A 57,671-nucleotide genomic window follows, 5' to 3' on the forward strand; every position below is an offset into this window, starting at 1 on the left:
CCGAGCATTCCGCCTTTAAGGAAAGATCGGCGGCTTACATCAGGTTTTCGATTCCACATAACCATCCTCCAGTAAAAAATTGGGATTTTTTAAGTTTGTCCTCGTATAGGATACAGAAGTTCCTTTTTTAACGTAATTTGAATCATCCTGCGGGGAGAAAATCAAAGGCAAGCTTCGCCATGCCTTTGCCACCCGTCTCTCCGTCTCAAAGTCTCCCAGTCCCAAAGTCTCAAAGTCTCAAAGTAGACATTTCTTTCAATTGATCTGCGACCGCCTGATGGATGTTGTCCACTCCTACGCGGATTTGCTTCATGGAATCGCGGTTGCGAAGAGTGACGGCGTGGTCAATGATGGAATCGAAATCGACCGTGATGCATAAGGGCGTGCCGATTTCATCCTGACGGCGGTAGCGCTTGCCGATGTTGCCGGTTTCGTCGTAAGCCGTGCGATAGGGGCCGCGCAGATCGGCTTCGATTTTGCGCGCCATTTCGATTTGATCGGGCTTTTTGAACAGAGGAAAAACGGCGATGGCGACCGGCGACACTTTGGGCGAAAAGCGCAGAACCAGCCGTTCTTCCAGCTCGCCCTTATCGTTGGGCGCTTGATCGACGTCATAGGCGTCGCTGAGAAGCGTTAGGACGGTGCGATCCACGCCCGCCGAGGATTCGATAACCCAGGGGATGTATTTTTCGCCGGTGAGGTCGTCGCGGTAGGAGAGGTCTTTCTTGGAAAACTCGCTATGGCGCTTGAGATCGAAGTCGGTGCGGTTGGCGATGCCTTCCAGCTCGTTCCAGCCCATCGGAAACTTATATTCCACGTCGTAGCAATCGTCGGCGTAATGGGCCAGTTCGTCGGGATCGTGTTGGCGCATACGGATGTTTTGCTCGCGTACGCCGATTGAGAGATACCAGTTGCGGCGCTGTTCCAGCCAGTATTCGAACCACTTTTTGCCTTCGCTGGGATGAACGAAAAATTCCAACTCCATCTGTTCGAATTCGCGCTGGCGGAAGATGAAGGATTTCGTGGTGATTTCGTTGCGGAAGGATTTTCCGATCTGGGCGATGCCGAAAGGTACGCGCTGGCGAGTAACCGTTTGCACGTTTTTGAAATTGGGGAATATGGTTTGGCAGGTTTCCGGGCGCAAGTAGGTGATGTTGCCGGAATCGTCCACGGGTCCCCAGTGGAGTTTAAACATTAAGTTGAAGTCGCGCGGCTCTGTCAATTCGCCGCCGCATTCCTTAGGCGACTTGCTGGGCTTGAGGGGGCAGCGCTCCTCGTCCAGCTTATCGGCGCGGAAGCGGCAGCCGCAGGTTTTGCAGTCCACCAGCGGATCGTGGAAGCCTTCCACGTGGCCGGACGCTTCCCATACGCGCGGATGCGTTGTAACCGCTCCGTCCATGCCCACAACGTTTTCGCGGTTGGTGACCACGTCCTGCCACCAGAGCTGCTTGACGTTGTTCTTCAATTCCACGCCCAACGGGCCGTAATCCCAAGAGGCGGCGAATCCGCCGTAAATTTCGCTGGAGGGGAAAACGAATCCCCGGCGCTTGCACAGCGAAACGATGTCGTTGAGCGTCAATTGGGCGGATGCGGCGTCAGTCATGGAACAGTCCTTCTTTCCTTTTTCTGCTTGAGGATTGCCGTCTCAGGCCGATAAAAATAGAGTACCGGCGCCGGAGGCGGCGGCCGATATCGCACGGGACGAATAGAATGCAAAATTCATTTTGCGGTATAATATAATAGCCCTTGACGCCTACAAAGAGGAAGAAGGATGGAAAATAAGCGGCTTCAAGAAGAATTGGAACTGCTTTTCGGGGAAGAGACGGTGAAAATGGCGGTGCTGCAAGAAATGCTCGCTCGCCGGTATATCGCCAATAATCCCATAAAAATCCGAAAAGCGTTGGAACGCTTCCAACGGCTGAAGAAAATCGAGCAGCAAAAAGAATTCACCGCGGCGTTCGATAAAGAGATGGCCAGAGCCTTTATCTGCGCCATGCTGTGCGGCTCCGCTTCCCAAGCCGTTTTAGACCTCGCCGCCCGCGCGATCGAGGACAAACTCGCCGGACGGGCGGTTTTAGGGGGGAAGATCATTCAAAAGAAATGATGAGTGATGAATGATGAATGATGAGCCTCCCTAACCGAGGAAAGGCTCTCGGCGAATGCAGGAAGAAAAACCCTGTCGCCCCGCCGTTGAAACGGGCTATTGTCGTTTGCCCCTTTGAAGGGGCATTTGAAAATAGCCCTGCCTTTCAAGGCTGGGATGACTTGCCTTTGCCACCACGCCTTCAGGGATAAAAATTCATCATTCATCATTCATCATTCATCATTCATCATTCATCATTCATCATTTAGGAAAGAAAACATGTTCTGGCGAAAAACGACTTCTCCCCCAATTAAGAATCCGCAGAAGAAGAACGGCTTATCTCTCGTAAAGCCTTCGCCGCGTCCCCGGTTGCAACGCTCCAACCGCATCGACTTGAAAGTTCCTTGCTATCTGTTGGTGGAGGAGGAGGATTATCTGCTGCAAACCACAACCATCAACGTCAGCAAAACGGGGATGCTGGTGCGCACTCTCGATCCTCTGAAAACCGGCCAGGAAGTGATCTGCCTGCTGTCCAACCATACGAATTTGAATAAAGTGCTTGTTCGCTGCAACAAATATCAAATGAAGGGAAAGATCGTGCGCGTCGTCAAAGAGGAAGCGCTCTACCAAATGGCGATTCAAATCACTCTAGGCCGAGTGGATCCCGATTCGTTTCTGGAAGGAGCGCACTTCGACAAACACTGGTGGACGCGCAGCTGGCAGTAAGATGGAATGATGAATGATGAATGATGAATGATGACGGGGTGGCAAAGGCAAGACGAAGTCTGCCTTTGATCGATTCCTCAAGGGCAGACTGAAACCTAGCCCTGCCGCCCCGCCGTTGAAACGGCGGGCTTTTTTCGTTTGCCCCTTTAAAGGGGCATTTAAAAATAGCCCAGCCTTTAAAGGCTGGGATGACGACGGGATGACGGGGCGGCAAGGCAAGACAAAGTCTGCCTTTGTTCGATCCCTCAAGGGCAGACTGAAACCATGCCCTGCCGCCCCGCCAACACGCGCTATCGTCCTATCCTGCTCATCCTTTAATCACGAGCATCCTGATTCGGACTTTTTTTCTTTTTGCCTTCCATGAATTATCATTAATTTAAGAGTCACTTTTCTATATAATTCCCTCTTGTTACTTGAAAAGATTAAAGATATATTGTATATCTTTCAAGAATTGGCCAGGGAATACTGGGCGAAGCCGGATTTTACGCTCTTTTTCTCTATTGAAATTTTTGGCGAAGCGGAGAAATGATATAATGACCAGAGCGCAGATGGAAGAAAAGAATAAAAACCGCTTTTACCGGGATGGAGTTCCCTATTTCGGCGACTTCGAGGTCGTCGTTTCGCAACTGTTCGGCAAAGGAAAGCCGCTTAGCCCTTATTTGCAAGCCACTCTGGATTTAATGAGAAGCATTCACGATCATTTGGCCGATTGCAACGCCATTCTAGGAAAAACGGAGGCGCTGGTCGAAGAAGCCCGCGAACAAAAAAAGTCTCCCGAAGAGATCGAGAAATTGGTCTCGCTATGCCGGGATTTGCAAAACGTACAAACCCATCTTTCCAACGCCGTAGTGCGATGCACAAACCAAATCGTCGACGAAATATTCCCCCGATGAAGGCGATGGCGGCGTCTGGATGCGCCGATTCCAATTTCATCAAATCGTCAATATCCCCTTGAATCCGGTTGGAGGACATGCTAGCTTTAAACTAGCCTGGCATGAAAAGAGAATGCTGGGCGATCTTTTTGTTATTGATTCCTTCGATTTTGAAGGAGGGTATAGGGCGTCAATGATTGCTGAATTGCCGATGCCGGCTCATTACTTCGCTGTTCTTGTCTTTTTTTTCGCCGCTATTGTTTTTATTGCGGTTTCACTTATTCTCCCCCGGCTGTTCCGGCCCATCAATCCATATCCGGAAAAACTGAGCGGATACGAATGCGGGGAAAGACCGATCGGAACCCCTTGGATTCGTTTCAACATCCGCTTCTATATCATCGCCATCCTTTTCATCATCTTCGACGTGGAAGTACTATTCGTCGTTCCTTGGGCGGTAGTCTTCAAGAAATTGCTCCACGATCCAGATGTGGGGATGATGGTTTTTTATGAGATGTTCGCTTTTTTGCTGGTTTTGGGAATAGGATTGATCTATTGTTGGGCGAAAGGCCACTTGGAATGGGTGTTTCGCGGAAGACGATCGAAGACGGGACTGCGTTCCGTCTCTCCGCAATCTTAAATCTGTGGTAGAGGGCGACTCCAATGGAAAACCATGTAGATGCTATTAATAAATCGATTTCGTTGTTTCCTTTGTTGGATGTGTTTTTGTGTATTGGAATCATATGCGCGATAGGGGCATTTCTCTGGTTTAAAGGCGGATTTACCATCTCTCCAAAACGGTAGCCGCCAAAATCTAAACGTCTTTCCATTGTTTTCATGGCTAAAACTTATATATTCCTCAATGGGGTATATAAGCATGAGGATTATGGGGGATATCCCTGCGCAGCTGCGGAAGGAGTCCTATTGTGGGATATCTTCAGGGGAAGTTCGAAGAGAACTTCATCGTAACCAGCGTCGATTCGCTATTCAATTGGGCGCGGTTGTCGTCAGTCTGGCCGATGACTTTCGGCTTGGCGTGCTGCGCCATCGAGATGATGCACACGGGCGCCTGCCGGTTCGATCTCGACCGATTCGGCATGGGCGTTTTCCGCGCTTCTCCCCGCCAGTCGGATTTGATGATCGTAGCCGGGACCGTTACGTACAAGATGGCCAGGCGCATCGAGCTGCTTTACCATCAAATGCCCGATCCGAAATGGGTGCTGGCGATGGGCAGTTGCGCCATCGGCGGTGGGCCGTACCATGAATTCGGCTACCACGTGGTGAAGGGCGTCGATCTCTATATTCCCGTCGATGTTTATGTGCCTGGCTGCCCTCCCCGTCCCGAAACTTTGCTGGCGGGGTTGATCGAGTTGCAGCAGAAAATCCGCCAGGACCGGACGTTGCGGAAAAAAGAAGCGATTATTTCTCCCGCTCAGCCCGCTTCGGAAGCGGCGGCGGTTTGAGGAGATTATGGAACATCTGGCCATCTTTGCATTGCTGCGTGAGACTTTCGGCGAAGAGAAAATTCTCGAACACGTCATTACCGGCGACGAAAAAAAAGGCTTGCGCGATCCCTTCATTCTCGCGCGAACGGACGCGCTGCCCGAAATCTGCCTTTTTTTGCGGGACGATCCGCGGACGGCTTGCGAAACCCTTCATTGCATAAGCGCCGTGGAATGGCCGGAATATTTCGAAAGCGTCTATCATCTCCGCTCGATGCAATATCGGCATTGGGCTATCCTGAAAGTTCGCGCCGCCAAGGACGATCCCCGCGTTCCCTCCGTCGCTTCCGTATGGCCCGCCGCCGATTGGCTGGAACGGGAATGCTACGACCTGATGGGGATCGTTTACGAAGGCCATCCCAATTTGAAGCGCATCCTCCTTGACGAAGCATGGGAAGGCCATCCCTTGCGGAAAGATTACGTTATGCCAACGCATGAGCATTTGCGGGAATTGGGATTTTGATTTTTATAGGTATATGTCGGGTGGTCGGGTGGCAAGGGCAAGGTTGTTTCTGCCCTTGATTAATCCCTTCGACTTATGGGTAAAGATCAGCCCAATAGCAGAGGGAATGGAATGGCATGATAAGAGAGGTTCTTGCAAGAATGATATAATTTTCTTTTCAATTCTCCCCCCAATCTGGGGGGGAGTTAGAGGGGGGTTGATTTTGTTAGACTTATCTCAACCCCCTCCTAACCTCCCCCAAGCTTGGGGGAGGAATAAAGGAATTTTGCAAAAGGCTCAAGAGAATATAAAATCGGCAAATTAGTTTCGAGGCTATTTAGAATATGATTACCGCCGCTCAACCGAAACCGCTGAAAGGCGAGCCTCTCGTCATCCACATGGGGCCGCAGCACCCCAGCACCCACGGCGTTTTACAGGTGATGCTGCATACGGACGGCGAAATCGTCGAGAGAGCCGAGCCGCGCATTGGTTTTCTGCACCGTTGCAAAGAGAAAATCGGCGAATGCGTCGGTTACGACGCCTATGTTCCCTATACTGATCGCATGGATTACCTTTCGGCCATGAACACCAATTGGGCGTGGGCCGCCTGTGTGGAAAAACTCACGGGCATCGAAAGTCCGGAGCGGGCGGAATATATCCGCGTATTTGTCGCCGAATTCAACCGCATCGCCAGCCATCTCGTATTTCAAGGAACGTACGGCATCGACCTGGGGGCGTTTACGCCCTTTTTGCTTACCTTCCGGGAGCGGGAACAGGTGCTGGATATTTTGGAAGAACTTTCCGGCGGGCGGCTGTGCTTCGGCTACGTGCGCATCGGCGGCGTAGCGGCGGATATGACGCCCCGCGCGATGGACTTGGCGAAGAAATTTCTCAAACAGTTCCGCTCCAAATTGGACAACCTAAATGAACTTTTAAGTTACAACCAGATTTTTATCCGGCGCACCGCCAATATCGGCGTCTTGACCAAAGAAAAAGCCATCGCTTACGGCGTTACCGGCCCCATGTTGCGGGCGGCGGGCGTGGATTGGGATTTGCGGCGGGATATGCCCTATTCCATATACAACCGTTTCCAGTTCGATATTCCCGTGGGGCAGGGCTTGAAAGGAACCACCGGTGATTGCTGGGACCGGTATAAGGTGCGGGTGCAGGAGATGTACGAGAGTACGCGCATCCTCGAACAGGTCATCGAAGGCTTCCCCGAAGGGGGAGAATATACAGCCAAGGTTTCCAAAGCGCTGCGTCCGCCCAAGGGGGGAGAGACGTACGTCGCCCAGGAATGCCCGCGCGGCGAAGTGGCTTTCTACATCATCAGCGACGGCAGCGGCAAACCGCACCGCCTCAAAGTGCGGGGACCGTCTTTCTGCAATATGAGCGTCTTCGAAGAACTAACGCGAAATATGCTGGTGGCGGATTTGGTATCGACATTAGGGACGATGGACATCGTTTTGGGAGAAGTGGACCGCTAAATGCTCTATCTCATCAATCTATTTCAAGAATATTCCCTGTTGAAAGCGATGCCGGAATGGCTGCAATATCTGCTGGCGGCGGGTCTGTGCGCCGTCGCGGCGATCGCGATGGTGGCGGTCATCGGCATCGTGGCCGTTTATGCGGAGCGGAAAGTTTCCGCGCACATGCAGGCGCGCATGGGGCCGATGCACGTCGGCTGGCACGGCATTCTGCAAACCGCCGCCGACGGGCTGAAATTGTTCATCAAAGAAGACATTATCCCAGCGATGGCGGATAAATGGCTGTTCATCCTCGCGCCCGGCCTAGTATTCAGCGGCGCGTTGATCTCGTGGGCGGTGCTGCCTTTGGGGCCAAAATGGGTTCCCGCGGATTTGAATATCGGGATATTGTACCTGCTGGCGACCTCATCCATCGTGGCCATCGGCATTATCATGGCGGGTTGGTCTTCGCATAATAAATGGTCGTTGTACGGAGCGATGAGAACCTCGGCGCAATTTCTGAGTTACGAAGTTCCGACCGCTTTGCATATCCTGCCGCCGGTCATGCTGGCGAGTTCGCTGCGGCTGGGAACGGTGGTGCAGGCGCAGGCGGGGGGCGTGTGGAACTGGTACGTTTGGAATCCGTTCTGCCTGATCGCCTTTATCGCTTACTACGTCTCGTCGTTGGCGGAAACCAACCGGCTGCCCTTCGATTTGCCGGAGTCGGAATCGGAACTAGTGGCCGGCGTCCATACGGAATATTCGGGCATGAGGTATGCTTTATTTTACATGGCTGAATACGCCGATCTATTCATCGTATCGGCAATCGGCGCCCTCCTGTTTTTGGGAGGATGGTACGGTCCCTTTGGCCTCGAGCATTGGTCGATCTATATTGTCAAAGTTTCGGCGTTGATGTTCGTCGCGATGTGGCTGCGGTGGACGCTGCCGAGGCTGCGCATCGATCAGCTGATGGGCGTATGTTGGAAATTCCTGATTCCGTTGGGATTGATCAACATCGTCGCACTTAGCTATTGGATCGCTTTGATGGAAAGGGCCAAGTAGGAGAGGTTATCATGGCCATTTTGAGCGATATTTTTTCGGGCTTTTTTACCACCATGAAAGGGATGGCGGTTACGGGCAAGGAATTATTCCGCAAGCCCGTCACTCTTTTGTATCCCTACAAGAAAAGAGAAATCCCCGAACGGTTCCGGGGAACGCTGGTCAACGACGTCAACGACTGCACGGCTTGCAACGCTTGCTCACGCATCTGTCCGGTGAATTGCTTCGAGATCGAGGGAGAAGGAAAAGGCAAGAACCGCAAGCCGACCCTGTTTGCCATCGATTACGTCAAGTGCTGCTGGTGCGCGCTATGCGTGGAGGCGTGCCCGCAAGACTGCCTCACCATGTCGCACGATTACGAAACCGTCTTTACGGATCGCTCGCTAATGAAGCGCGATTTCGTGAAAGATCCCTATAAGCCCATCGTTCCCAGAGAAGAAAAATCCGCCGCTTCCAAAGAATCCGAAGAAGCGAAAGAGGAGGGAAAAGAAGCCAGTGTCCTTACTGCCTAGCATGCTTTTTTACATCTTAGCGATCGTCGTCATCGTCTCGGCCGCCTATACCGCCTTTTCTTCCCGATTGGTTCACGCCGCCTTTTCTCTTTTATTCACGTTTTTCGGACTTGCTTGCCTGTACGTTCTCCTGGGCGCCGATTTCGTCGGCTTGTCCCAGGTGATTATTTACGTCGGCGGCATTTTGGCGCTGCTGCTCTTCGGCGTGATGCTGACGGGCCGCGAATCGGCGGAAGCGCCAAAACAGACGATGCAGTTGAAATGGGGCGCGGCTTTTCTCGCGGTTCTGGCGGCGGCGCTGATTCCCCTGGCGATGACGGCGCCCTGGCAAATTATGGAGAATCCGGAAAGCAAAACGCTGGCGTCCACTATCTCTCCGGTGGGCGAATTGCTTTTGACGAAATACCTTCTTCCTTTCGAAGCAGCTTCGCTGTTGTTATTGATTGCGTTGATCGGCGCAGTAGTAATTGCGCGCGGAGAACCGAAAAAAGTGATGAATGATGAATGATGAATGATGAATGATGAATGATGAATGATGAATCCCCCTTATTGAGGGAAAATTTAGGTGAATGCGGATTATAAAAAATTGATAGGTCAAACGTCGCGATCCATCCTACGATCTACACAATACATAATTTTGAATTTTTTTTCATCATTCATCATTCATCACTCATCATTTAAAACATGGAGCGGACGGGCATGAGCGTAGGGATCGAACATTATTTGGTGGTATCCATCATTCTTTTTCTGTTGGGCGTATTCATCGTAACCACCCGGCGGAATGGAATCCGCGTGCTGATGGGGATCGAACTGATCCTTAACGCCGCCAATCTCAACCTGATCGCCTTCAACCGGTATTCGCCGAGTACAAGCGCCAATGGCAGCGTCTTCGCCGTCTTCGTGATTATCTTAGCGGCGGCGGAAGCGGCGGTGGCTTTGGCCATCGTGCTGGCGATTTATCAACAGTTTTCCACGGTTCACCTGGAAGAAATTTCTTCGATGAAGCACTGAGAGGCTGGCATGGAGATTTACGAAATTCTCGCTTGGGCGATCATCGGCTTGCCGCTGGCGTCTTTCGGTTTGCAACTCGCTTTCGGCAAGCGCCTTCCCCGGCAGGGCGATTGGCTGCCGACGGGAGCGATCTGGCTGGCGTTGATTCTGGGAATCGTCCTTTTTGCGAAGGTCATCGTCCTGGAATACGATCCGAACTTTTTAAGAGAGTATTCCTATCTCTGGTTCGGCGGCGCGGGGATGATGGAATTCCGTTTCGGATTCCACATCGACAACCTGACGGCTGTTATGATTATGGTCGTGAACATCGTCAGCGCCCTAGTGCATCTCTTCTCCATCGGCTACATGCGCGGGGAAGATTGCTACGACCGCTATTTCGCCTACCTCAGCCTGTTCAGCTTTTCCATGTTGCTATTGGTGCTTTGCGACAATCTTTTCATACTTTATATCACCTGGGAACTGGTTGGAGTCTCGTCTTATTTGCTAATCGGCTTTTTCTTCTGGAAAACCTCGGCGGCCAATGCCTGCATGAAGGCGTTTTTAACCACCCGCGTCGGCGACGTGTTCATGTTTCTCGGCATCATGATTGTTGTAAGAGAAACCGGCCTTCTCAATTATACTAAGGTCTTTGAAGCTGTGGCGCATGGGCAATTGAACGGGACGCTGCTGACCATCGCCGCCGTCTGCCTTTTCGGCGGGGCGGTAGGCAAGTCGGCGCAATTCCCGCTGCACGTATGGCTTCCGGACGCCATGGAAGGCCCTACGCCCGTCAGCGCCTTGATTCACGCGGCGACAATGGTCGCGGCGGGCGTCTATATGGTCGGGCGGCTGTTTCCCATTTTTTCCGCTTCGCATGAAGCGATGTTGGTGATCGCCTATATCGGCCTTATCACCGCCTTCTTCGCCGCTACCATCGCCATAACGCAAACGGATATCAAGCGCGTTCTCGCCTACTCCACCGTCAGCCAGCTGGGCTATATGATTACAGCGCTTGGCGTGGGGGCTTTTACGGCGGGATTGTATCACCTGATGACGCACGCTTTCTTCAAGGCGCTGCTCTTTCTCGGCAGCGGCAGCGTCATCCACGCTGTGCACTCGCAAGAGTTGCCGGAAATGGGCGGATTGAGAAAGAAACTGCCCATCACCTGGGCGACCATGCTTATCGCCACGCTGGCCATATCGGGAGTGCCTTTCTTTTCCGGCTTCGGCAGCAAAGACGCCATCTTGGGGGGCGCCTTGGCGTTTGGGATGGAGAATCCAGCCCACATGCCCATCTTCATCGGTTTGTGGCTGGCCGCCGGAGTGACGGCGTTTTATATGTTCCGATTGATCTTTTTGACGTTTTACGGCGAAGCCCGCGTTCCCGAAAAATACGCTCATGCCCACGAATCGCCGTCCGTCATGACGATTCCGTTGATTACGCTGGCCGTTCTTTCCGTTCTCGGCGGTTTCGGGCTGTACGGCGGCTTGTGGTTCAACCACCTGGTCGTTGCGCCAGGAGCGGCTCATGCGGCGGAGCATGGCGGCGGACATAGCGAGCATCTGGCGCATAATCTCGCCATGGTTCTATCCATCGTAATAGCGTTCAGCGGCATCTTTCTTTCTTATCTGGTCTATTACAAGAAAAAGATATCCGCCGAAGCGTGGGCGGCCAAGTTGCGGCCTCTTTACGATCTATCTTTTCATAAATATTGGGTGGACGAATTTTACGATAAGACCGTCATCCGCTTCTTGCTCTGGATGCGCATGGTCTTAGCCCGCTTCGACAATAACGTCGTCGACGGCTTGGTGAATATTACGGGGCCGGGGCTGCGCGGGACGTCGACATTCTCCGGCGCATGGGACAAATACGTCGTCGATGGGCTGGTCAACCTGCTGGCGATTCTGACGCAAATCGCGGGCGCCGCTAGCACGTTGATTCAGAGCGGCGTCATTCAAAATTATATTCTGAAAGCCAGCCTCGCCGCCGGCGTTGTTCTTTTGCTGCACAATTACATCATCCGGCTGTTCGCCTAGGATTTATTTCATATGAAATTATTCCCTCGCCCTCTGGGAGAGGGTTAGGGTGAGGGGGCTTTTTTAATAATGAGGCTCTTGCAAAATTAATAAAATCCGCTTTTAAATTCTCCCCCCAAGCTTGGGGGGAGTTAGAGGGGGGTTGATTATATTAGACTTAAAGCAACCCCCTCCTAACCTCCCCCAAGCATGGGGGTGGAATTATGGAGTTTTGCATGAGGCTCTAATGTAACTATTAAAAAATCAAGTGAAATTGACCACTAGTTCCAGGAACGAACTACGTTCCTCAAACATAGATAATGACGACGATCCAATAGGGAGACGCGAAGCATGAATCCGCCGAATCATTTGCTTTCATGGATAATTTTTTGGCCGCTGATCGGCATGGGGATCATTTTGCTCATTCCGGGCCGGGCGAAATTGTTCATCAAACAAATCGCCTTTCTTTTCACGATTCCATCGCTGTTGCTGGGCGTAAAGATGTTGATGGACTACGATCCGGCGGGAGGAATGCAGTTCACGGCCAATGTCCCCTGGATCGATAATTTCAACATATTCTATTACGTCGGGGTGGACGGTTTGAGCGTTCCCATGGTCTTTTTGACGGTGATGCTCTGTCCGATCTGCATCCTCGCCTCCTGGGGCATCAACGACCGCGCCAAGGGATATTTCGCCCTTTTCCTTTTGTTGGAAGTGGGAATGTTGGGCGTCTTTTGTGCGCTGGATTTCTTCCTCTTCTACGTCTTTTGGGAATTGATGCTGCTGCCAATGTATTTCCTCATCGGCATTTGGGGCGGCCCGCGCAAGGAATATGCGGCGATCAAGTTCTTCCTCTATACGCTCTTCGGCAGCGTTTTTCTCCTCATCGCCATGATCGTGTTTTATATCTATACGGGATCGTTCGACCTCGTCGCTCTGCGCGAAAAGATCGGGGCGTCGGAACTGGCGAATGCGCTGCGGTTGAAATGGTGGCTGTTTTTGGGCATGTACGTCGCCTTCGCCATCAAGATTCCAGCCTTCCCGTTCCATACATGGCTTCCCGACGCCCACGTGGAAGCGCCGACGGCCATCAGCGTCATTCTGGCGGGCATTCTGCTGAAGATGGGAACCTACGGCCTGTTGCGGATCAGTTACCCATTGATGCCAGCGGAAGCCGTGGATTTCGCGTTATTCATCGCCATCATTGCTCTCATCAATATCGTTTACGGGGCCTTGTGCGCCATGGCGCAGAGCGATTTGAAGAAACTCGTCGCCTATTCCAGCATCAGCCATATGGGCTTCGTCATGCTGGGGATGGCGGCGATGACGCCGGAAGGAATGAACGGGGCGGTGTTGCAGATGTTCAATCACGGAACCATCACTGCCATGCTCTTCCTCCTGGTTGGCGTTATTTACGATCGCGCCCATCACCGCGACATCGACGGATTCGGCGGACTAGCGAAGAACGTTCCTATGTACGCAGGGATTACCTGCGTTGCCTTTTTCGCTTCGCTGGGTTTGCCGGGGCTTTCGGGATTTATCGGCGAAGCGCTGGTTTTCCTGGGTTCTTTCCCGGTATACCTTTGGATTACGGTGCTGGCCACGTCGGGAATCGTCATCACGGCGGCCTATACGCTATGGACGTATCAGCGCATATTCTTGGGGCCATTGAATCAAAAGTACGCCGATCTTCCCGATTGCACGCTGCGCGAGAAATTCACGCTGATCCCGCTAGCGTGCTTCGTCGTTGTTTTGGGAATTTTCCCCAAACTGATTATCGACTTTTTCAATCCCACCATGCAACAATTGGTCAAGATGCTTGATGTCATAAAGAAGGGGTAGCGCTTCATGGGCAATGTAGAGAGCCTGGCTTATTTCATCCCGGAACTTATCCTCTCCGTCGCCGTTCTATTGGCAATCTTAGCGGACGTGTTCGGCTCGGAACGGGAAGGCTTGGACGCGCCCGGCGTCATCGCTTTGGTTGGAACCGGGCTGGCCTTCTATTTTCATTTCGGCCTTTACAACCTGGCGCCGAGTCCGTTGTTCATGGGGATGATTGCCCATGACATGTTCTCCGCTTTTTTCCGGGGATTCTTCCTGCTGAGCACGCTCGTCGTCATCGTAATGACGATATACAGCCATGAGGTTTTGTATCTCAAGAAGGGCGAATTCTACGCCATTCTTCTTTCCGTGTGCATCGGCATGTGCCTCGTCGCCGCGGCGCAGGATTTGGTAATGATGTACCTGGCGCTGGAACTGATGAGCATCGGCTCCTATATCCTTTCCGGCTTTTCCAGCAAGGTGGGAAAATCCGACGAAGCGGCGGTGAAGTTCGTGCTCTATGGCGGCGTATCCACCGGCATCATGCTTTTCGGATTGACGCTGCTTTACGGTTTGACCGGCTCCACCAGTTTTTCCGCTATCCGCGGGATTTTGGCGGGCGCACAGGGCGTGGAACCCGCGGTTTATACGATTTTCGTTTTGGTCATGGTAGGCGCGGGATATAAGATCGCGGCGGTTCCGTTTCATTTTTGGGCGCCGGACGTCTACGAAGGCGCTCCTGCTCCGGTTACGGCGTATCTTTCCGTCGCCTCGAAGGGAACCGGCTTCGCGCTGTTGATCCGCTTCTTCTTCTCGACGATGATCGCTCCCGGAGACGGCGGCGCCAGTTGGATCGAATTGCCCAATCTTCATATCGACTGGACGTTTCATATCGCGCTGCTTTCCGCCATTACCATGACGGCGGGCAACCTGGGAGCCATTCCGCAGAACAATCTCAAGCGCCTGCTGGCTTTTTCCGGCATCGCTCACGCGGGGTATCTATTGATGGGCGTTTGCGTCCTGAGCGCCCAAGGAATGGAGTCCGTCGTCTTTTATCTCGTCGCTTATCTCTTCACCAACCTGGCCGCCTTCTCGGTGATTGTCATCATCGTCAACGCGCAAGGCGACGAAAGAATGGCTGACGTGCGGGGATTGTGGGCTAGAGCGCCATATACGGCCATCGCCATGACGATCGCGCTGATTTCTCTGATCGGGCTCCCGCCCACGGCGGGCTTTGTCGGAAAATGGTATCTCTTCATCGCCGTATTGAATAAAAACCTATATTGGCTGGCGCTGATCGCCGTCCTGAATTCCGTAGTTTCCCTCTATTATTACGCCCGCATCATCCGCGCGATGTTCATGGATTCCCCCTCCATTGCCCAGCCCATGCGCGTACATCCCGTCTACGCAGGACTGCTCGCGGCGCTTACCATTCCCGTCGTCTACTTCGGCCTCTTCTGGGATCCCCTCGTCCGCTACGCCAAGATGTGCGCTTCGCTGATAAAATAGAATTTTGCAAGTGACTCTATATTGATTGACATTGTTTTTGTCGTAACAGTTTGCCCGTTTGAAGAGAAATCCTTGTTTTTTAAGCCCTGAAAGGGCGAAATAAGATAGCCCAGGCCAACGGCCTGGGAACTGGATCAACAAAAACCTTAAGCCATGAAAGGGCGGAATTCCTCAATACTTGTGGGTAAAGATCAGGCCGAGGATAGGGGGTCGGCGATTGCGGGAAGATAAGCAGGATGGGTTGTGTTTTTGATCCTTCATATTTCTTTGTAGGAGAAATCAATGGGTCAAACGACGCGACCCATCATTCGATTCGATATGTTTTTTTATAGATATGGCGGGGCTTGCTTCGCTCGAACCGCCCTACGATTTTCGCAGCGTCTCGGAAGAGGCGCCGAGGATCACGTCGTGCAAGGCTTGCAGGATTTCGCGCGCGCCGGTTTTTTTTAGGGTGGATGTTGCGAGGCATGGTTCTTCTTTTTGCAAATGCAGCGAGTGAACAATCCGGCTTCGCGATTGCGCCAGTTGCGACGAGCTCAGTTTATCGGCTTTGGTCAAGATGGTGATGGAGGGGATTTTTTGATGCGCAATCCATTCGCGCATCTGTTTGTCGAGGGCGGTAGGTTCATGGCGGCAATCGATGAGGTGAATGATGGCCGCCAGCGGACGCCATTCGAGAAATTCTTGCAGAGTGCGCGCCCATTGTTGCTGGGAGGCTTTATCGATTTTCGCATAGCCGTATCCCGGCAAGTCCACCAGGTGTAGATGGACGGAATCCGGATCGAGCGCAAGATGGAAGAAATTAATTAGCCGAGTCTTCCCCGGCGTATTGGAGGTTTTGGCCAGATGGCGCCGGTTGCAGATATGATTGATGAGGCTGGATTTGCCCACGTTCGAGCGTCCTGCGATGGCGACTTCGGGATACGTGAGAGGCGGGCAGGCTTTCAAATTGGGAGCGCTGACGACGAATTCCGCCGTTGCGATGCGGATGGAATCGGCGGACGTAGAGGACGAACGCGGGGCATCGTCTAGCATAAGTATTGCACTTCCTTTTCCAAAATCACGCCGAAGCGTTGCTTGACTCGCGCGGCCATCGCATCGGCCAACTCATTCACCTGCGCCGCCGTGGCGCGGCCGTGATTGACGATAATATTGGCGTGCTTAGGGAAGACGCCCGCGTCGCCGACGCGCAGTTGTTTGGCCCCCGCTTCGTCGAGGTATTTGCCCGCCGGGATGCGGCGTCCGCCCGGTTCGGCGGGGGGCAGATTCTTGAAGAAAGAGCCGGCCGAGGGCAAATCTTCGCCGGGGTGTTTTTCTTTCCGTTCTTGTTTGATGCGTTGCGTCTCTAGCAACAAATCGCCGGGGGATGAGGGAACGAACGGCCCCATCTTCGCTTGCAGGACGATATCGCCGCGCCGGCGCGCCTGGCTGTCGCGGTAATCGACGCCCAATTCCGCGGTTGTCAAAGCGGCCAGGGAGCCGTCCTTGCGCAACACATCGGCTTGAAGCAGATACTCGCAGACCAGATGCCCGAAGGCGCCCGCGCCTCCCGCCAAGGCGCCGCCCAACGAGCCGGGAATGCCCGCTGCGAAGGTCATATCGCCCCAGCCGCGGCGCGAGGCTTCCATAACGAAATCGTCCAGGCCGCAGCCGCCCGCCGCCCAGGCGGCGTAATCTTCTCCCCACTCGATGCGGCGAGTTTTGTTGATGACGACGAGTCCCTGCAATCCGGCGTCGGCGATCAAGACGTTGGAGCATCCGGCCAGGAAATAGAAAGGAATCTCCAAATCCAAGGCCAGGCGGCGCGCATCAATAATCTGCTCGCAGGCATCCGCTTCCAGAAGATATTGGGCGGGGCCGCCGATTTTCAGCGTCGTATAAGGGGCTAAGGGAACGCCGCAGGCCAATCGTCCAGCGAAGCGGCGGCGCAGAGCGTTTTCCGCCGATTCGTCCGCCGCGCTGCTTATTCGAGTTTGATTTCCAGCCACGAGTTCATCAACTTGTCTTCGCCTTTGAGAATCAATCCCGGCGGCGTTTTTTTGACCTCCGCGACCAGAACGTCCAAGGCGGCGCTATCCAGTTTCAAATCGCTGAAGGCGAATTGGACGACGGAGACGGCCGTTCCCGTAATCATCAAGGGGATGGGAACTTTAAAATCTTTGCTTTTGACGTTTAGCCACGAGGGATAGACGAGCTCCCCGACGGCTTTTGTCTGTTTGCGGATGAGGAGATGATAATCTTTCTTGGTGAGTTCGAACGTCTCCCTCTCCGGCATACTTTCCACGGCGGCGAAGATCGCCTTGATGTCGAAGCCATCCTCTTTGGCTTCGTCGATATACTTTTGGGGAATAGCGTTGACGATGGCTTTCACCAGCGAGAGGGGCGCCGTGGCTTCGCCCGTAACCGGCGAGGCGGATTTGATCTCGTCGAAAGCGATTTGCACCCATGTGATTTTATCGCCGTTGGCGGCGTCGGCGGCGCCATGAATAGCTCCATACAGCAAGGCGGTTATGGCGAAACGAAGCATCGCGCGCATGGCGGATCCCTCCCCGTTTCTTTCTTCTTTTAGGAATCGTCGCGAAAACGATCGCAGCTTGACTCTAATTCCAAATGCGCCGCCGATCAAGAAAAATCTGCGTTTTGCCAGCGGGGACGATGCCGCATCCCCACCTTATTCGTACTTTAAACTCTTTCTCTCGCCCTTCGGGAGAGGGCTAGGGTGAGGGGGCTTTCGTAACTGGACCTATCCCCTCAATAAGCATTACATCTTTTTCACGATGGGCGCCAGGCGCACGTAAATTTCTTCGATGGTTCCGGTTCCGTCCACGTTGATCAGCAGCTGGCGTTGGGCGTAATAATCTTCGAGGGGCTGGGTTTTTTGCCGCCAGACTTTCATGCGTTCGCGAATGACCTCTTCGTTGTCGTCCGCCCGTTGCGCGCCTTCCGTAGCGCGATTCAATAGGCGCTTGACGAGCATCTCTTCCGGCACGGCCAGGTTGACCATGCCTGTGAAGCGCAGGTTGAGGGTGGAAAGCAGGCCGTCCAGCATTTCCGCCTGGCCGACGGTGCGGGGAAAGCCGTCGAGAATGACGCCCGCAATCTTGCCCGCCGCCTGCAACTTAGCGCCCAGTTCCGTCTGCACCATCTCTTTGATGACGTCGTCGGGCACCAATTCGCCCCGATTCATCAAATCCTGAGCCTTGAGCGCCGCCGGATCCTTCTTGGCGATGGCGTCGCGGAAAATATCCCCCGAGCTGACGTGAAGATAGCCGAGGCGTTCTTTAAGCAACTGCGCCTGCGTTCCTTTGCCTGCGCCGGGAGCGCCAAGCAAGCAAAAAGCGGGAAGGGTTTCCATGAAAGCGTTCTCCTTATTTATATTTACCTGATTTCATTAATCTTAAAATAATCACAAAATCATCCAAGTCAACAATTCATCTTACTTTTAACCATGCAATCTCAAACGTTTTCGTTTCCTGTTCAGTCTGGTTGAACTTCCCACGATAGCGGTATTCCTTGCGATTATCTGCATGGCTAAATTCGCCGCCAACTAAGTCCTGGCTGAATAGTTTACCGCCTTTGAACACATAGGCCAAGATACGTTCGTAAAGATCACAATTCTTTTAGCCGTTTTCATACTGAAGACTGATTCCCGCGCCGGTCAACATTCCCTTTCGTGAAGTTACTCGCTTCCTTCCCATAGCGTTCGACCGCCCTTGTCTCAGGAGTATCGACGCCGAGCTATCTCAATTCCATCGAACGGCGGGAGAAGGAATGATGAATCCTTTGTTACTACATCCTCCTTTAGAAAAATCAATAGATATTTATTGGGATTGTGATAAAATATCTCAATTTTATCGTTAGCGGCGTTATTTCGAACAAACGCAGATATGGCTTGAATAGGTGAAACTATATGAAAAAATTATGCGCGCTCCTTGTTCTTCTAGTCGGCGCGCTTCCTTGTCTGGCTTTGGAGGAAATCACGATTAACCTTCCCAACCTCCCCCAAGGCGCCAAGCCGTTGGAGATGGCGCTCATCCCTACGGGGACATTTATGATGGGATTGCCGGAGATTGAACAGGATCGGGATTCCAATGAAGGTCCGCAACATCACGTAACCATTACGCAGCTGTTTTATATTGGGAAATATGAAGTTACACAAGCGCAATGGCCAGCGGTGATGGGCAGCAATCCAGCGGTAATTTATGGATTATCCTTTTCCGGGTAAACCTTCCGATGGCGGTTCCAGGGCAGTTTGGGATCGGTATTTGCCAGGTTGATTACTTTATCGCCGTAGACAATCTCCTCCGGTCCCATCGGTTTGGGGTATTTCCGCCCATTGGAAGCTCGTGAGGGGTCGACCAAGCCTTGTCTAAACTGTTTGTGGATCAATCGATTGATATCTGGAACTCCATGTGCTCCAGAGCGTACCGGAGATAAGATTTGCCAGCGCTCGGATTGTTCAGCGGAACCGAAGTTGAAAAACCGCATTCCCTTTCAATCTATACCACCAAGACTTTGATCGAATTATAGAATATCATCCAGATATTCCAAGCCGGCGCTTGGTTTTCTTAAACCGCTAGACTTGTTGCTGACATTCCACAAAAAGAAAGGGACAGGTTCCCGTTTTTTTGAATATTCTTCGAAGTCTGCTTGACACGAGAAAAAGATTTTGGTAAAAAGATAATTAAGATAAATATTGTCTTAATTATGAGAAAATGCTTAATCAAACAACCGAAACAGCAATTAAGGTACTGATTTATCTCGTATTGAAGAACGGGATTACGCCTATATCGCCAAAAAATCTTGCAGATGAGTTATCTGAGTCGCCTTCTTACCTGGCAAAAATAACCGGCCTTTTGGTCAAAGCGGGGATTTTGCGAGCCTTTAGGGGAATGAGTGGAGGGGTAATCCTGCATCAAAAGCCTGGAGACATCACCTTACTGGATATTGTTGAGGTTTGTCAGGGGAAGATATTGGGAAATTACTGTCAAGAAACCGATCAGGTTCATATAGTTTGCGCGTATCACCAGGCCATGTATCAGATACATGAAGCTACGACAGCCATTCTAAAGCAATGGACACTGGCGGATTTGGCGGCCAATCCGGTTCACTCGTTTCCCCATTCCGAAAATATGATATGCCGAATGATGGGAGTATGCCCCAAATCACTGCGAAAATTGTAGCCGGAGCGTGAAATGGAACATGAATAATTGTTTTCCTGGCGTGGTAAAAGCCGCAAATTTTGGTTATTGGCGAGAGCAGATCAAATGCCAATATGCTTGCCCCGTCCACACGGATGCGCGGGGGTATATACGCGCTATAGCCGATGGAAACGATGAGTTGGCTTACTTGATCGCGCGAGGACCTAATCCACTGGCGTCCATTTGCGGGAAAATCTGCGGTGCGCCGTGCGAAAAAGCCTGCCGCCGGGGGGACTATGACGCCCCTATATCCATCCGACGGTTAAAAAATTATGTTTGCGAGCAATACGGTCCCGAATCAGGGCGGAGGGAATCCGGCTCGTTAATTGAGTTTCTGAAGACAGCGGCGCGGAAATACGCACCTCGGCAATGCCAGGACCGGGATGAATTATTGCCTCTATTGCAATCCCTTATGCAAGGGAATATCGAATCGGTCGAAAACATGAGCGTGGGAGTGATCGGCAGCGGGCCGGCAGGATTGGCGGCTGCGCACGATCTGGCGCTGTATGGATTCCAGGTCGTAATTTACGAAATGGAGCCGGTATTGGCGGGAATGCTGGCGGTCGGCGTACCGGAGTATCGATTGCCGCGCCAAGCGATTCAGGCCGAAGTGGATGTAATTCTGGGGATGGGAGTTCAAGCGATTACGAACTGCCAGATTGGAAAAGATATTTTATTTCCGGAATTGCGCCGAAAACATAACGCGGTGGTTATTGCCGTTGGCGCAAAGCGTTCCCGTTCCATTCCGATTCCGGGCGCGGATGCTGCGGGAGTGATTGGCGGGGTGGAATTCTTGCGGGATGCGTCGCTGGGAAATGCTCCGGCGTTGGGTGACCGGGTGGTCGTGATCGGAGGGGGGAATGTGGCCTACGATGTCGGACGAACCGTCCTGCGGCAGATATCGATGGACGCCGCACGCACTGCCCGCCGTACAAGCGGTGTTCGGGATGTCTATTTGTGTTCCTTGGAGTCGTTGGAGGAAATGCCTGCGGATGATATTGAGATCATCGAAGGGGATGAGGAGGGCATCCATCGAAGAAACAGTCTGGGGCCGATGGAAATCCATTCCGGCGGGGATGGCCAGGTAACCGGAGTCAAATTCAAGCGATGTTTGAGGGTGTATAACGAAGAACGCCGATTCGATCCCCGGTTCGATGAAAATGAAACTACGGTGATTCCCTGCGACAATGTGATTGTATCAATTGGTCAGACCTTTGATTTATCGTTTCTGAATGCCGAACGGGACCGGCTTGAATTTCATCCTAATGGGGCAGTCGTTTGCGACCCGGAAACTGGCCGCACCAACTGTCCGGATGTCTATATTGCAGGGGACCTGGCTTACGGCGCCAAGTTGTTGATACACGCCGTAGCATCGGGCAAAGCCGCCGCTCGTTCGATTTATGAATCAGTAACCGGCAGGAAAGCGTCCCTGCGCCAGACCGAATTGCATTTTCCTTTAACGCACTACTACCGAGAAGAAGGGTACGAAAAACAAAAACGTATAGAACCGCCTAAAACCGATGTTGCGCAGCGATTGCAATCTCTATCCAACCTTGTGGAATGCCGTTATACGGAGGAACAAGCCCGAAGAGAAGCCGGACGCTGCCTGGATTGCGGGATCAATACCATATTCGACGGAACAAAATGCATATTGTGCGGGGGATGCGTGGATGTTTGTCCGGAGCTATGCCTACGGATAGTTTCCGTTTCCCTGCTCGTCAATCAAGTTGAGTTGCAGCCGCTATTCGAAGCGCATATGCAGGATTTTCCCCTCGACCAGGCATCCGCCATTTTGAAAGACGAAACGCGATGCATCCGTTGCGCCTTGTGCGCCGAACGTTGTCCGACCGGCGCCATTACAATGGAGCGATTTCATTTTGAGGTGATGCCAATATGCCTGACCGCTTAGCCCCAAGACCACTGCCGCGTAGAGACTGGCTAGGACTCGCTGGATTCTGGTCGGCGGGACTCGCCATTCTAGGTTCCATTGCTGGCATGGCGCAGCTGCCCAAACCGCGAGTGACGCCGGAAGCCTCCAGCAAAGTCCGAATCGGCAATCCATCCGAATTTATGCCCGGCAGTGAAAAGATACTTTCCCAAAACAATTTACGCGTAGTATCCACATCGCAGGGAATCGCAGCGATGTCTTTGGCGTGTACGCATCTGGGGTGCATCGTCCAGCCGTCCCAGGATGGGTACATCTGTCCCTGTCATGGATCCGAATTCGATCCGAACGGCAATGTGACCGGAGGACCGGCGCCGCGTCCATTGAAATGGATACAGGTTTCCCAGGCGGCCGATGGCGAGCTGATCGTGGATATGGCAGTGGAAGTGCAGGCTGGACAATTTTATCAAATCGTATAGGAGAACGTATCGATGGCTAGTGAGGGAATGAATGCGTTTTGGGAAAATATCAAAACATTGCCTCGGACTTTCCGGCAGGCCGTATTCCGGCACGATGCGCCGACATCAGATAGGACGCGTTCTCAGGCGGTCTTCGCGAATTTCTTTCTGCATATCCATTCCGCCCGAGTCCATCCCCATTCCTTGAAACTTACTACCACCTGGGGGCTGGGCGTTTCGCTGATTGCGCAGTTTGTTATTTTGTCGGTAACCGGGATTCTATTGATGGTCTATTACAAACCTTCCGTCGATATGGCGTACACGTCCATGAAGGACATTCACTATGTAGTTCCCACCGGGCGCTTCATTCGGAACATCCATCGCTGGGCAGCCCATCTCATGGTGATCACCGTCATTCTGCATATGGCGCGCGTTTTTTTCACCTCCGCCTATAAGTCTCCAAGAGAATTCAACTGGTTGATCGGCATGATTCTGTTTGTCTTGACGCTCGCGTTGTCGTTTACAGGATACTTGCTGCCGTGGGACCAACTTGCATACTGGGCGATTACCATAGGCGCCAACATCGCCGCATCGCCCAATGAACTGGTCCATGCGCTGGGGCTGCCAACTGCCTTCAATGTCGGCGATATTCAAAAAGAACTTCTCCTAGGCGCATCCACCGTGGGACAGGATGCTTTGATCCGCTTTTACATGCTTCATGTGATGTTGTTGCCTATAGCGTTGACCATGCTTGCGGGCGTTCACATTTGGCGTATCCGCAAAGATGGCGGTTTGGCCCGGCCAGAGGGAACACCCTTGCCAATGGGGAAAGGAGTCGGAACGGAAATCCCAACCTACCAAAATCCCCAAACTGCGACCAGCAAAACGTACGGTTTGATGTGCCTGGTTCGAGATAAATCCCCTCAAACTGATGTCAATCCAGACGAAACGGCGCCCAGCTGGCCTTATCTGCTTCGTGCGGAACTGCTGGTATTCATGGTTACGATGCTAGTGTGCGTTTTATTGGGCATGTTGTTTGATGCGCCATTGACGGAACCGGCCAATCCTAACGTCCCGGAGAATCCAGCCAAAGCGCCTTGGTATTTTCTGGGATTGCAGGAAATGGTCTCGTATTCCGCATTCGTCGGAGGGATAGTCATTCCGTCAATCGCGATATTGGGATTGATTCTGATCCCGTTTCTCGACCGCGAAGACGAGCGTAAAGGCATCTGGTTCAGCAGCAGCCGGGGAAAGCGGATAGCGGCGCTTTCAGTCTGGGTGGGCGCGCTGTGCGCGGCGGCCTGCGTTGCCTTTCCTGTTACGTTCGGCTGGTTGCGGAACTGGTTTCCCTCCATTCCTCAAATCATCATCATCGCGGTCAATCCCGGCAGTATTTTAACCGTCCTGTATATGGCTTGGTCGCTTTATATCCTGTATACAAGCCAGTCGACCCGCTTAAGCGCCATTGCGCTTTTTACCTGTTTTTTGGTTGGCTTCGTCATTCTGACTTATGTGGGTACGTATCTGCGCGGTCCCAATTGGAACTTTTACTGGAGCCAGTCGCAATGGCCGGCCCATTAAGGAATCCATCATGAAAATCCGAATTCAAGATCATAGCGTTCGGTTTCGCATTTCCCTTCAGGAGGCAAAAATCCTCTTGCGGGAAGGACGCATTGAGTCTCGGACAGAAACTTTCTCGAAGATCGCGAAACAATGTTCTGGCCGGTTTGCGTATGGGATCAAACGATTGGAGAACGAACTGGAAAGCCGTTGTGAAATCCTTCCGGGTTCGATCTGGATATTGCTGTCCCAACGGGATTGCCAGCGGCTGAACGATCCAACAATAGAAGGAATTTATTTGCAGGAAGAAACAGAGTTGGACAAAGGAACAGTTCACCGGTTCATGGCGTTTGTGGAAAAAGACCGTCCGTCAACGAAATGCGACAAACCCGAACTGTGGATTTACGACCATCGCTCCAACGCAACGATTCCAATCCTCAAGCCTGAGGAAGTGGATGCGCAATGAATTAAGGTTATCCCAATGCCTGTTGAAACGATAAATCGAATCGATCGAACCGTAAAACTATGGCTTCTGATCGTCAGCGCGCTGACTCTGATAGCGTTATTGACAGCCGCGCTGAAAGAAAATGCGTTTGCTCCTTGGAAACTCTTGCGAATGCGGTATGCATCCCTCCTGGAGCAGAAAGCCGAGGATGAGCGCGGGCGGGCCATTGCGGATCAATTCGAAATCCGCATTGTACAAAATTATGTTCCCGCGTTGGAAGCGGCGGACCGTTGCATGACCTGCCATCCTGGGATCGACGATCCCCGCATGAAAAACGAAGTCCAACCCTACCGAACCCATCCAGGAGAATATTTATCCCATCATCCCGCCGAACAGTTTGGTTGTACCGTCTGCCACAGGGGACAAGGCCGGGCATTGGTATTTGAGGAAGCTAAAGCCGTCGGCTACCACTGGGATTATCCACTGCTGCCCAACAATCTGGCCCAGTCCTCCTGCGGGCTATGCCATGCGGCGGATGAAGTTCAAGAGCGGGGAGGAGAAAAATACGCCCATGGAAAAGACTTGTTTGAATCGAAAGGCTGCTATTCCTGCCACAAATTGCATGGGCGGGGCGGGAATATGGGGCCGGAACTTGATTCCGTAGGGCTGAAAATCAGGCAAGTGCTCCCAATGGCGCATGTAGAAGGGCCGCATACGTTGCCGCAATGGCTGATCGAGCATTTTGAGGATCCGCAGAAAATCGTCGTCGGCAGCCAAATGAAGCCGTCCCAGTTGAGCCGCGAAGAGATTGTCGCGCTAACAATCTACATGCTGTCGCTTCAAGAAGACCGGGACATCCCTCGTACATATCTGACGGCAGGCAAGATGTTGGAACTGTACAAGCAAGAGCATCCCGATCCTGCCAGCGGAAAAGACTTGTACGACCGGTATTGCGCGGTCTGCCATGATACAGGCGAGTATACGCGATACGATTCGTTTTACGAAAAATTTTTCCCGGCGATTCGAGGCGTCTCTTACGCCCAGATCGCATCGGCGGATTATATCAAAGAGAATATCCGCCTGGGCCATCCGGGGACACTTATGCCGGCCTGGGGGCCGGCGGCCGGCGGGTTAACGGAAGAAGAAACGGATCGAATTGCAACCTATTTGCTGGACGTCGAGATTCCGCCGCATGTAAGGATGGAGACTCGAATGGTTCAAGGAGCCCAGGATCCGTCATTGGATATCAGGGGCGATATCGCACGCGGGGGCATACTGTTCAACAAGCATTGCGCGGCATGCCATTTGAGCGGTCTGGCGCCGGATCTGTTCAATGCGGCGTTTCAACGGACCGCGACGGATGGATTTGTTTTTACCACCATCCTCAAAGGCCGCATCAACACGCCCATGCCGGGATTTATGGCGCCGAATGGCGGCGGCCTGGCGCCGGACGATATTTCCGATTTAACCGACTTCATCTTGAATGCCAATCCGAAGCCGGCGCAAGCGAACCTATCGATGGCAGGCCAGTAAACCAGAGAGGCAAGACGCATGTCCGACTGCAAAAAAACCAAGCGAACGAGGGAACAAATCAGCCGACGGGATATTCTGAAGATCGGCGGCGGTCTGGGGATCGGCAGCCTCCTGTTCCCATCTCCGCTGCCGGCGTTGGAAGAATTCGATATTATCGACGCCGATCCGCTCAAGAAGTATGCCTACAGGGGGTGGGAACAGTTTTACCGCGGCCAGTTTACCTGGGACAGGGTAGTGAGATCGACCCATTCGGCGAATTGCACCGGTTCCTGTTCATGGAAGGTGTACGTGAAAGATGGAATCATGCTGCGGGAAGAACAGGCCGCCGACTATCTGCGCATCAATGAGGATCTGCCTGATTACAATCCGCGCGGGTGCCAGAAAGGGGCGTGTTTTGTCGAATATGTATATGGGGCGCAACGCATCAAGCATCCGCTCATGCGGACCGGCGAACGCGGCGAAGGGAAATGGAGACGGGTGAGCTGGGATGAGGCGCTGGAGTATATCGCCGAAAAAGTGGTCGATAACATTTACAACTACGGTCCCGACGCCAACACGTATTTCTCCGTCATCCCCGCCATGTCTCCGGTTTCGTTCAGCGCCGGCTCGCGATTCGCCCATTATACCGGCGGAGTATTCTGTTCTTTCTATGATTGGTACTGCGATTTGCCGCCAGGAGAACCGATCACGTGGGGAGTGCAGACCGAATCCTGCGAATGCGCAGACTGGTTCAACTCGAAATTTATCATTCTATGGGGCAGCAATATCAATCAAACCCGCATCCCCGACGCGCATTATGCCTGGGAAGCGCGCTATAACGGCGCCAAAGTCGTCTGCATTTCGCCCGATTACAACAGCAGCGCCATACACTGCGATCAATTCATCCGCGTGAATCCGGGCAGCGACGCTATTCTCGCATTAGCTGTCTGCCGCTACTTAATAGAAAATGAACTTTATGACAGCGGCTATGTGAAAGAGCAAACCGATCTGCCGTTATTGGTTCGCAAAGACAATCGCCATTTTTTGCGCGCCTCCGATCTAGGCCAAACCGGCGAACTGGCCGATTCGCAATTTTATGCATGGGATGCGAAGACGAACCAAGCCGTTGCGGTTCCCGGCTGCATGGGAAGCCAGGAACATCATCTGCGTTTGGGAACGATCGAACCGTCGCTGGAAGGAGAGTGGCAAGTTCAACTGGGAGACGGCTCAACCTGTAAGGTCGCCACGGTTATGAGCCTGCTGCGGAACGAAATGAGCGCACCACTCTATTCGCTGGAACGCGCAGCAGAGCGATGCGGAATCCAAGCCGCCGATCTGCAGCATTTCATGCATGAGTTCGCCACTCGAAAACCGGCGATGATTATTCACGGCGCAGGAACAAACCATTGGTACCATAACGATCTGCTGAACCGGGCGATGATATTAATGGCCGCGCTGACCGGCAATGTGGGAAAAAACGGCGGGGGATTCAACCACTACGTCGGTCAAGAGCGCATCTGGCCGGAACATGGATTCAAGATGCTGGCGTTCCCCGAAGGCGCCAAGAAGCAGCGCATGCAAAACATGACGTTATGGACCTACTGTCATTCCAAACAGAACGATCCGCATTTAGTCAACGGAAAGGCCGTGGAGCATTACATTCTGGAATCCGTCCGAAACCAATGGATGCCGCTATGGCCGCAGAATGATTGGAGCGCGTTAACTCCCGATCAAATGCACAATCTTCCGCGCAAGCCCAGAGCGCTGTTCGTATGGCGGGCCAATTACCTGAATCAGGCCAAAGGAAACGAAGCCATCCTGCGGTCGTTGTGGAAAGACCTGGATCTGATTGTCGATATCAACTACCGAATGGATACGACCGCGTTGTACAGCGATGTGGTTCTTCCCGCGTCAACCTACTATGAAAAAACGGATCTGAATTCAACGGATTGTCATTCGTATATGCATCCGTTTTCCAAAGTGCTTGATCCATTGTTCGAATCCAAAACCGACTGGGATATTTTCGCCGCGCTTGCGCAGAAAGTGGCAGAAGTAGTCCGGCGCAAAGGATTGCAGCCGTTTCATGACGAGCCGTTGGATTGGAAACGGGATTTGACGCGGTTGTACGAGGACTGGACGGCGAATGGTTCTCTCGCCAGCGATGAAGCCGCCTGCAATTATATTCTGTCGCATTCCCCGGAAACCAAAGGCATGACCTATCGCTCGATACAAGAGAATCCGAAACGATTTGTTGGCATTGATGAAGAAGCCTGGAACAGCGATATCGAGGATGGACGCGCCTATACGCCCTTTACCCATCAGATAGAAAAGAAGCGTCCCTGGCGGACTCTTACCGGCCGCCAGCAATTCTACATAGACCATCCCTGGTATATCGAATTGGGCGAACAGTTGCCGGCGCACAAGGATCCCCAGGATGATCCGGAATATCCTCTGTATTGGAACACGCCTCACGGACGTTGGTCGATCCACTCCACTTGGCGCGATAACCGGTTCATGTTGCGCCTGCAACGGGGACTGCCGATCGTTTACATCCATCCCGACGACGCCAAAATCCGGCATATCCAGGATAATGACTGGGTGCGGATTTTTAACGGACAGGGGGAAGCCGTCGTCAAAGCCAAAATCCTTCCTGGAGAAAAGCGCGGGCGCCTGACCATGTATCACGGCTGGGAAAAATTTCTCGGCTTCCAGAACGGCGGTTGGCAATCCCTGACGTATATCAAGATCAAGCCGACGCAGTTGATCGGCCATTACGGCCATCTGAATTTCAAACTGAATTATTGGGGACCGACAGGAAACAACCGCGATATCAAAGTCGATGTCGAGCGGTATGACGGCCCCGTCGCCGGTTACGAACCCATGGCCTGACGACCGGCGTACCGCGGCCAACGATAAGGAGCCAATCATGTCAAAACATCAATATGCAATGGTGATGGATCTGAATAAATGCATCGGATGCCAGACGTGCGCCGTCGGCTGTAAAAAGCAATGGACGCATCGCGACGGCGCCGGTTATATGTATTGGAACAACGTTGAAACCCATCCGGGCAAAGGCTATCCCAGGAACTGGCATTCCATCGGCGGCGGATTCGACAGCCGCCGCAATCTGCGCCCCTCGCCTTTGCCGCCTAAGGAAGATTACGGCGAAGCCTACGAATACGATTATCGTCAACGGTTGTTTGGGGGCAAGAACAAACCGGTGATGCCGCATAAGAAGCCAACCTATGGCGCGAACTGGGAAGAAGACGTGGGGGGAATGAATGCCGGCAATCCCTACTTTTTCTATCTGCCCCGAATCTGCAACCATTGCACGCATCCGGCCTGCGTGGAAGCGTGTCCACGGAAGGCGATCTACAAACGGGAGGAAGACGGCATCGTCGTCATCGACCAAGAGCGCTGCAACGGTTACCGGTATTGCATAAAATCCTGTCCGTATAAAAAGATTTACTTTAATGAAGTCGCCGGCAAGAGCGAAAAGTGCATTTTCTGCTATCCCCGCTTGGAAAAAGGGAACGTGAATGCCTGCGCCGCCCAATGTCCGGGCCGGATACGGTTCGTCGGCCTGTTGGACGATGCGGAATCCCCCATCTCCAAACTGGTCAACGACTGGCAGGTCGCATTAGGCTTGTTCCCGGAAAAAGGGACGCATCCCAATGTATATTATGTTCCCCCTTTTAATCCGCCCAAGGACGGACAGGCCGGAAGGAGTCTCCTTGACGATCCACGGCTGCCTCTCGACTATCTGATTTATTTGTTTGGAAAAAAGGTTGTCGCCGCAATCGAGTTTCTGCATCGCGAATTACGCCGGACTCAGCAGGGAGAAAAAAGCGAAGTCCTGCAACTTCTCATAGGCCGTTCCGATCAAGTCCGATACCGGATTGTTCCGGATGCGCTCAGGATGGATGCGCCTGAGGATGTCCGGCGACAGCTCGATGCCCACACAACCGGACCGGCTCTGACGATCATGGGGACGCCATCCACAATCGGACATTTGCCATCCGGGCAAGAGTCTCGTTCCTGCGGCAATACTGCAACCGGCGGCTGCAGATCATGCAACCTCGCCTCGCAGCGTTTAGTCACGTAAAACCGGAGGTCGTCGCAATGAATCATGGAGACAAAACAATGTTTCGCGTTTTTGTCGTTTTTCTCGCCATATTGGCGTCCTTTGGATTTGCGAACGCATCCGATGAAAGCGGCGCGATTCCCTTAGCCGTTCACTCTGCCAGCCAACCAGTCAACGTGGACGAACTGTTGAATCCCAACCATCCCGTCTGGGTTCAGGCCAAAGGGCATTCGCTTCGTTTTCACCGAACCCCGCCGCTGTATTCCGACGGCCCATTCGATGACGGCGAGAGGCCCGAAGCCTCCGTGCAGATTGTGCGGCGTCAATCCGGCGATCTTTATGTCAAACTGCAGTGGAACGATGCCACCGAAGACCTTTTCCGGCAGGGCGATCGGCATCCGGACGGTGGAGAATCCCACATCTATAAAACCCACACCAGCAAGACCGACGCGTTTGGCGATGCAGCCTGCCTGATGGTCCCAAAATCCAGAAAACCGATGGAGAGTTATCCTTCCATGATGATGGGCGATAAAGCCAATCCAGTTGATCTGCTTTTCTGGCAGGCCGGAAGAGGATTTTCCTTGTTGAAAGCGCATGGGCGGGCAACGACCGAAGCATTGAGCGCCGAACTGGCAGGGAAAAGTTACCGTACTCCGCAGGGATGGGTTATCATTTTCGTTCTGACCGATGCCGCCGATTCGATTCCTGTCTGTTTTGCGATATGGGAGGGAAGCAAAGCGCATCGCGATGGATTGAAATACTACAGTCTTTGGTACGAGATCCGATTATGATCCAACTCTCGATTCCCGGACGCGAGGAAACCGCGCTGAACGATTCGCTGACATTTGCGCTGTTGCATTGTTTGTTTCGTTTCCCAACCGGCAATCAATGGGAGTGGATCAACCGGGCGGATGTACGGACTGCTTTGGGCGCATTGTTCCGGCAATACGGCGTTCTGGATAGCGGCGATCCGGAACCGTATCCAGCGTTTCAAAAGGAATATGAAGAGTCTTACATTCGGTTATTCGAGGCCGGCGCGCCCAATCCCCCGTGTCCACTGATTGAATCCTATTGGAATAAACGCGATCCGGTTCCCAGAATTCTGCATGAGAATATTCTTTTTTACAAAACCTTTGGCGTACGGCTGAAAAAGGAAGTTGAAGAAACGGCCGACCATCTGCGATTTCAGCTGGAATTTTACCGTTATCTGGCAGAACTGGCTGCCAAAGCCGCCGCCGATCCAGCGGATGCCGGTCAATACTATCAGATTATGCAGGCGAGGCGGGATTACTTGCAGCGGCATCTTTTGTCCTGGACGCCTCTGGCTGTGGAAGAGATAGAAAAGACCGCTCCTGACGCCTGTTACGCAACTTGGATGCATTTGCTGAGGGCTTGCGCCGACGATCAGTACCGCCGGATCGAAGAGGAATTAAAGGACGGTTAATTGAATGGCCTGGACCTGCAAATACGATATCAATGGATTTTGCGAGAAATTACAAAAAATCTGCCTACCTAACCAAAAAGGCTGTGTTCTGCATAAGCGATTCAAGTTTGTGGAAAACAATACGCCGGAAACGCCTCCCAAAAACGACAAAGGAAATCAAGACAAAAACGGACTGCTGCATGGAGGTTTATGCTAGTGCCATCCACACCGGCTAACACAAAAACAAACTCGGCTCAGGAATGGGCTTCCAGTCTGACGTGCGCAGCCGCGGCTATATTGATGTACGAAAGCATCACCGGTTTGACGATCCTTCTCTTGCCCTTCAGCCTTTTCAACCAATTCGCGGTATTATTGCACACCGCAATCGGCCTGGTTTCGCTTGCGCCCATTACGACATACAGCTGCAGGCATTGGCAGATCCGGCGGCATGGCTCATTCAACCATTACCAGTTGCTGGGCTATGGTTCTATCCTTTTTTTCGCCGTGTGCGCGTTGAGCGGTATTGTTTTAACGGTTCAGGCGCTGATTGGAATCCGAATCGACGCCCTGTGGGACTGGATTCACCTCGCATCCGGTCTGGCGTTCTTAATCCTGCTTGCCATTCATATAGGGATTCTGGCGTTGCGGGGCGGAAGCGAATCCATCTCTACCCGCGATTTGCAGCTTGCCAAATTGCGCTTTTATCGGCGGACGGCGCTGGGTTGTGGAGCCTTGTTCGTTATGACGGTTCTTCCTGCAGTCCGTTATCCGTCAGGGGAGTCTGCGCGGCCCTTTTCGCCGGATTACCACTGGCGCTTTGGTGACGACCGGCCGTTTGCGCCCAGCCTGGCCCGGCTGGATTGCCAGAATGGGGAGGACCGCGTCGTGCAGGCTGTCTTGAAGGAACTGGAGCCTTCCCAGCACAAGCCATTTCTTGAGGCATTTCATATTAATGAGAAAGACCGGCAGGGATTTCGAAAACGCATTGCGGACAGCCTTGCCGACATCAATGCGCTGGAGGCGGTCGAGCCGTCCATCCAGTCAGCCCTGGATGAATTTACATACCAGATACAGCAACGCGGCGCCGTCTCTCCCGACCTGCTGGCCGGATCGGAGAGTTGCGGGACAGCGGGCTGCCACAAGCAGATTTACCAGGAGTGGCTTCCCAGCGCGCATCGTTATTCGTCTCTCGATCATCTGTTTCAACGAACGCAGGAGTTTATGGCCGAAGAAACCAGCCCAGAACAGACTCGTTATTGCGCCGGCTGCCATGATCCCATTTCCCTTTTCGCCGGCGCAAAAAACCAATCCAACATCACCTTGAGCGCAAAAGGAGCGGACGAAGGGGGATCGTGCATTGTCTGCCATAGCATCGTTCAAACCGATACTCAAGGAAACGCCGATTACACTTTGCGTCCGCCCACGCCTTACTTTTTCGAAAAAGAGAGCCATCCAGCCGCCCGATGGCTCAGTCATTTTCTGATTCGCGCCTATCCCCGCCATCATGTCGAATCGTACTCCCGTCCGTTGTACAAATCCCCGGAATACTGCGGAGCCTGTCATAAACAGTATATCGACAAGGAAGTGAATACGGATATCGGAAGAGTGCAGGGACAGAACCAATACGACAGTTGGCGCAAAAGCCGCTGGTTCGACGAAGCGAATCCCCGGCAATCTCTGACGTGCCGGGAATGCCACATGCCGCTGCAGGACAGCCAGGATCCGTCGTCCGGCGATCCGTCGGATTTTAACCGCAGCCGGAGTGACCGGAAACACCGCAGCCACCGATTTCTGGCATCGAATCAATATATTCCGCTTTACCACGATCTGCCGAATGCCGAACTGCACACAAAACTGACAGAGCAATGGTTGCGCGGCGAATACGATATTCCAGAAATAGCTGACCGATGGACCAACGGTCCGGCGGTTCAGATTGAAATCGCTGCACCCAGTTCCGTTAAAGCCGGAGCTATGGTTCCTATACAGGTTATACTGGTCAACAACAAAGCGGGACATGATTTTCCAACCGGTCCCCTGGATATGATCGAGTCCTGGTTGGAAGTCAAAGTTACGTCTTCGACGGGAGAGATTGCCTATCACGCCGGGGCGTTAGACGCGGGAAATGACGTTTTGGAATCGCCGGTCATCTTCAAATCCATCGGCTTCGACCGCAAGGGAGATTTGATCGACCGGCACAACCTGTGGGATCTGGTCGGCGCCAAATACAAGCGGTCCATGTTTCCCGGTTTCACCGACACCGTGAACTTGGAGGTTTTCTGCCCTTCAATAGCGAAAAAGCATGCGGCTCAGTCTCCGGTGCGATCCGCTGCTTTCGAAATGATCCTTGCGGATACCGTTCAGCCTGGATATATGACTATCGAAGCCATCCTTTGGTACCGTAAGGCAAACGCCGTTTTTTTGAGGCGAATCTATGGCGTCGATACGCCGATCCGAGCGCCCATTACGGATATATCCCGCGCAGTATCCGAATTGACGATCGAAGGGTAATGCGACATTGTTTCTAACCAGACGCCGAAAGCGGATCGCTCTATGGACGTTGTTTTCGGCCAGCATAACGGTTATCGCCGTTCTACTGGCGTATCTGTTGTACGACCGTCCGGATTCCGTCCTGCAAACGGGGGATGGTCCGGTTGAAGGCATCACCAATATCCATGCCAGAACCGAAGCGGAAGCGCGTGATTCTTTTGCCTTTTCAGAATGCGCTGCGGCATCGGGAATCCATTTCCAGCATTTCCCGTATCGGCGCAGTTCGGTTATCGTGGAGGACATGGGATCCGGACTGGCCTGGGGGGATTACGACAACGATGGCGACGCCGATCTGTTTTTGGTCAATTTTTCTGGCCCCATTATCGATCATTTCTCCCAAGAAAATTCTCCTCACGCTCACGCCCTTTATCAAAACCAGGGAGATGGAACGTTCATAGATGTCAGCGCCGAAGTCCGCATAAACATACCTTCCTATGGAATGGGCGCGGCCTGGGGGGATTATGACAACGATGGCGATCTGGATATATACATTACCAACTATGGACCGAATTTTCTTTTCCGGAATAATGGCGACGGTTCATTTTCCGAAATCTCGGAACAAGCAGGCGTTAATGACGGTCTTTTCGGATCAGGCTGTATGTGGGGAGATTACAACCGCGATGGGTGGATCGATTTGTACGTATGCAATTATGTGGATTTCGTCTTTCGCGAAGCCGACCGGAACCGCAAGACGGAGTTTAAACGCGCCGTCTATCCATACACCCTGAATCCGTCCTCCTATCAACCTCAACCCAACCGATTGTACCGGAACAACGGAGATGGAACCTTTACCGATGTCGCCGAAAACCTTAATGTACACAATCCCGAAGGCCGCAGCCTCTCGGCGGCCTGGGTGGATTTCGATCTCGATGGGAACGTCGATTTGTATATAGCCAACGACGTTTCAAGCAACGCCTTATATAGAAACAAGGGCGTCGGCGCGTTTGAAGATATCAGCTCTTCATCGCTGACGGCGGATTACCGGGGAGCTATGGGAATCGCGGTGGGGGATTTCGACCGGGATTCGGATTTCGATATGGTGATAACTCATTGGCTGGCTCAGGAAAATGCGCTCTACGAAAATATGCATTCGCTCATGTCTTCGGAGAAAGATGCAGACCAGCTGTTGTTCTTCACCGATGTATCCGATGAATTCGGATTGGGCCAGATATCCCTGGACATGGTCGGCTGGAGTACTTCCTTCGTCGATTTCGACAACGACGGATTGCTGGATTTGTGGGTATCGAACGGCAACACGCTGGAGGATCCCAACGATTCATCTCAACTTCTGCCCCAGCGCTTTTTTCTATTTCGTCAGCGGCCAGACAAAGGATTTATCGAAATAGCGCGGTCATCGTGCGATTATTTTGCCAAACCGCTGGTTACTCGAGGCGGAGCCTACGCCGATGTCAACAATGACGGCAAAATGGACATCGTCATCCAGCAGCATGGATCAAGCCCGCTGTTATTTCTCAACAAAACGCAAAACAAAAACAATTGGATACAACTGGAATTAAGGCAACAATCCGTGAATATATTTGCTCTTGGCGCGCGGGTGGCCGTCAGGACCAGAGAAGGCATCCAAACACAGCAGGTTGGTTCTCAAGGATCATACCTGTCTCAGAATCAGACGATTCTCCATTTTGGAATCGGAACGGAATCAGTCATCGAAGAAATAATCATTCATTGGCCGGATGGGACAGTAGAAAGGATCGATCAAGTCAATGAAGTAAATAAAAAAATTACGTTGATCCATTAGAATGGTTTCCCAAAATGCGCAAGGATTCGATTTATGACAATTCTCGATCCAATTGCATCGGAATCAAGGTAATAGGTATCGATATATGCAATTGTTCGTCTGCTTGCCAACTTCTCATCGCCTCTAGCGCACTAAAAACTTGAAACTATACTACCTGTTTTTGTCTAGACAAAGGGATACGCATAAGAGTGATTCTTCATGGACCGTCGTTTCTGCGATTCCATAGCGGTTCTGGGCATTTGCGGTCGGAGCGGTTCAGGAAAAACAGCTTTGATTGAAATGGCCCTGCCTCATCTGCAAAAAGCAGGCATCCGCACGGCTGTTATCAAACACGCCTCCCATCGGATTGAAGCCGACAGTCCCGGTAAAGACAGCGGCCGCTTTTTCCGGCAGAAATCCGATGTCCTGATCCACACTCCCACTGAATTGATGTTCCGCGCTCACAAGCCAGAGGATTTTTCTCTACAATACGCGATCCGGGAACTCAGCCGTTGCTATGATCTGATCCTGGTCGAGGGCCACAAACAAACGCTATTGCCCAAATTCTGGCTGGCCAGCCGATCGGATCAACTCCCCGATGGGATCGCCGAACCGGTCATTCAGATACTCTCCCCCGAATGCGGCCGCCTGTCAATTTTGTTAAATCACATCCAGAAGGAGCTGCCTCGCATTCTGCATCAGACGCCGCTTTACGGCGGCGTTCTCATCGGCGGCAAAAGCCTCCGCATGGGATCGCCTAAGCATCTGCTGAATAAAGATGGCCTTACCTGGCTAGAACGAACCATCGAGATTCTTCGCCGCAGAACCGCCCGGAATGTCATTATCGGAAACGGCGATATCCCCCCCAGTTTGAATGGCCTTCTGCGGCTGCCCGACGCCGAAGCGTGCAACGGGCCAATGGCGGGCTTGCTATCGGCGATGCGGTGGGCGCCTCACGCTTCATGGATCATCTGCGCTTGCGATATGCCGAATTTGTCGCCCGATTCGCTCGAATGGCTTTGCCAGCAGCGCCGCGCGGGGCGATGGATTGTGATGCCTTCAATCGCTGATGATCGACATGTGGAACCGCTATACGCCTATTATGATTTCCGGTCGGCCTCCCTGCTGGAACGGCAATTGGCGGAAGGCAATTTTAGACTATCCGATCTTGCCCGCCATCCAAAAACAGCAGTGATTCAGCCGCCTGCTGAAATCCGCTCATCATGGCGTAACGCAAATTCAGCGGAAGATTTGTCTCCGATCAGCTAATAGACGCCCCGAGACGAATGAAGGACGAGAGGGGAAAACAACAGGCATCATAACCAAAATCCGTAAAAGCGGCTTGCCGGATGAACGATTTTGAGAAGTTTTTTTTGATCCCTAATCGGTTTTCGAAAAAATAGGATTAACTCCATATAACGGACATGCCGTCGAGTTTGGCTGTGGGTATGGAATCATTCCAATACCGGCGACAAAAATCATTCCTGGAATCGTTTAAGCGTTCGATATCGACCTGGAAATAGTAGGGAGTACTACCGCTAAAGCGCATAAGCATGGATTTACACCGATTTTCACAGCCACCCTAACCTTCAGAATTAGGCCAAGATTTTGGCCGTGAGGGAAAAGGTCTTGGCGGTAAAGATTATCTTCAATGTCCGTCCCTCCAGCCAGGGGACGGCGATCGGTTCTTGAAGTTTCTTGACGCCCAGCAAGATGGACGTATGCGCCCGCTTGCGAAACCGAACCTCGAAATTTTGCCCATCGAAACGAACTCGTCCGGGCATGTCCACAAAGCGGCGAAAGAGATCGGGAGCGAGTTTATTTTCGAAGCGCGGCAAATCCTGCGCGAAGCGGCGATACAACAAACTGGCCATGACGCTCAGCAGGAGATCGAAAAAGATTCGGATCATGATTGGCGAGGAGAGCGCGTTGAGGAATTCACCCAACGAGATGGGCTTTTTTTGATTGATAATCAGACCAAGGTTTCCTTCATCTTCCAAGACGCGGTATTTGTTGAGCGCACGCTGGGCAATGGTCTTGCTGCAAGTCTTCAGCGACTTGCGTACACGCCGTCCTTCGTACTGAAACTCAACGTACCAGACGTGTCCATTATTTGGCATTTTGCGTTTCTTGAGATGAGCCATGATAAGCAGGTTATAAATGAAGCAGCGGAGAGGGAAAAGGGGCTACTGTACCCAAAAGTGTACCCCTGAAGGGGGTATAAAGTCAAATAAAAAGAAAGTAGGAGAACGAATGGGAAACTTGACAACTTTTTGATTTTATTGGATTTATATATGGGGGAAAATTAAGCGGGAAACGGGGTTCGAACCCGCGACCCTCAGCTTGGGAAGCTGATGCTCTGCCAACTGAGCTACTCCCGCTTGCTTTGATTCTTCTCTTATTATCCGTTCGTCTAGTTTTCAGTCAAGTGATTTTTCATTGCTTCCGCGAATTCTCTACGGAAACTAGAGAGTTTCGTTATTCGCAAAAAATTCGGGATAAAGGGTTTTCGCGCATTCCGGACACAGGCTGTGGGTGAAATCGGCTTCGGAGTGGTTTCGGATATAGGCTTCCAGTTGATTCCAGTAACCTTTGTCGTCGCGGATTTTTTTGCAGGCGGAACAGATGGGAAGGAGGCCGCTTAATTGTTTCACTTTCGAAAGGGCTTCTTGCAGTTCGCCGATTAGCCGTTCCTTTTCTCTCTCCGCCGCTTTGCGTTTGGAGATGTCGCGTCCGCTGCCTCGGCGGCCCAACCATACTCCTTCGGAAGAAAAAACGGGTTGACAGCAATGTTCGATCCAACGCACCTCGTTATTCTTCGTAATGATGCGAAATTCCACCGTATGGGCGCCGCTTTCATCTAACTTGTCGGGGAAGTGTCCCTTCGCAACATGGCGGTCTTCGGGGTGGATGATGCCGACGTACAGTCCCGGATCGTTGACGAAGGCTTCGGGAGGATACCCCGTAATCCGTTCGCAGGAGGGGGAAACGTAAAGGAAATTGCCGTCGGTTCCCAGCCAGAATTCCCAATCGTAAGTGAAATCGGCGACGGTCCGGTATCGCTCTTCGCTGTCCTTCAAGGCTTTTTCCGTCTTCGATTTGTAGATGGCCATCTCGATGTTGGCCTGTAGTTCTCGTTCTTCGAAAGGTTTCAGAAGATAGCCGTACGGTTCGGTGATTTTCGCCCGTTCGAACAGTTCCTTGTCGGCGAAAGCCGTAATATAAATGACGGGAATGCCGAATTGGGATCGGATGCGGTTCGCCGCTTCGACGCCGTCCAACGATCCGCTCAAGACGATGTCCATTAATACGAGATCGGGCCGCCGTTCTTCGAGGAGTTGAATCGCCCGTTCGCCGGACGAAACGACGTCGAGCACGCTATATCCCAAATCCGTCAATTGATTTCGCAGGTTTTGCGCGATGATGAATTCGTCTTCCACTACTAACAAGTTCGCTTTTGTCATGTTATGTCCGCCTTACCGCGCGAATCGAGATTCGATCGCTGCAATACCGCCGACTCGCGGCGAGATTGGGTATTTAAATCCATTCCAACCAGAACATAAAAAACTATATCATAAAAATGCGAGAATATTGTTCTTCTTCTTCCCTCAAGGAAAGAATTTGTTCAAAAGAAGGGAGGGCGAGGCTCCCGCAGAGCCTCATTGAGGCAATGGCTCGCCAGGAGGCTCGCCCTCCCTTCCAATTATCACTCATGCGGTGTATCTGGGAGAAAGGATACGTTGATTATTGATGAGGCTTGCCCTCCCTTCCTATTGTCTCTCACGTCTTGAGGCGAATTCGGAATTCCGTCCCTTCATGGCGATGGATTTCCATTTCTCCATTCAATTGATGCTTAACCAATCCATGCGCAAGTTTCAGGCCTAGCGAAGTAAGGTTTTCCAAATCGAAATTCTCCGGCAAGCCGACGCCGTTGTCTCGTACGACGATTTCGACGCCGTTTTCGAAAACGACGCGGAGGACGACGGCGATTTCTCCATCGCGATCGCGGGGGAAGGCGTGCTGCAAGGCGTTGGAGATCAGCTCGTTGAGGATTAAGCCGCAGGGGATGGCTACGTCTACAGCCATAGGAATATCTTCGATATCGATTTTCAACGAAATCCTTCCCGGATTAATGTTGTAGGAATGAAAGAGGGAGACGACAAGATCGTTGACGTAGTCTTTAAAATGGATTTTCGCCAAATTTTTCGATTGATACAATTTTTCGTGAACGAGAGACATGGAACGGATTCGATCCTTGCTTTCGTTCAATATTCTTATACTGTTTGCATCTTTCGTATAATTGCGTTGAAGATCGAAGAGACTGGCGATCACCTGCAAATTATTTTTCACCCGGTGATGGATTTCTCGGAGAAGAACTTCTTTTTCCCGCAGGGAAGCCTCGATTTTTTGCTCCATCCGCTTACGTTCGGCGATGTCGCGCACGAACGATTGAATCACTCCCCCATTCTCCTTGGATACGAGCCGGGAACTGACGCTGACGGGGATGACGGTCCCATCCTTCGACAAAGATTCCGCGTCGAAAACCAGTGCTCCTTTTTCGATGATTTGTTCAATGAGGGAGGGGAACTCCCGCTGGGTTTTTTCCGTACAGAAAATATGAAGATTTTTTCCTACGATTTCGTACTTCTCGCATCCGGCCATTTTGCATGCGGCGTCGTTGATGTCGATCACATCGCCCGAGAAAGTATGAATCCAGATTCCATCGTTGATGTTTTCGATGATCGAGCGGTATCGGCGTTCGCTTTCCTGCAAGGCTTTTTCCGCCCGTTTGCGTTCGCTGATGTCGCGGGCGATGCCGCAGAGGCCGAAAATTTGGCCTTTTTCGTTGTATAGAGGGACTTTCGTAACATGGAACGTGCTGTCGATGCCATCTATGGTTCTCGAATCCTCTTCTTCGACGACTTCGCCTTCCAAAACCCGTTTGTCGATTTCTTCAATATGGCGCGCAATGGGGAGAGGAAAGAGGTCGTCGTCGGATTTGCCAATAACGTCCACTTTGGAAAAATCGAACAAATCCTGGAAAGCTTTGTTCACGGTAACGTATTTGCCTTGCGCGTCTTTCATGAAAATGGCGTCGACGGCGCCATCGAAGATCGCTTTCAGTTTGCCTTGACTTTCTTGCAACGCTTCTTCGGCTTGTTTGCGCTCCGTGATGTCGGAGATGATGCCGATGCACTTCAAGGGTTTGTCTTTGCCGGAACGGATAAATCGGCCTCGATCCATCCAATGCAGAATGGTTCCGTCCTTCCTGCGAACGCGGTATTCGCGGGAATAAGGTTCCCACTCGTCCATTTGACGATTCATCCAAGCCAAAACCCAGCAGCGATCGCCGGGATCGATGATGTTTTCCCAGGCTTCTTCCGTGCGGGGGAATTGATCGGGAGCGAAGCCCAGCGTTTCATCGATTTTACCGTACCAGTCTCGCCGTCCTTGGGGAATGTTCCATTCGTAAATGATGTCGAAAGCGCTTTCCACCGCGACGCGGAATCGTTCTTCCGACTCGCGCAGCGCCTCTTCGGCGCGAATGCGAACTTCAATCTCTTTTTGCAAGCGTTCGTTCAAGCGATCGAGAACGGCGGTGCGTTCTTTGACTCTTCTTTCCAAATCGTCATGCGCCGCCGCCAGCGCCAATTCCGCTTTTTTCCGCGCCGTGATGTTCCGGCTGATATTGGCCGCGCAAGCGATTTGACCGTCCGCGTTGCGGATGGGATAAATCTGATCGGAAAACCAAAACGTTTCGCCGCAAAAGGTTTTCCGGTTTTCCACCATTATAGCTTGGCCGCTCCGAGCGACTTTTTGGATTTGCTCTTTGAGAGGAGCGGCTTCTTCCGGAGGCAGAAGGTCGTAGGGCGTCTTCCCCAGAATTTCCCGCCGATCGATTCCAAACCGGCTGGGGCCGTGGAAATAAAGGTATTTGCCTTCGAAGTCGTGCAGGGATACGATATCTTCCGAGTTTTCGATCAACAGCCGCAAGCGCTCTTCGCTGTCGCGCAGCGCCTCCTCGAACCGCATCCGTTCCCGATCCCACCGGTCGCGTTGCAGACGGGCGTGAAGAACCGGCGCGATATTGGAAGCGAGCGTCTCCAGCAGGGCTTGGTCTTCTTCGTTATAATCCGTCTCTTTATTGGCGGCGAGAAATTGACCGATCAACTCGTCTTGATGAAGAATGGGCGTGGATATGGCCCGGAAAACGGGGACGTGACCCTCCGGCGTTTGCATCAGTTGGTTGGATAGGTTCGTCTTTTTTTCTATTAACGATCGGCCCCATAAGCCTCCCCATTGGTCGCGGGGAAAGACGACGCTTTTTCCCTGCATCCGGCATTTTTCCCATATCTCCTCCGTGAAGGAGGCGCAGACCAAGTCCCCTTGTTCGTTGATGTAGCCAAAAACGCCATATTGGCTGTCCATGGCTTCCAGGATCACCTGCAAGACCTTCGCGTAAAGTTCGTCGCCGGGAACGGTGAGAAAAATATCGGCGATTCGATTGCGCATTTCCAGTTCCCGTTCCGACTTCCGCAGCGATGCTTCCGCCAGCTGGCGTTGGAGAATCTCTTGATGCAGTTGACGATTGGCGTCTTCCAACTTGGAAGTGCGTTCTTCCACGCGCCTTTCCAAGTCCGTCTGAGTCTTAAACAGCGCCTCTTCCGCTTGTTTTCGCTCCGTGACGTCGATGACGGCGATTTGATGGGCGGGTTTTCCCCGGTAGACGATAGGACTGGCGGATTGCTCGATCCAGATCGGCGAACCGTCTTTGCGGAATCCGCGATAGGCGTAACGCTCCTCGGCGTTCTCAACCGCCTCTGTTCCGTTGAAATGCTTTTGAAGCATTTCTTGATCTTCGGGGTCTATGGCGGTTTCCAATTCATTCGGCGTCAATGCGAGCAATTCTTCCAATGAATATCCGCTGAGCCGGGCGGCGGCGCGATTGGCGAACACGATTCGTCCATCCTGCAGGATCAACAATCCTTGTAAAGAATGATCGACCAGGGAACGGTAGGCTTCTGCGGATTTGAGCCACTCTTGAGTCAGCCGATGAACCATCGCGCTGAAAACGGTGACGATTGCAATTACCCCCGTCAAGGTATAGAAAGAGGCGTTATAGTTTTTGACGATGGAGAGGAGAACCCAGACGCAGACGCCGCACATGACGAAACATAAGGAAAGATACATCCAGCTGGGATGACGGAAAGCGGAATAGAAGACAAGCGGTATAAGAAAGACGAGCATTTCGTCAATATGGGAATTGCCGGTCTTTCGATGCAAAAAAATCAAGAAAAAACCGTAAAGGATAATGACCAGGCTATGAAAGATCAATACAGAAACTTCTCTCGGAAATCGCCTGGAAGTGCTCACGCCATTCTCCCTTGAAGAAATCATGCGCATTATACCTATATTCATTCTATCGGCGCAGAGGATTTTGTCCAAAAGAAAAAGTGCAGACTAAGGTGCACCCCATACTGGCGGCGATCTTTCCGATTGGGGACGTCGGAAGGGAGGTTACGCCTCCTTACGATGTCCCGGCAGCGTCTCCCATAACGTAAGAAACAGAATTTTTAAATCGAGCAGAATAGACATGTTGTTGATATAGGCGAGATCGTACCGAAGCTTATGCTCGACGGGGGAATTGTAGAAGCCGTGAATTTGCGCCAATCCCGTCATGCCCGGCCGCACCGATTCCCGCAGACGGTAGGCGGGAATCTCTTCTTCGAAGCGCTGGGCGAAATGAGGACGTTCCGGCCGCGGTCCCACCAGGCTCATTTCACCGCGCAACACATTGATCAGCTGGGGCGTTTCGTCCAAATGCCAGCGCCGCAAAAAACGTCCCACAGGCGTGACGCGAGGGTCTTCCTCCCAGGATAAGACCGGTCCGGTTTCCGTTTCGGCGTCTATGTACATTGTGCGAAATTTGTAAAGAGTGAAGTATTTTCCATCTTTCCCGATCCGTTCCTGCCGATAAAAAAGAGGTCCCGGACTGCTGGTTTTGATGGCGATGGCGATGAAGGGAGACAAAATCGAGAGAAAAAGGAGCGTAATGGCGGATGCGGCGATGTCGATCGTCCGCTTGACGAAAACGCCCCAATCGCTCAACGATCCCGAATCCACGTTAATAAGCGGGATGCCCGCCACCTGTTCGATTTCCACCTGTCCGATGGTCACTTCGTACAGTTCGGGAAGCAGCCGCGTTTTACATCCCGTCGCCTGGCAGGCGGAGATGATGTCCAACAATTCCTGGCGGTTTGCTATCTGGCTGGTGACGATGATTTCGTCGATCCGATGCTGTTCCACAAGTTGGCGCAAGTCGCTCATTTTTCCCAGAGTGGGAGAACCGTTCGCCCGGCTTTCGATATCGTCGTCCACCAAACCCACGACTTCGTGACCTAATCTCGAATACTGTTGAATGTCGCGTTGCACGCTTTCGCCCAACGCTCCCGCTCCCACGATGAGAATCCGGGTGCGGTCGTAAGCCCAACGCCTGCGTCTTTCCAAATACAAGATGCGCCATAGAGCGACGCCCGCCCAACTGAATAAATAATTCAAGGCGACGATGGATTGAGATATTTCATAGGAAGGGAAGAGATATTTCCCCGAGTAGAGAATCGTCAGATACTCGATGGCGTGGGCTGAGAGCATCGATGCGCCTGTAATATAAAGAACATCGAAACTCGTGAGGCTGCGGCTGAAGTTGTATAATCGGAAAACCATCAGCGAACCGAGGCGGATGAGAAGGATCGGCAGGATTAATTTAAGATAAATCGCACTGTTTTCGGGACGAAATTCTTGAAACCGGACCAGAAACGATAAGGCGAGAGCGGAGGGTACGACGATCGCGTCTATTATCAAAAATTTCCACAATGGGCCTTTGGGGGCGCCTTTTTTCGGCATGGGCATCTATCCATCGATCGATCCTTCCATACGGAGGATCGAGATATTCAATATTTCTTATTAATTCATTAACGCGCAAAGGCCGTTTTCCGATAAATAGGCCATCTTACATTTCCTCTCCCAAAGGGGGAGAGAATGGAAATGCGAAACATGAGTTATTAAATCGATATATGGGAATTACTTTACCATCGTCTTGGCAATCCCCCAAGCCGCTGTCAGATTCAGGATGACAATCGCGACGAACCATGTTATAAGAGCCGTGGGAAAAGAGCAATCGGCGCCGCAAAGCGCCGTCATGACGATGGCGGAACGGCGTAATGAAACGATCATGATGAATCAAGATTCGCTTCCATCGGCGCCAGCCTTAACGAAAACGGATGGCTGGTTTATTTTGTTACTGGCTTTTTTGGCGGTAATGTTTCATTATCCGATCGTTTTTCAGGGACATCTTCCTCTGGATGAAGATTCGCTTCTTTTCTTTTATCCTCTTCGCTTATTGCACGCCGATCCCTTTGTTGGTTTATGGGACCCTTATTTATTCTGCGGTTATTCCCGCGACGACAATCCGCAATCCCAACTCTTATATTGGCCCAATTTCATCATGAAGATTTTTCCTTCGCCCTTTGGGTGCGGTTTATTGTTGATCGGCCATTTTATGCTGGGGGGCGGATTGATGCTCCTTTTGCTGAGAGGATTGGGATTACAGCCGCCAGCGGCGTTTTTCGGCGCATTGGCGTTTCTTCTGAGCGCGTTTTGGCGGTGCAAGATTGCGAATATGGGATTGCTCGAAGGCGTCAGTTGGCTTCCGGGATTGCTTTATTTCTATCTTTCCGCCCTGGAAAGGAGAAAGTGGGCGCCATGTTTGCCCGCGGCATTCTTTTTATCCATGACGATCCTGGCGGGCGTTCCCCACACGGCGGCTTATGCTTTTCTGTTTCTGGCGATTCTTTCGATTTTTTACGGCGGACGCCGATCGTCTTCTCTTTTTGCGGCCGGCGCGTTGATCCTCACGGCGGGAGCGTCCATTCTGCTGACAGTTGGGATGTGGCTGCCCGCGCTTCTCAACGTTGGCGAGACGCTGCGCGGACGATTGGATTACGCCGAGGCGATGGCGGGTTCACTGGATTGGCGCCAATTATGGAAATCGTTTTTCGGCGGCCTTTCGCAGCAGGAAATTTCCCGATGCGATCCTTGGGAAGGGACCTGTTATATCGGAATCACGGCTCTTTTCTTCATCCCGGCGGGATGGAAGCGCGTTTCTTCACCATTGCGTTATGGATTGGCTTCCGCCGCGGCGTTGGCGGTTCTCTTGACCTTGGGAGACGACGGTATTCTCTCCCGCTGGCTTTACGATTGGCTTCCCGGCTGGGATCGGTTCAACTTACCCAACCGTTCGCTGCTCATGGCGGCTATCGCGCTTCCTATCTTTTCCGCCTATGGCTTTCAGGCATGGACGGAAGATTCGGAGAAATCCCGCCGCGTCTATTATTTCTTATGGGCGGCAACGTTGATATGTTTATCCGTCTATCTTCTCGCGGCGGCATTCGATCCTTGGGTATGGCGGACGACGGTTCATTCCGCCATGACGAAAACCTTCATTCCCGACTCGCTCTCCGACGGACGATGGGCTTTTCTGATGTTTTGTTTCTGGGCGGCATTGACCGGCTTCGTTCTTCTCGCCCTATATGCCAAAAAAATCCGGCCGGGCTTGGCGAATTGTCTTTTATGTCTATTACTGATCGCCCAATCGATGCAATACGGCCAGCGTCTTTTTTTGCAAACCGCGGCGCCCGATTTCTTCGATCCCCCCGCGAGCGTACAAAACATTCAAAAGAAAACGACGCCGAAGGAGTTGCATCGCGTATGCGGCTTTGCTCCCTTCATCGATGTGGGAAGCGACGTGCGCGTGAAATGGATACGTCCCGCCCTCATGCACCGCCTTTCCGATGTTTACCGGCTTTATGACGTTCAAGGCTACGATCCCGCCGCTCCCCGACGTTACGCCGAACTCCTGCGCGCCTGGGGGGGGCAATCCCCCGCCTCGGATCCGAATCGTACGGTGCGGCTGAAGACGCTGCCCCCCGCTTTGCTGAATTTGTTGGGAGTGCGGTATGCGATCGGTTATCCCCACTACGAATCGCTTTATACGGGCCGTAGCGATCAGGCCGGTCCCTGCCATTTGGAAACCGCTCCCGCCGAACCTATCACGGCGGAGGCGATTCAATTCCGTTGGCTGATGGCGGGCGCTTTGGGCTTGGCTCAAGGCTCCGAAGCGGGCCGCGTCCGCATCCTGCGCGCCAGCCAGGCGGTGGAAACGTTTCCCATCCGCGTGGGCGTGGATATCGCCAATTATGTTTTGGAGAACGCCCGGCATCGCCCCGCCGGCGAATACCGCTGGTTTCCCATACCCAGCGAGCGGGGTTATACGCAGGTGCGGCAATATCTAGCCTATTATCCTTTCAGCGCCACACGGGAAGTCGATCGCGTCGCCGTGGAATTCGACGCTCCCGTCCGTTATTCTCTCTTTGAAATCGCTCTCATGACGGAAGATAAAAATGGACTTGTCCTTTCCCCCGAAAAGGGCGAGTTGCCAATCTATGAAAATCCATCCGCTTTTCCCGCTGTCTACTTGACCCGCAATCTTTTTTGGTATGAAAACGCGGATGAAATTATCGCCGGATCGAACCAGCGCCAGCCGGGAGAGGAAATCCCGGCGTTCTTGCATAAGGGCGATGAGATCGTCATGGAAAAGTCTCCCTTGCAAACGGAACAATCCGCCGAAAACGCCGTCGAATTCACCCGTCCAGATTCCGACCGTTTCTTTATTCATGTCAAGGCGAAATACGACGGCCTTCTGGTCGTTACGGAGAATTATTCGCCCTCTTGGCGGGCGAACGTCGACGGCAAGCCTTCTCCCATCGTCCGCGCCAATTACGCTTTCATGGCGTTGCCGGTAGCCAGCGGCGAGCATACGATTCAATTGATATACTCGCCTCGGCCCTATTACATCGGATGCGCCATCAGCGCGGCGGCGTTGACGGTTTTGCTTTTGTTGATGACTCTATCCGCACGGGATTGGTTAAAGCCCGCCTCGCATAGAACCTCATGGAGCGAGTTCAAAGAAATTTATGAAACTGCCCGGCATTCCGCCGATTGAATAGGCGGTTTTGGAGACAATCAATGATCGACGGCAAGATTCGGAAAAACATCCGGCAGTATCTGCAATCGCAACGGAAGGAAATGATCGAATGGACGCAGCGGTTGTGCGCTTTTGCGACGGAGAATCCTCCCGGCCGGGATTACGCGCCCTGCGTGGATTTTCTCGACGCCGAGGCGCGTTCGGCAGGATTGAAAACGAAAATAATAAGAGTCCCCTTGGCGATCCAAAAACAACTGGCGCCGCCGGAAACGTGGGATTATCCACGGCTTAATCTGATCGCCCGCTGGAACGTTCGCGCTTCCCAAACGCTGCACTTCAACGGCCATTACGACGTAGTGCCAGTCTCTAGCGATTGGAAGACCGATCCTTATGCGCCTGTAGTCAAAAGTAAAAAACTCTACGGACGGGGAACCAGCGATATGAAGGGATGCCTGGCCGCCATGATCTACGCCGTCAAGGCGTTGAGAACCTGTGGCTTGCAGCCCGCCTGGAACCTGGAACTTTCCTTCACTTGCGACGAGGAGATCGGCGGCGAATGCGGCGCGGGCTATATCGTGAAAAATAAAATCGTACGCCCCGACGCCGCCGTCGTCTGTGAGGGGGGATCGGAAGACCTCATCGCTTACGGCCATCGCGGCGTTTTTTGGGCGGATGCGACGGTTTTCGGAGTCTCGGGCCACGGCTCCACGCCCAGCAGCGGCGTCAACGCTTTCGAAAAGGGGATGCGATTGGCCGAGCGTTTCCGCGCCATGCACGAGAGAGTCTCCGACCGCCAATCGGCTTATGTCATGAGCAATCCGGAATACAAACATCCCAGCCTGACGATGGGCGGGCTCGCTGAAGGCGGCGCGAAAGTGAATACGATTCCCGACCGCTTCCACTTTACCATCGACCGCCGCCTGATTCCTGAAGAGAACATCGCTCAAGTCCAAAGCGAATTCGAAGCCGAGATACGAGAGATGAAAAAAGAAGACAAACGATTCAAAGCCAAACTGGAAACGATCGAAGGATTCAACGCCGGCATCACCAATCCCAACTCTTCGATATGCAAAATCGCTCAAGAAGCTGTCAGCGGCGTCCTTGGCCGGGAAGCGAAATTGCTTCTCTTCGGCGCTTTCACCGATTTGCACTTTTTCACCAACCAGGGCCGATGCCCGACCATAGGCTATGGCGTCAGCGGAAACGGCATTCATAGCAGCCGCGAATATCTCGATATCCCATCTCTGGTTGATACGGCCGCCGTCTACGCCGAAATCGCGCTGAGAATGCCGCGATAGCTGCCTCCATCCGATGGCTGCATCGAGATAGGAAGAAGTGAGATTGCCATTTTTTTAATTTTTGAGGAAACAGCGTCCGGATGGCCTTTGATTCTGAAAAATGAAGAGCTATCATAACCGAAAATCTTGTATTGTAAGCGTCGAAATTTTGTTGCAAACACAGAAGAGTATAGGAGATAATGTTCGATTTTTTATTGGATTGAATTCGCCTTTCCTTTAGGGAGTCTATGATTGGTTGAGCTCCGTGGAAATCGGCGTTCATTATGTTGCTATGGCCTGGAAGAAATCTTGACATAAGGAATTCGAGCATCAGAGAATCAGTAGAAAATCTAAAAACGGGGGATTTTTGATTTAAATTGGAAATACCGGTTGCAATTCACGCGGAACCATGATAAAGCGTAATAAAGATTGGTTTGATTTGTTATCCCAACTATTGGAGGTATCGCAAAAATGGAGGAGAATAAGTTAGGAATTAGCGAAGACTGGTTAGCGGTATGGATTGGATTATTTATCTTCCTTCTTTCCTTGGGAGTCTTTGCCGATGTCGATCTTCTGGGATGGGTTATTACAACTTCCATCTGGACCGATATCACAAAGGCTTTGAAACCCGTATCCGCCAACTATGCCTGGCTCGGAGCGATCCCATCCCTTATCGCCACTTATGTTTTCTTGGTGGCAGTATTATCCATAGGCGCAATAGCTTTAAAAGCTAAACTAAGCAAATTTATCTATGGCTTTACAGCTATATTTTTTATTAGTTATCTATGTTGGATCGTTGGCAGTTGGGCCTATATTGCAGTAACGACGTCCGCCGATATGCAGAAATTCGGCATTTCCTGGGCGTTGAAAATGACTTCCGAAGCCGGATTTATTGTGGCTCTTCTCATGGGATTAGTGGTAGGCAACTTTTTTCCGAGTTTCGCCGATTCCATCAAGGAAGCTGTAAAACCCGAACTATACATCAAAACGGCCATTGTTATTCTCGGCGGCTTCATCGGCATTACGGCGGTGGAAAAACTTGGATTAGCGACGGCTGTTATGTTCCGCGGGTTATGCGCGATCATTGAAGCTTATTTGATTTACTGGGCGGTGGTGTACTATGTTGCGCGCAAATACTTCAAATTCAGCCGGGAGTGGGCTGCTCCTTTGGCGTCGGGAATTTCCATCTGCGGAGTATCCGCGGCCATCGCCACCGGAAGCGCCATCCGCGCGCGCCCTGTGATTCCCATTATGGTTTCTTCGCTGGTTGTGATCTTTGCGGTTGTCGAGTTATTGTTCCTTCCCTTCGTGGCGCAGCATTTTCTTTACCAGGAGCCCATGGTGGCGGGAGCATGGATGGGTCTCGCCGTCAAAACCGATGGCGCCGCCGTGGCCAGCGGCGCTGTAACCGATGCTCTAATTAGGGCGCAGGCGCTTGCCGCCGATGGAATTAATTACCAAGAAGGTTGGATCATGGGCGCCGCTACGACGGTGAAAGTATTTATCGATATCTTCATCGGCATTTGGGCTTTCATCCTGGCTATTATTTGGTGCACCGTTATCGAAAGCAAGCCGGGGGAAAAAGTCAGAATCGGTGAAATCTGGCAGCGATTCCCCAAATTCGTCATAGGGTATGTCGTAACATTTTTAGTCATTCTTTTGATCGGAATGAATTTTCCCGATCTAACAAACAAAACCAAAGCGGCCATGGGCGAGAGCAATGTCTTGCGAGGGATTTTCTTTACCATGACCTTTTTTACGATCGGCGTTGTTTCTCATTTCAAAAAATTGTGGGAGGAGGGTATAGGAAAACTAGCCGCCGTTTATATTCTATGCCTTTTTGGCTTCATCATTTGGATCGGGCTGTTCATATCCTGGCTGTTCTTCCATGGAGTGAAACCCCCGGTGGTAGGATAACGAAATTAAAGGAGGCGTTCTTATATGTCAACAAAACCGAAACTTTCCGAAGAACTGAAAAAGATGGAATACGAACCGCTCCTGAGTATCGAAAAAAAACTCATTGGCTGGAGCATCGGACTCGGACTAGTTTTGCTCTTCTTGCTTTACTGGGTTAGTGTTATTTTTTTTCCGGGCGGCCATTAAATCCGATAATATTGATTATCCGATTAGAGCGGGGCATGATGCGCCCCGCTTTTTTATGGCCATATGCTTTGTAAATAATAACGAAACTAATGAGGCTCTTGCAAAAATGTTTAAATCCAATTTTCAATTCTCCCCCCAAGATTGGGGGGAGTTAGAGGGGGGTTGATTTGGTTAAGCTTAAAACAACCCCCTCCTAACCCAATGTCATTAAGTTAAGGCGTAAATTAACGCAATTCCATTCCCTCGCCCTCTGGGAGAGGGTTAGGGTGAGGGGAAGTTCAATCAATTCTTGCTAATATGCGTCCTTTTTTTGATAAAGAAAATTATATTAACCTTAACTTAATGGCATTGCCTCCTAACCTCCCCCAAACTTGGGGGAGGAATAAGGGAATTTTGCAAGAGGCTCTTGTATAATATGGTTCTTCACGGAATTGAGTGATTTGGTGCGACTCGCTATAGAATGTTTCCTTATTGAAAGCAGGACATCCACCTCGATATCTTCTGATAAAAGATTGATATATTCGGAGAAGTTGCGCTTCATAACCTGCTTAAAATGTATGTTTTAGTAATTCAGGGGATTTGCCCCATCGCTTGTTGAAACTTAGAGGCAGAGCAGGGCGGTAAAGGCAAGGCGTAGCCAGCCTTTGTACTTTATGCAAAATGATGACGTGAAGGAAACGGCTAATACCGTTTGCCATTTGATATAAGGTATAACCAACAACATTGAGGGGAGGACGAGGCTTCCCCAGCGGCGTTAGCGGAGACGACATCCATGGCAGCCGCGAACATCTCGACATCTCATCCCTTGCGGATACAGCCGCTGTTTACGCCAAAATCGCCAAGAAAATGCCTCGCTGGAGGCTTTTCTGGAATAATCGTCTAACTATGGAACTCCCTTTCCTCAAAGACCTTTTCGTCCTCTTCGGCTTATCGATGGCGGCATTGTATGGATGCAGCCTGATTCGCATTCCCAGTCTTGTCGGATTTCTTTTGACCGGCATGGCGGCGGGACCGTTTGGCATGAAATGGATCGAGCAGGTTCACGAAGTGGAAGCGCTGGCGGAATTCGGCGTTATTCTTCTCCTTTTCGCCATCGGCATAGAATTTTCCATTGAGCATATTGCGCGAATGAAGCGAACTGTTTTGTTGGGCGGTTCCATCCAAGTTTTACTTACGATTTTTTTGGCGTATCTGGCCGCCAGCCAATGGGGGTTGCCTTTCGGGCAAGCGATTTTTATCGGCTTTCTTCTATCGTTAAGTAGTACGGCCATCGTTTTGAAAATCTTCTTGGATAAAGCGGAAATCGCGTCCCCTCATAGCGGGGCGGCGCTCTCGATTCTTATTTTTCAAGATATTGTCATCGTGCCCATGATATTGGCTGTTCCACTTTTAGCGGGAGGAGAAGAACATTCCGCCCCCGCCATTGTTTGGACGATGCTGAAAGGTTTGTTCATAATCGCCGCCGTTTTCTTAAGCGCCCGCTATTGGATGCCCGCGTTATTGTTCCAGATCGCCAAAACGCGCATCAAAGAACTCTTTCTGCTGACCGTCATCACGTTTTGTTTGGGCGTCGCTTGGCTGACTTCCAGTTTGGGGCTCTCTCTTGGTTTGGGCGCATTCCTCGCCGGACTCATCATTTCCGAGTCGGAATACAGCCTTCACGCTCTGGGCGGGATATTGCCTTTTCGGGAACTTTTTCTCAGTTTCTTTTTTATCTCCGTAGGAATGCTGTTAAATCTCCATTATTTCTTTGCGAATCTTCTTTTCCTTGCGGCATTGACATTTCTCGTAATGGGAATTAAAAGCGTCATCGGCTTTTTCTCGATACTCTTGGCAGGATTGCCGCTGCGCGTATCCATCCTCGCGGGATTGGCTGTTTCTCAGATTGGAGAATTTTCATTTGTTCTTTCGCAGGCGGGGATGAACAGCCAAATAATAACGGAAACAAACTATCAAATATTTCTTGCCGTCGCTATTCTCTCCATGATGATGACGCCCTTCATGATGGAGAAATCTCCGAAATTAGCCCAATTCGCTTTAAGGCTCCCTCTTCCCGAAATAATCAAAAGCGGGCTTGGCCGACAAGATTGGGAAGCCGTTCAAGCTGAGAACCAAGAAAAGAAAGATCATTTGATTATTGTTGGTTTCGGCCTTATCGGCAAAAATTTGGCGCGGGCGGCGCGAATGGCGGATATCCCTTACGTCGTCGTTGAAATGAATCCCGAAACCGTTAAAAGAGAACGCGCAGGGGGCGAACCGATATTCTATGGCGATGCGGCGCAGACCGCCGTCCTCGAACATGCGGGAGTGAAGGCGGCGCGAATTCTCGCCATCGTCATCGCCGATCCCGCCGCCGCGCGACGCATAACGAGCCTTGCCCGAGAAAAAAATCCTTCTCTCTTTATTGTCGTTCGCACCCGGTTCTTGTCGGAAATGAAGCCGTTGATCGATCTCGGCGCCGATGAGGTTATTCCCGAAGAATACGAAACGTCGATCGAAATCTTCACTCGCGTGTTGACGAAATATCTTGTATCGAGAGACCGCATCGACCGCTTCGTCCACGAAATCCGCTCCGGCGGCTATGAAATGCTGCGGCAATTGCAACCCGTGAAAATATCGATGAGCGACGTCCATTTCCATCTCTCGGAAATGGAGATCGCCGTCATTAGACTCTCTCCCTCTTCTCCCTTGCTGGATCGAACTCTGGCGCAATCGGAAATTAGAAAGAAACACGGCGCAACACTTGTCGCTATTCGGCGAGGAGGGAAATTGTACGCCAATCCTTCGATCGATATGGTTTTTCAATTGGAAGACGAACTGATTCTCCTCGGCAAGCCGGAACAAATATCCGATTTTAACGCTTTGATTGAACACCGATTTCCACAGCGTTTTTAAGCGACAAGAGTTAGGGAGTCCAAACGATCCTTAGCGGCTTGTTATCGAGCCAGGGGACTGCGATGTCGGATTTCAGTTTTTCGATCCCCATCAGAATCGGAGTGGCGGCGTGTTTGCGAATTTTGACTATAAAAGATTTTCCATCGAAAACGACTTGCCCCGGCATATCGATAAAGTGGCGAAAGATCTTACGGGAGCGGCATTTGTCAAACCGCCGCAGCTCCTGCGCAAAGATATGATACAACGTATCGGCAATCATCGTCCATAAGACGTCGAAGTGAATCCGAATCAAAATGGGGGAAGAGAGCCGGTTCAAACTGAAAAAGTCGACCAATTCGGCGAGTTTGTTTTCGATATGCCACCGCTTGGCGTAGATCGTCAAAATGTCGACGAGTTTCATCTGGTCCCGATTGGTGAGAATAAACGTCGGTTCGCTGCGCCCATGATCCTTGACGATGATTTGCCGGAAGGGTTTTTCGCCGGGAAGGAGCGCGACTTGACTCTGATGCGCTTTCACATGCTTGTATTTCCGTTTGGGAATCGGCAGGTAGACCTTCTCCCACTCCGCTTCCGGAAGACGCAACGCCTCCTCGATCAGTTTTTGGCTGCGAATTCTCAAGGTAATGAACTTGATGTTGTCCTTGTCGAGTTCATGGAGAATCTCATACCGCGTTAATTTCGAGTCGAATACCAATGTCTCATCCACGATCCCTTTCACCTGAAGCCAGTAGTCCACAAACGATTTGATCTCTTCGCACGCCTCCCGGCGCTGGATATCGGCGCGCGTATACAACAAGGAATCGCTGATTCCATCCTGCGCGAAAAAGGTATGAGCGCCTTTCATCGCCTTGCCCCGGCTGCCACACCAGACCGGCTCCATTTCCGATTCCTCCCCGAAATGGGGAATGGAATGAAAATCCAGATTGATGGTTTGGCCGGGATACAGAGCGGGATAGCGGTCGCGAAAGCGGGCGATGATTTCCCGCTGAAACTGCAGGAGAGTCGCCGCGTCGGTGCGGCAGGAATAGGAACCCATATAGGCGGGCTTGGGCAGCGCGTTCAACCCGGCGAACACGCCGAATCCCCGATCCGCATCGTAGGGCTGGATATGGCTCAGCCGTTCGTTGCCGATGAGTTTGAGCAGAAGCATGGACAAGGCGGCTTGTTGGCTGCCAATGTCCGAGGAGTGGGGCAGCGAGCACTGCTTGACGATGTCGAGGATTCCCGATTCCAAAATATAGGGCAGAAAGAAAAACACCCCGGCCACCTGGCATTCGGCGTGAAAAGGTTGGAGCGTGGCAAAATCCAGAGGACCGGATCGGGGCGCGATCAGAACGCCCTTTTTGCTGATTCCTCGTTCGCGATCGGTGCGGCGGCGCAGTTTTGGAAATCCCGCTTCCGCCAGAATCCGCTCCACGGTGCGGGCGCTGATGGAGAAACCCGACCGGCCCAATTCTTCGGCGATTTCTTGGGAATTCCAGCGTTTTCGCCGCCGCAATCGAATCGCGAGGCCGGCGGCGTCCGGAGAGGTTTGCGGTTTTTGCGGCCCGCGCTTGACGTCGGGAAAGAGCGCCTGCTTTCCCGACGCGACGCGATGGACCAACACCCGCAGAGACGAAGGGGTGTAGCCGAAGCGAGCGGCGATCTCGGCCAACGTTCCTTCGCTAAAAGCGACGGCGCGAACCGCTTCGTACTGTTTTTGCCGAGGCGAAAGATTGCGGGTGAAAAGATCGGCTAAATTCATAAGATACTGTAGCGAAATTATGTCGTTTATAATACGAATATATTATAGGTAACATAATCTATATTCAAGGGAAGAAATCGAATTTTCGAGGATTTTTGAGGTAAATAGCGAGAGGATGGCCTTGGATGGGGGAAAAAGGAGAGAGATTATAACCGTAAAGTTCGCACTTTAAGCGTCAGAATTTTGCTACATGCGAAAGTAAATTCATGAGATAATCCCTTGATTTTTAGCGGATTAGAATCACTCTTCCTTAAGGCAGCCTATGACCGGATGAGCTCTGTGGAAATCGGTGTTGAATGATGCGGCATTAGACGCAATTGTTAATTCCTTGAGTTTACAAACCATCTTGCACAACGGCGGCGATGTCTTTAGCTTTTTCCAAAAGGGCTGGCCCTTCGTCTTTTAATTCTTCATGCTCTCGAATATACGCCGCCAGCGCGTCGGCCAGCGTCGCCTCGCGGGATAGGGTGGAGCTTCTTCGCTTCGAAACCGATTCGCGGGGGATGCGGAAGAATCCCGCTTTAAAATGCGCGGGACGCAGCGCCTCTTGGATGCGCTTCATATCCAGCGCCTGCGCTTCCGCGTCGTCGGCGACGTAGGACAGCCGCACCACGGCTCTGGATATCTCTTCGCGGGTGATAGCCGTTAAAATTTTTTCGGTGATATCTTCGCCAGGATCGCATTCGATGTGAATGGAGCAAAAAGGGCGAACGGAGACGGGAACGAATTCGTGTTCCGCTCCGCCGCGCTGGATGCGGGCGATGACGAAGCCTTTGTTCTCTTCCGCTTCTCCAAAATCGACGCGGTCGATGCTGCCAGGATATACTACGGGGACGTTGGGAATCGGAGATAGATTTTGATAACGGTGGATATGTCCCAGCGCGACGTAATCGTAACCTGCCGCCGCCAATTCCATTGGCGGCAATTGCACCTCTTCGCTCATTAACAGACTGCCCCGATAGCCGCCCAACAGCGCGCCATGCAAGCTTAAATGCGCCAGCAAGAGGCGCGGCGTCTCGCTGGGAATCCGTTCGGGCATCGCCGTAATGACGTCGTGATAATATTCCTGGCAGGCGTCGCTCAGTTCTTCGCTTTTCAGGTCTTTGTACGGCTCCAAGTTGCGCAGAAAGCTGGGACTGATGTAGGGAAGGCAACAGACGGCTATGGGGCCGTTCTTGGTATCAACAACGAAGGGAGGACTGTCGCCCACAGTCGGCTGGTTGACGCAGACGTAGAACATTCCCGGGCGCAGGCGGCGGAAGATGTCGATGGACGACGCCTTGCCGTGCATGACAGGGATGTCGTGATTGCCTGAAATCATCACCGTAGGGATGCCCGCATCGGCCAGGCGGCAGAAATGCTTCACCAGCTCGCGCTGCTCCGTGGGCGAGGGATTGTTGCGTTTATAGGCGTCGCCCGCGAAGAGAACTAAGTCCACTGGCTCCGATAACGCGCGGTCGACGGCTTGTTCCAGACTGGAGGAAAAATCCTCCAGCCGCGTATTCAAGCCGGTAGCAGGATTGGTATAGCCATAGGCTTCCACGCCGAAATGAATATCGGCGAGATGCAGGCATGTAATCGGACGATTCACGGCGCTATCCTTCTCTGAGTAAAAATATTTCTTAAAAGCATGAGGTTCTTGCATAAATGGTATAATTTTCTTTTCAATTCTCCCCCCAAGCTTGGGGGGAGTTAGAGGGGGGTTGATTTTGTTAGACTTATCTCAACCCCCTCCTAACCTCCCCCAAGCTTGGGGGAGGA

46 protein-coding genes, 1 tRNA gene and 1 pseudogene are annotated in these 57,671 nt (G+C 52.0%); 34 read left to right on the forward strand and 14 right to left on the reverse strand.

The annotated features are described in order from the left end of the window. Window positions 1-229: 229 nt before the first annotated feature. On the reverse strand, window positions 230-1,603 hold the full coding sequence (locus AB1656_00145; GenBank protein MEW6233770.1) for a glycine--tRNA ligase: 1,374 nt from the start codon (window positions 1,601-1,603) through the stop codon (window positions 230-232). Window positions 1,604-1,771: 168 nt separating this feature from the next. Here AB1656_00145 and AB1656_00150 point away from each other — a divergent pair, with 168 nt between their 5' ends. From AB1656_00150 to AB1656_00215, 14 genes are all read left to right on the forward strand, one after another. Beyond that, on the forward strand, window positions 1,772-2,104 hold the full coding sequence (locus AB1656_00150) for a hypothetical protein (protein ID MEW6233771.1): 333 nt from the start codon (window positions 1,772-1,774) through the stop codon (window positions 2,102-2,104). 258 nt (window positions 2,105-2,362) lie between these two features. Beyond that, window positions 2,363-2,809: a PilZ domain-containing protein gene (locus AB1656_00155; GenBank protein MEW6233772.1), complete on the forward strand. Its 447-nt coding sequence runs from the start codon at window positions 2,363-2,365 to the stop codon at window positions 2,807-2,809. Window positions 2,810-3,342: 533 nt separating this feature from the next. After that, complete coding sequence (locus AB1656_00160) at window positions 3,343-3,702, forward strand: hypothetical protein (GenBank protein MEW6233773.1); 360 nt, start codon at window positions 3,343-3,345, stop codon at window positions 3,700-3,702. Window positions 3,703-3,721: 19 nt separating this feature from the next. Next, on the forward strand, window positions 3,722-4,318 hold the full coding sequence (gene ndhC / locus AB1656_00165) for an NADH-quinone oxidoreductase subunit A (GenBank protein MEW6233774.1): 597 nt from the start codon (window positions 3,722-3,724) through the stop codon (window positions 4,316-4,318). Window positions 4,319-4,604: 286 nt separating this feature from the next. Then, on the forward strand, window positions 4,605-5,141 hold the full coding sequence (locus AB1656_00170) for an NADH-quinone oxidoreductase subunit B family protein (protein ID MEW6233775.1): 537 nt from the start codon (window positions 4,605-4,607) through the stop codon (window positions 5,139-5,141). Window positions 5,142-5,148: 7 nt separating this feature from the next. After that, complete coding sequence (locus AB1656_00175) at window positions 5,149-5,643, forward strand: NADH-quinone oxidoreductase subunit C (protein ID MEW6233776.1); 495 nt, start codon at window positions 5,149-5,151, stop codon at window positions 5,641-5,643. Window positions 5,644-5,966: 323 nt separating this feature from the next. Next, on the forward strand, window positions 5,967-7,109 hold the full coding sequence (locus AB1656_00180) for an NADH-quinone oxidoreductase subunit D (protein ID MEW6233777.1): 1,143 nt from the start codon (window positions 5,967-5,969) through the stop codon (window positions 7,107-7,109). Next, a complete protein-coding gene (gene nuoH / locus AB1656_00185) occupies window positions 7,110-8,150 on the forward strand; it encodes an NADH-quinone oxidoreductase subunit NuoH (GenBank protein MEW6233778.1) in 1,041 nt (346 codons plus the stop codon). It abuts the gene before it with no gap. 11 nt (window positions 8,151-8,161) lie between these two features. Continuing rightward, window positions 8,162-8,659, forward strand: a complete 498-nt coding sequence (locus AB1656_00190) for an NADH-quinone oxidoreductase subunit I (GenBank protein MEW6233779.1) — start codon at window positions 8,162-8,164, stop codon at window positions 8,657-8,659. After that, the gene (locus tag AB1656_00195; GenBank protein MEW6233780.1) at window positions 8,643-9,167 is read left to right on the forward strand and encodes an NADH-quinone oxidoreductase subunit J; all 525 of its coding nucleotides are present in this window, start codon (window positions 8,643-8,645) and stop codon (window positions 9,165-9,167) included. Before AB1656_00190 ends, AB1656_00195 begins: the two co-directional genes overlap by 17 nt. A 191-nt stretch (window positions 9,168-9,358) precedes the next feature. After that, on the forward strand, window positions 9,359-9,670 hold the full coding sequence (gene nuoK / locus AB1656_00200; GenBank protein MEW6233781.1) for an NADH-quinone oxidoreductase subunit NuoK: 312 nt from the start codon (window positions 9,359-9,361) through the stop codon (window positions 9,668-9,670). Window positions 9,671-9,679: 9 nt separating this feature from the next. Further along, window positions 9,680-11,686: an NADH-quinone oxidoreductase subunit L gene (nuoL, locus tag AB1656_00205; GenBank protein MEW6233782.1), complete on the forward strand. Its 2,007-nt coding sequence runs from the start codon at window positions 9,680-9,682 to the stop codon at window positions 11,684-11,686. A gap of 330 nt (window positions 11,687-12,016) precedes the next feature. Then, on the forward strand, window positions 12,017-13,507 hold the full coding sequence (locus tag AB1656_00210; protein MEW6233783.1) for an NADH-quinone oxidoreductase subunit M: 1,491 nt from the start codon (window positions 12,017-12,019) through the stop codon (window positions 13,505-13,507). 6 nt (window positions 13,508-13,513) lie between these two features. Beyond that, window positions 13,514-14,995: an NADH-quinone oxidoreductase subunit N gene (locus AB1656_00215; GenBank protein MEW6233784.1), complete on the forward strand. Its 1,482-nt coding sequence runs from the start codon at window positions 13,514-13,516 to the stop codon at window positions 14,993-14,995. A 363-nt stretch (window positions 14,996-15,358) separates the two neighbouring features. Here AB1656_00215 and yihA read toward each other — a convergent pair whose 3' ends face one another. From yihA to AB1656_00240, 5 genes and pseudogenes are all read right to left on the reverse strand, one after another. After that, on the reverse strand, window positions 15,359-16,030 hold the full coding sequence (gene yihA / locus AB1656_00220) for a ribosome biogenesis GTP-binding protein YihA/YsxC (GenBank protein MEW6233785.1): 672 nt from the start codon (window positions 16,028-16,030) through the stop codon (window positions 15,359-15,361). Next, window positions 16,024-16,983, reverse strand: a complete 960-nt coding sequence (gene murB / locus AB1656_00225) for a UDP-N-acetylmuramate dehydrogenase (GenBank protein MEW6233786.1) — start codon at window positions 16,981-16,983, stop codon at window positions 16,024-16,026. The genes yihA and murB overlap by 7 nt, the downstream gene beginning before the upstream one ends. Further along, window positions 16,959-17,531 (reverse strand): hypothetical protein, encoded by a 573-nt coding sequence (locus AB1656_00230; protein MEW6233787.1) that lies wholly within the window; start codon window positions 17,529-17,531, stop codon window positions 16,959-16,961. The genes murB and AB1656_00230 overlap by 25 nt, the downstream gene beginning before the upstream one ends. Window positions 17,532-17,756: 225 nt before the next feature. Continuing rightward, on the reverse strand, window positions 17,757-18,350 hold the full coding sequence (locus tag AB1656_00235) for an adenylate kinase (GenBank protein ID MEW6233788.1): 594 nt from the start codon (window positions 18,348-18,350) through the stop codon (window positions 17,757-17,759). A gap of 275 nt (window positions 18,351-18,625) precedes the next feature. After that, a pseudogene (locus AB1656_00240) lies at window positions 18,626-18,721 on the reverse strand (hypothetical protein). Between the two features lie 184 nt (window positions 18,722-18,905). On the opposite strand from AB1656_00240, the gene AB1656_00245 reads away from it, so the two are divergent. The 15 genes from AB1656_00245 (at window position 18,906) to mobB (ending at window position 37,117) form a co-directional block, all read left to right on the forward strand. Next, window positions 18,906-19,220, forward strand: a complete 315-nt coding sequence (locus AB1656_00245) for an SUMF1/EgtB/PvdO family nonheme iron enzyme (protein MEW6233789.1) — start codon at window positions 18,906-18,908, stop codon at window positions 19,218-19,220. 490 nt (window positions 19,221-19,710) lie between these two features. Then, entirely contained in the window at window positions 19,711-20,178 is a 468-nt protein-coding gene (locus tag AB1656_00250) for an Rrf2 family transcriptional regulator (protein ID MEW6233790.1), read from the forward strand. 19 nt (window positions 20,179-20,197) lie between these two features. Further along, a complete protein-coding gene (locus AB1656_00255; protein ID MEW6233791.1) occupies window positions 20,198-22,105 on the forward strand; it encodes an FAD-dependent oxidoreductase in 1,908 nt (635 codons plus the stop codon). Further along, on the forward strand, window positions 22,090-22,560 hold the full coding sequence (locus tag AB1656_00260; GenBank protein MEW6233792.1) for a ubiquinol-cytochrome c reductase iron-sulfur subunit: 471 nt from the start codon (window positions 22,090-22,092) through the stop codon (window positions 22,558-22,560). Before AB1656_00255 ends, AB1656_00260 begins: the two co-directional genes overlap by 16 nt. A 12-nt stretch (window positions 22,561-22,572) precedes the next feature. After that, window positions 22,573-24,120, forward strand: coding sequence for a cytochrome b N-terminal domain-containing protein (locus AB1656_00265; protein MEW6233793.1), 1,548 nt, complete (start codon window positions 22,573-22,575; stop codon window positions 24,118-24,120). Window positions 24,121-24,130: 10 nt separating this feature from the next. Then, window positions 24,131-24,565 carry a hypothetical protein gene (locus AB1656_00270; protein MEW6233794.1) on the forward strand — a complete coding sequence of 145 codons (435 nt, stop codon included), beginning with the start codon at window positions 24,131-24,133 and terminating at the stop codon, window positions 24,563-24,565. Window positions 24,566-24,580: 15 nt separating this feature from the next. Continuing rightward, window positions 24,581-26,077: a c-type cytochrome gene (locus AB1656_00275; protein MEW6233795.1), complete on the forward strand. Its 1,497-nt coding sequence runs from the start codon at window positions 24,581-24,583 to the stop codon at window positions 26,075-26,077. Between the two features lie 18 nt (window positions 26,078-26,095). Further along, a complete protein-coding gene (locus AB1656_00280; GenBank protein MEW6233796.1) occupies window positions 26,096-28,945 on the forward strand; it encodes a molybdopterin-dependent oxidoreductase in 2,850 nt (949 codons plus the stop codon). A gap of 37 nt (window positions 28,946-28,982) precedes the next feature. Beyond that, window positions 28,983-30,161 (forward strand): 4Fe-4S dicluster domain-containing protein, encoded by a 1,179-nt coding sequence (locus AB1656_00285; GenBank protein ID MEW6233797.1) that lies wholly within the window; start codon window positions 28,983-28,985, stop codon window positions 30,159-30,161. 38 nt (window positions 30,162-30,199) lie between these two features. Next, on the forward strand, window positions 30,200-30,931 hold the full coding sequence (locus AB1656_00290; protein MEW6233798.1) for a hypothetical protein: 732 nt from the start codon (window positions 30,200-30,202) through the stop codon (window positions 30,929-30,931). Beyond that, the gene (locus AB1656_00295; GenBank protein ID MEW6233799.1) at window positions 30,928-31,584 is read left to right on the forward strand and encodes a molecular chaperone TorD family protein; all 657 of its coding nucleotides are present in this window, start codon (window positions 30,928-30,930) and stop codon (window positions 31,582-31,584) included. Before AB1656_00290 ends, AB1656_00295 begins: the two co-directional genes overlap by 4 nt. Window positions 31,585-31,588: 4 nt before the next feature. Further along, window positions 31,589-31,780 (forward strand): hypothetical protein, encoded by a 192-nt coding sequence (locus tag AB1656_00300; protein MEW6233800.1) that lies wholly within the window; start codon window positions 31,589-31,591, stop codon window positions 31,778-31,780. After that, window positions 31,780-34,071 carry a DUF4405 domain-containing protein gene (locus AB1656_00305; GenBank protein ID MEW6233801.1) on the forward strand — a complete coding sequence of 764 codons (2,292 nt, stop codon included), beginning with the start codon at window positions 31,780-31,782 and terminating at the stop codon, window positions 34,069-34,071. The genes AB1656_00300 and AB1656_00305 overlap by 1 nt, the downstream gene beginning before the upstream one ends. Window positions 34,072-34,078: 7 nt before the next feature. Then, on the forward strand, window positions 34,079-35,869 hold the full coding sequence (locus AB1656_00310; protein ID MEW6233802.1) for a CRTAC1 family protein: 1,791 nt from the start codon (window positions 34,079-34,081) through the stop codon (window positions 35,867-35,869). 198 nt (window positions 35,870-36,067) lie between these two features. Beyond that, window positions 36,068-37,117, forward strand: coding sequence for a molybdopterin-guanine dinucleotide biosynthesis protein B (gene mobB, locus AB1656_00315; GenBank protein ID MEW6233803.1), 1,050 nt, complete (start codon window positions 36,068-36,070; stop codon window positions 37,115-37,117). A gap of 326 nt (window positions 37,118-37,443) precedes the next feature. On the opposite strand, the gene AB1656_00320 is transcribed toward mobB, so the two are convergent. The 6 genes from AB1656_00320 to AB1656_00345 all read right to left on the reverse strand — a co-directional run bounded on the left by AB1656_00320 (window position 37,444) and on the right by AB1656_00345 (window position 45,082). Continuing rightward, window positions 37,444-37,968 carry a hypothetical protein gene (locus tag AB1656_00320; protein MEW6233804.1) on the reverse strand — a complete coding sequence of 175 codons (525 nt, stop codon included), beginning with the start codon at window positions 37,966-37,968 and terminating at the stop codon, window positions 37,444-37,446. A gap of 188 nt (window positions 37,969-38,156) precedes the next feature. After that, window positions 38,157-38,229: transfer RNA gene (locus AB1656_00325), tRNA-Gly, on the reverse strand. Between the two features lie 84 nt (window positions 38,230-38,313). After that, on the reverse strand, window positions 38,314-39,312 hold the full coding sequence (locus tag AB1656_00330) for a response regulator (GenBank protein ID MEW6233805.1): 999 nt from the start codon (window positions 39,310-39,312) through the stop codon (window positions 38,314-38,316). A 316-nt stretch (window positions 39,313-39,628) separates the two neighbouring features. Continuing rightward, the gene (locus tag AB1656_00335) at window positions 39,629-43,222 is read right to left on the reverse strand and encodes a PAS domain S-box protein (GenBank protein ID MEW6233806.1); all 3,594 of its coding nucleotides are present in this window, start codon (window positions 43,220-43,222) and stop codon (window positions 39,629-39,631) included. Between the two features lie 144 nt (window positions 43,223-43,366). Further along, window positions 43,367-44,752 carry a sugar transferase gene (locus tag AB1656_00340; protein ID MEW6233807.1) on the reverse strand — a complete coding sequence of 462 codons (1,386 nt, stop codon included), beginning with the start codon at window positions 44,750-44,752 and terminating at the stop codon, window positions 43,367-43,369. 177 nt (window positions 44,753-44,929) lie between these two features. After that, complete coding sequence (locus AB1656_00345) at window positions 44,930-45,082, reverse strand: hypothetical protein (protein MEW6233808.1); 153 nt, start codon at window positions 45,080-45,082, stop codon at window positions 44,930-44,932. On the opposite strand from AB1656_00345, the gene AB1656_00350 reads away from it, so the two are divergent. The 5 genes from AB1656_00350 to AB1656_00370 all read left to right on the forward strand — a co-directional run bounded on the left by AB1656_00350 (window position 45,081) and on the right by AB1656_00370 (window position 54,166). Then, on the forward strand, window positions 45,081-47,909 hold the full coding sequence (locus AB1656_00350; GenBank protein MEW6233809.1) for a YfhO family protein: 2,829 nt from the start codon (window positions 45,081-45,083) through the stop codon (window positions 47,907-47,909). The genes AB1656_00345 and AB1656_00350 overlap by 2 nt on opposite strands. Window positions 47,910-47,932: 23 nt before the next feature. Then, window positions 47,933-49,189, forward strand: coding sequence for a M20 family metallopeptidase (locus tag AB1656_00355; GenBank protein ID MEW6233810.1), 1,257 nt, complete (start codon window positions 47,933-47,935; stop codon window positions 49,187-49,189). A 450-nt stretch (window positions 49,190-49,639) separates the two neighbouring features. Further along, complete coding sequence (locus tag AB1656_00360; GenBank protein MEW6233811.1) at window positions 49,640-51,085, forward strand: putative sulfate exporter family transporter; 1,446 nt, start codon at window positions 49,640-49,642, stop codon at window positions 51,083-51,085. A 24-nt stretch (window positions 51,086-51,109) separates the two neighbouring features. Continuing rightward, window positions 51,110-51,271 (forward strand): hypothetical protein, encoded by a 162-nt coding sequence (locus AB1656_00365; protein MEW6233812.1) that lies wholly within the window; start codon window positions 51,110-51,112, stop codon window positions 51,269-51,271. 723 nt (window positions 51,272-51,994) lie between these two features. Next, window positions 51,995-54,166 (forward strand): cation:proton antiporter, encoded by a 2,172-nt coding sequence (locus AB1656_00370; GenBank protein MEW6233813.1) that lies wholly within the window; start codon window positions 51,995-51,997, stop codon window positions 54,164-54,166. A gap of 10 nt (window positions 54,167-54,176) precedes the next feature. On the opposite strand, the gene AB1656_00375 is transcribed toward AB1656_00370, so the two are convergent. Together AB1656_00375 and AB1656_00380 are read right to left on the reverse strand one after the other, a co-directional pair. Continuing rightward, window positions 54,177-55,910, reverse strand: coding sequence for a transposase (locus tag AB1656_00375; GenBank protein MEW6233814.1), 1,734 nt, complete (start codon window positions 55,908-55,910; stop codon window positions 54,177-54,179). A gap of 334 nt (window positions 55,911-56,244) precedes the next feature. Beyond that, window positions 56,245-57,501 carry an exonuclease SbcCD subunit D gene (locus AB1656_00380; GenBank protein ID MEW6233815.1) on the reverse strand — a complete coding sequence of 419 codons (1,257 nt, stop codon included), beginning with the start codon at window positions 57,499-57,501 and terminating at the stop codon, window positions 56,245-56,247. Window positions 57,502-57,671 lie beyond the last annotated feature (170 nt).

The organism is Candidatus Omnitrophota bacterium (assembly GCA_040755155.1).
Classification (GTDB): Bacteria; Hinthialibacterota; Hinthialibacteria; order Hinthialibacterales; family Hinthialibacteraceae; genus JBFMBP01.

Bases quoted from the DNA above. Each gene is read 5' to 3' on its own strand.
- AB1656_00145 (MEW6233770.1), bottom strand. From the start codon at position 1,603: ATGACTGACGCCGCATCCGCCCAATTGACGCTCAACGACATCGTTTCG.
- AB1656_00150 (MEW6233771.1), top strand. From the start codon at position 1,772: ATGGAAAATAAGCGGCTTCAAGAAGAATTGGAACTGCTTTTCGGGGAA.
- AB1656_00155 (MEW6233772.1), top strand. From the start codon at position 2,363: ATGTTCTGGCGAAAAACGACTTCTCCCCCAATTAAGAATCCGCAGAAG.
- AB1656_00160 (MEW6233773.1), top strand. From the start codon at position 3,343: ATGACCAGAGCGCAGATGGAAGAAAAGAATAAAAACCGCTTTTACCGG.
- ndhC (MEW6233774.1), top strand. From the start codon at position 3,722: ATGCGCCGATTCCAATTTCATCAAATCGTCAATATCCCCTTGAATCCG.
- AB1656_00175 (MEW6233776.1), top strand. From the start codon at position 5,149: ATGGAACATCTGGCCATCTTTGCATTGCTGCGTGAGACTTTCGGCGAA.
- AB1656_00180 (MEW6233777.1), top strand. From the start codon at position 5,967: ATGATTACCGCCGCTCAACCGAAACCGCTGAAAGGCGAGCCTCTCGTC.
- nuoH (MEW6233778.1), top strand. From the start codon at position 7,110: ATGCTCTATCTCATCAATCTATTTCAAGAATATTCCCTGTTGAAAGCG.
- AB1656_00190 (MEW6233779.1), top strand. From the start codon at position 8,162: ATGGCCATTTTGAGCGATATTTTTTCGGGCTTTTTTACCACCATGAAA.
- nuoK (MEW6233781.1), top strand. From the start codon at position 9,359: ATGAGCGTAGGGATCGAACATTATTTGGTGGTATCCATCATTCTTTTT.
- nuoL (MEW6233782.1), top strand. From the start codon at position 9,680: ATGGAGATTTACGAAATTCTCGCTTGGGCGATCATCGGCTTGCCGCTG.
- AB1656_00210 (MEW6233783.1), top strand. From the start codon at position 12,017: ATGAATCCGCCGAATCATTTGCTTTCATGGATAATTTTTTGGCCGCTG.
- AB1656_00215 (MEW6233784.1), top strand. From the start codon at position 13,514: ATGGGCAATGTAGAGAGCCTGGCTTATTTCATCCCGGAACTTATCCTC.
- yihA (MEW6233785.1), bottom strand. From the start codon at position 16,030: ATGCTAGACGATGCCCCGCGTTCGTCCTCTACGTCCGCCGATTCCATC.
- AB1656_00230 (MEW6233787.1), bottom strand. From the start codon at position 17,531: ATGCGCGCGATGCTTCGTTTCGCCATAACCGCCTTGCTGTATGGAGCT.
- AB1656_00235 (MEW6233788.1), bottom strand. From the start codon at position 18,350: ATGGAAACCCTTCCCGCTTTTTGCTTGCTTGGCGCTCCCGGCGCAGGC.
- AB1656_00245 (MEW6233789.1), top strand. From the start codon at position 18,906: ATGAAAAAATTATGCGCGCTCCTTGTTCTTCTAGTCGGCGCGCTTCCT.
- AB1656_00250 (MEW6233790.1), top strand. From the start codon at position 19,711: ATGCTTAATCAAACAACCGAAACAGCAATTAAGGTACTGATTTATCTC.
- AB1656_00255 (MEW6233791.1), top strand. From the start codon at position 20,198: ATGAATAATTGTTTTCCTGGCGTGGTAAAAGCCGCAAATTTTGGTTAT.
- AB1656_00260 (MEW6233792.1), top strand. From the start codon at position 22,090: ATGCCTGACCGCTTAGCCCCAAGACCACTGCCGCGTAGAGACTGGCTA.
- AB1656_00265 (MEW6233793.1), top strand. From the start codon at position 22,573: ATGGCTAGTGAGGGAATGAATGCGTTTTGGGAAAATATCAAAACATTG.
- AB1656_00270 (MEW6233794.1), top strand. From the start codon at position 24,131: ATGAAAATCCGAATTCAAGATCATAGCGTTCGGTTTCGCATTTCCCTT.
- AB1656_00275 (MEW6233795.1), top strand. From the start codon at position 24,581: ATGCCTGTTGAAACGATAAATCGAATCGATCGAACCGTAAAACTATGG.
- AB1656_00280 (MEW6233796.1), top strand. From the start codon at position 26,096: ATGTCCGACTGCAAAAAAACCAAGCGAACGAGGGAACAAATCAGCCGA.
- AB1656_00285 (MEW6233797.1), top strand. From the start codon at position 28,983: ATGTCAAAACATCAATATGCAATGGTGATGGATCTGAATAAATGCATC.
- AB1656_00290 (MEW6233798.1), top strand. From the start codon at position 30,200: ATGTTTCGCGTTTTTGTCGTTTTTCTCGCCATATTGGCGTCCTTTGGA.
- AB1656_00295 (MEW6233799.1), top strand. From the start codon at position 30,928: ATGATCCAACTCTCGATTCCCGGACGCGAGGAAACCGCGCTGAACGAT.
- AB1656_00300 (MEW6233800.1), top strand. From the start codon at position 31,589: ATGGCCTGGACCTGCAAATACGATATCAATGGATTTTGCGAGAAATTA.
- mobB (MEW6233803.1), top strand. From the start codon at position 36,068: ATGGACCGTCGTTTCTGCGATTCCATAGCGGTTCTGGGCATTTGCGGT.
- AB1656_00320 (MEW6233804.1), bottom strand. From the start codon at position 37,968: ATGCCAAATAATGGACACGTCTGGTACGTTGAGTTTCAGTACGAAGGA.
- AB1656_00330 (MEW6233805.1), bottom strand. From the start codon at position 39,312: ATGACAAAAGCGAACTTGTTAGTAGTGGAAGACGAATTCATCATCGCG.
- AB1656_00340 (MEW6233807.1), bottom strand. From the start codon at position 44,752: ATGCCGAAAAAAGGCGCCCCCAAAGGCCCATTGTGGAAATTTTTGATA.
- AB1656_00350 (MEW6233809.1), top strand. From the start codon at position 45,081: ATGATGAATCAAGATTCGCTTCCATCGGCGCCAGCCTTAACGAAAACG.
- AB1656_00345 (MEW6233808.1), bottom strand. From the start codon at position 45,082: ATGATCGTTTCATTACGCCGTTCCGCCATCGTCATGACGGCGCTTTGC.
- AB1656_00355 (MEW6233810.1), top strand. From the start codon at position 47,933: ATGATCGACGGCAAGATTCGGAAAAACATCCGGCAGTATCTGCAATCG.
- AB1656_00360 (MEW6233811.1), top strand. From the start codon at position 49,640: ATGGAGGAGAATAAGTTAGGAATTAGCGAAGACTGGTTAGCGGTATGG.
- AB1656_00365 (MEW6233812.1), top strand. From the start codon at position 51,110: ATGTCAACAAAACCGAAACTTTCCGAAGAACTGAAAAAGATGGAATAC.
- AB1656_00375 (MEW6233814.1), bottom strand. From the start codon at position 55,910: ATGAATTTAGCCGATCTTTTCACCCGCAATCTTTCGCCTCGGCAAAAA.